Genomic DNA, 55,910 nt, shown 5'->3' on the forward strand with positions numbered 1-55,910 from the left:
GTCGCGCACGGCGACGGCGGTGGGCGCTTCGGCGACCTCGACGCACTCGCCGCCCTGGTCGCCGCTGTAGCTGGACTTACGCCAGATCATGCTCTCCATAGCGGTCCTCCATTACTCGCCGGATCAGCTCCGCCGAATCCTTGATGGAGAGTGCGGCGGCCCGGAGATGATCGTAACGGAGTGAGCAGTCCTTGACGGTGTCCGGGTTGGCGGTCGGATGGCCGCTGCCGTACCCCTCGGTGTAGACGATGGTCGGATCGCTGGCGAAGCGGAAGAGGGTGAACGACCCTTGGGTGCCCGCGTGCGCTCCCGTCGAGAACGGCAGGACCTGGATGTTGATCCGGGAATTGTGCTCGAAGGCCAACAGGCGAGCCAGTTGGGCACGCATGGTCTCGTGACCGCCGATCTCCTGATGTAGCGCGGCCTCGCTGAGGACGGTCCAGAAGACGGGCGGCTCCTGCTTCTCGAAGATGCGCTGCCGCGCCAGTCGTACGGCGGTCCGGTCGTCGAGGTTGTCCCGGTCCAGGGCGCCCAGCACGGCAGCCGCGTAGGCGTCGGTCTGAAGGAGGCCGTGGACCATCTGCGTCTGGAAGGCGCAGATCTCCGTCGCCCGCGCCTCCAGTTCGGCCACCTGCCTGAACCACGCCGGGAGTTGGCTTCGCAGGACCAGTTCCACCAGGCGGGTCAGCAACCCGTCCGAACCGAGCGCCGCGTCGGCCCGTTCGCTGGACTCGGGGGTCGGCACCTTGCGGGCGGTCTCGATCTGGCCGACGAGTGAGCCCGTGTAGTTGAGGACGTCGCCGAGTTGACGTTGTGTCAGGCCGGCGGCCTCGCGCAGTCGGCGCAGCTCGTAGCCGTAGTAGTCGAGCGGCGAGGCGCCGGGGTCGAGGACGTTGATGTTGGTCACGTACAGCCCCCTCTCGGACGCGCGGTCCCACGGTGGAACCCGTTGTGTCCGTCCGGTAGCCCAGAGTAGTCGCCCGAGGTCACGCTCGTCTCGTGAACGGATACCTTCCCCCCACCTACCGCATGCGCCTGACCGTCGGCGAGCACTCGGCGCGTCATATCCGCCGCATCGCCCGCTCGTTGCTCGAGGAATGGGAGCTGGCGGAGCTCACCGACGCCGTGGAACTGGCCGTGACCGAGCTGGTCGCGAACGTCGTACGCCATGTACCGGACCGCAGATGCGCGCTGCTGGTGCAGCGGCTGGCGGCGGGGGTGCGCGTGGAGGTGGCCGACGGGGCGCCCGAACTGCCGTGTGTGCCGGCCGTGTTGTCGGCGGAGGCGGAGGGCGGACGGGGACTGGTGCTGCTGGACGCGGTGGTGGACAAGTGGGGGGTGGAGCCGAGGGGGGCCGGGGGAAAGGCGGTGTGGTTCGAGTGCGGTCGGTCCTCTCCGCTGTGCTGAGGAGTCGTCTCCGCTAGGTTGGCGAACGGAATCGGGCTCGTTCGACGCGTTGGTGGCTGGGTGGCGCGTCTTCTCGACGTGCTCGATGGAGACCTTCCGTGTCGTACCGTTCGCTGCTGCGCGCCGCAGGCGCCGGCTTCTTCCCTCTGGGGTTCCTGGCCCGCCTGCCGTACGCGACCTCCGCGCTGGCCACGCTCATCCTCCTCCAGTCCGCCACCCACAGTTACGCGTTCGCCGGTCTCGCCGGTGCGGCCCAGAGTGTCGCCGTCGCGGCCGGCGGGCCGGTGGTCGGGGCGCTGGCGGACCGGTACGGGCACCGGCCCGTGCAAGTGGCCGCCGCGGTGGGCACCTTGGCGGCGTGGGGCGCGCTGCTGGCGGCGGCCGGGCAGGGCGGGGGACGCGGGGGCATGTTCGTCGCGGCCGGGCTGGTCGGGCTCACGCAGCCGCAGGTCGGGCCGCTGGTGCGGGTGCACTGGGCGCGGCTGACGCGGGCGCGGGGCGCGGAGCGGCTGCTGCCGACGGCCCTGTCCTACGAGGCGTCGGCGGACGAGCTGAGCTTCGTCGCGGGCCCGGCGCTCGTCGGGGCGGCCGCCTCGCTCGCGCCCTGGGCGCCCGCCGTACTGACCATGTCCCTGCTCGCGTCGAGCACCCTGCCCTTCGCCCTGCGCTACGCCGGCCGCGCCACCCGGCAGCGGCGGGCGACGGCGGCCGTACGACTTCCGCGTCTGCCCCTCGCCGTGATGTTCCTGGCGATGGCCGCGATGGGGACGGTCTTCGGGGCGGTCCAGACGGCCGTCACCGTGTACGCCGGCACGGTCGGCAGGCCCGCCGTCGCCGGGCTGGTGTACGCCGGGTTCGGCGTCGGCAGCGCGCTCGCGGGCGCGGCCTGCGCGTGGCTGCCCCGCCGCTTCTCGCTGCGCGCCCGGTACGTGGTGTTCGCGGCGACCCTGTGCGCCGGGATGCTGGTCCTCTTCGCCGGCGCCCGCCTGCTGTCGTTCCCCGTCGCCGTCGCCCTGGCGAGCTGCACGGTGGCGCCGTACATGATCACCCTGTACGCCCTCACGGAACGTCTGGCCCCCGCCGAACGCGCCACCCTCGCCATGACCGTCCTGTGCGCGGGCGGCCCCCTGGGCACGGCCACCGGCCAGGCGCTCTCCGGCACCCTCGCGACCGCCCACGGCACGCAGGGCGCGCTGGCGGTGGCGGCCGGAGGGTCGGTGGGGGCGGTGCTGCTGGCGGTGCTCGGGGGCGGTGGACGATTCGGGACGCCCGTACCGATGAGTTCCGGCGACCGGAGCCGTCAGCACCGGTATGGACGAGACGGCACGGCAGGGAGCACTGAAGCGGCTTGAGGTTCTGGTCGGGGAGTGGGTGGTCGAGGCGGACTTTCCGGGGGTCGAGGCGCCGCCGGGGCGCTGCGTGTTCGCGTGGACGCTGGACGGGCGGTTCCTCGTGCAGCGGACCGAGGCGCCCGATCCCGCGCCGGACAGCATGGCGGTCATCGCCGTGGACCCCGAGACGGGCGGGTACGCGCAGCACTACTACGACTCCCGGGGCGTCGTACGGCTGTACGCGATGACCTTCGCCGACGGAGAGTGGCGGCTCCTGCGCGAGGCCCCCGACTTCTCGCCGCTGGAGTTCCGGCAGCGGTTCGTCGGGCGCGTCGGCGAGGACGGCGACACCATCCGGGGCGCGTGGGAGTCGGCGCCGGCGGAGGGAGCGTCCGCGTGGGAGCCCGACTTCGGCCTCACGTACCGGCGGAGGCGCTGACATGAGCCCCGCGGAGACCGTGCGCGCGATCGTCGACGCGAACCCGTACCTGGTCCTCGCCACCGCGGACGCGGACGGGCGCCCGTGGAGTTCTCCGGTCTACTTCGCGCACGTGGACTACCGGGAGTTCGTGTGGGTCTCCTCGCCGCAGGCCCGGCACTCGCGCAACATCGCGGGCCGGCCCGAGGTCGGGATCGTGGTGTTCGACTCGTCCGTGCCGATCGGCACGGGGCAGGGCGCGTACGTGTCCGCCGTCGCCGGAGCGGTCGTCGGGGGAGCGGAGCGTGAGCGCCTGATCGACGTGTTCTCCCGGCGCTCGCTCCGGCACGGCGGCCGGGCCTGGACGGCCCGCGACGTGACGGGGGCGGCGGCGCTGCGGCTGTACCGGGCCGTGGCCGAGGAGCACTCGATCCTGGCCGAGGGGGGACCGGATCACCGGGTGCCGGTGGAACTGCGCTGAGGACGGCGTCCCGGGGCGGTCCCGTTCAGCGCGGGCCGGCGGTGACGCCCGCCTCAACCGGTTGTCCGGAGGCGGGCGAGCGCCGCTGCCGTCTCCTTGGCCGAGGTCAGGTCGCCGAGTGCGGTGAACAGGGTGTGGGCCCGGGAGTAGTGGGCGTGGGCCTGGGGGACGTCGCCGCAGTGCTCCAGGGCCGTGGCGAGGCCGGAGAGGGTGCGGGCCCGGAGGTGGTCGATGCCCTTGTGGGTGGCGGGGAGGGTGACGGCCCGGTAGGCCTCGGCCGCCTCGGGCCAGCGGTGCAGGGCGAGCAGGTCCTGGGCCGTCTCGTGCTGGAGGATGGCCCGCAGGTAGTCGTCGAGGCCGGGCACGTCACCGGTGCGGGCGCCGAGCAGGGCGCGGTGGACGGCCAGGGCCTCCTGCGGGCGGCCGGCCTCGCGCAGGGCGCTGCCGAGGGCGCGTTGGGCGACCGCTTTCCCGGTGGTGTCGCCGGTGGCCTCGAAGAGCCGTACGGCGTTCCCGGCCGCCTCGGCGGCCTCCGCGGGGCGTTTCAGGGACATGCGGGCGCCGGTGACGTACGCCCACGCCCATGCCTGCTGTGCGATGTCGTCGGCCTCCGTCGCCAACTCCAGTGCACGCTGGGCGAGTTGTTCGGCCTCCTCGTGCAGGTAGCTGTACGAGTGCGCCCAGGCGAGGGAGTTGAGCTGGTGGGCCTCGGCCGCCCGGTCGCCGAGGGCCGCCGCGCTGCGGGCGCCGCAGGAGAACAGGGTCCGCCACTCGGGCCACTTGTCCCAGCGGTCGGAGAACCAGTACAGGGTGCGCGAGGTGTGCAGGATCTCCCGGTGTCGGCCCGCCGCGGACATCAGCGGCAACGCGCCGGCCCAGTGCGCCCGTTCGGCGATCAGCCACTGCTCCGCCTCCTCGGCGGACGCGGGCGCGAAGGCGGGCACCTCGCCCGGCCACGGCTCCGGCGCGCCCGGCGCCTCGAACCAGCGGCCCGCCGCGGACGCCGAGCGCAGCAGCCAGTCGGCCACGCGCAGCGCCACCCCGTCGGCCTCGCCCGCCTCGTCCGCCGCCAACCGCTCGCGGGCGAACAGGCGCACCAGGTCGTGCAGGGCGTACCGGCCCGGCGCCGGCTCCTCCAGCAGGCCCCGGTCGACCAGGACGTCGAGGGAGTCCTCGGTCGTCCACGGGTCGTCGCCGGTCAGCACGGCGGCCAGTTCGGGCCCGGTGTCGGGGCCGGGCAGCAGCGCGAGGCGGCGCAGCAGCAGCCGGTGCCGGTCGGTGAGCTGGCCGTAGGAGAGCGCGAGGGCGCTGCGCACGGCGAGGTCGCCCGCGACCAGTCCGCTCAACCGGCGTTCCTCGTCGGCCAGTTGGTCCACCAGCCGGGCCGGGGTCCAACTCGGGCGGCTGGAGAGGCGGTTGCCCACGATCCGCAGGGCCAGCGGAAGGTGGCCGCACAGCTCGCCGAGCCGCGTGACGGCCTCGGACTGCCCGCTGGTGCGCGGTGCGCCGAGGATGCGCTCCAGCAGGGTCGCCGACTCCCGGCCGCTGAGCCCGCCGAGCCGGATCCGGCGTACGCCCTCCAGCCCGGCCAGCGGGCGCCGGCTGGTGACCAGCACGAAGCTGCCCTCGGCATCCGGCAGCAGCGGCCGGGTCTGCGGTTCGTCGGCGGCGTCGTCGAGGACGACCAGCGCGCGCCGGGCGCCGAGCGTGGCCCGGTAGACGGCCTCGCGGGCGGCCGGGTCGACGGGGATGCGGTCGGGCGCGTGCCCGAGCGCGGTCAGCAGCAGCACCAGCGCCTCGGCGGCCGGCACCGGCGTGTCGCTCATGCCGTGCAGCTGGACGCAGACGCAGCCGTCGGGGAAGCGCCCGGCGAGCCGCCGCACCGCCTCCGCCGCGAGCGTCGTCTTGCCCTGCCCGCCCGGCCCGAACAGCACCACTGCGCGCGTGCGCGCACCGGTGGCGAGCGCCTCCAGCTCCGCCAGTTCCTGCTGCCGGCCGGTGAAGTCCGGGACGGTGCGCAGGAGATACGGCGCCGCGGGCGCGCCGCCGCGCTCCCGGCCGGCGTCGGCCAGCCGCTGCAGCCGCTCGCGCTGCTCACCGTCCAGCGCCAGGGCGGCGGCGAGCGCGTCGACGGTACGGCGCTGCGGGCCGCGGCTGCGACCGCGCTCCATGTCGCCGAGGGCGCGGACGCTGACGCCGGAGGCCGCGGACAGCTCCTCCAGGGTCAGCCGGGCGGAGCGGCGCAGGGAGCGCAGCAGGACGCCGAACGGGGTGGCGCCTTGGGGGCCTTCGGGAACGCCGGGAGCATCACTGGTCATCACCGGTCATTAGAACAAACGGCCGTACGTACGGCGGAACGTCCTCCCGTACTTCCGCCTGTACTTCTGCCTGGAGCCGGCCCGTCCCGCCTGGTGAGCTGAGGGTCCCGAGCACAAGGAGGCACACGCATGCCGTACATCACCGTCGGTGAAGAGAACAGCGCGCCCATCGAGCTGTACTACGAGGACCACGGCACCGGACAGCCGGTCGTCCTCATCCACGGCTACCCGCTCGACGGGCACTCCTGGGAGAAGCAGCTGCCCGTGCTGCTGGAGGCGGGCTACCGGGTCGTCACCTACGACCGCCGCGGCTTCGGCCGCTCCTCGCAGCCGACCACCGGCTACGACTACGACACCTTCGCCGCCGACCTGGACAAGGTGCTCACGCAGCTCGACCTGACGGACGCCGTGCTCGTCGGCTTCTCGATGGGCACCGGCGAGGTCGGCCGCTACCTGGGCGCGTACGGTTCGCGGCGGGTCGCGAAGGCCGTCTTCCTGGCGTCGTTGGAGCCCTTCCTGCTCAAGACCGACGACAACCCGGCCGGCGTGGACCAGTCCGTCTTCGACGGCATCCTGGAGGCGGTCACCAAGGACCGGTACGCCTACTTCACCGCGTTCTACCAGGACTTCTACAACCTGGACGAGACGCTCGGCAGCCGCATCAGCGAGGAGGCCGTGCGCAACAGCTGGAACGTGGCCGCCGGTGCCTCGGCGCACGCCTCCGTCGCCTGCGTGCCGACCTGGATCACCGACTTCCGCGCGGACGTGGCCAAGGTCGACGTGCCGGCGCTGATCGTGCACGGCACGGGCGACCGCATCCTGCCGATCGACTCCACGGGCCGCCCCTTCCACGCCCTGCTGCCCTCCGCCGAGTACGTGGAGATCGAGGGCGCCCCGCACGGCCTGCTGTGGACGCACGCGGAGGAGGTCAACGCGGCGCTGCTGGCGTTCCTCAGCAAGTGACGTAGGCGGGCACCGGCGAAGGCGCCTCCCCTGCCGGTTCGCGGGGGAGGCGCCTTCTCGTGTCGCCGGGGGCCGTGGCTCAGTACCAGCCGTGCGTCTGCCAGAAGGACCAGGCGGCGGCGGGGCTGCCGTAGCGGGAGTTCATGTAGTTCAGGCCCCACTTGATCTGGGTGGCGGCGTTGGTCTTCCAGTCGGAGCCGGCGGAGGCCATCTTGGAGCCGGGCAGGGCCTGGACCAGGCCGTAGGCGCCGGAGGAGGCGTTGGTGGCGCTGACGTTCCAGCCGCTCTCGTGCGCGACGATGTTGCTGAAGGCGGCGTACTGGGCGGCGTTCGGGATCAGCTTGTGCGCGATCGCCTTGGCCTCGGTTGCCGAGTCGACGGTCGCGGCGTGGGCGGGGGCCGCGGTCAGCGCCATGCCGGCGGTGGCAGCGGCCACGGCGACGGCGGTGAGGGTCTTCTTCGGGGACGCGATGCGGCGGGCGATGCGGGAGACGATCACGAGGAACCTTTTCTTCGGGGACTGTGGTGTCGCCGACTGCCCGGGGGGCAATACGTCGGCGCCGCGGCCCTGAGGCTCGTCGGCGCCGTGCGACGTCGTCCAGAGAAACAGGCTCGGAAGGCGTCCGCAATGACCCCTTTTACTAGTTGTGGTCGCATCTGGGGGATGTGGGGCTTGTGTGATCTGGCTCTCAAAGGGCAGGTCAGAGGCCGTTTTGGCGTGGCCATGGCGTCCGTTATGCACTACTACGGCGGTTAGTGAGTGATGTGGGTCATGTGGGGCGGTTCACCGATCAACGACCCTCTGGGGCCCTCAGATGTGACCGCGCTCACGGGGCCGGAGGTGCATGCGGTACCGGCGCGACACAGGCCGCCTCGCGGAAGGCCACGCAGGCCGTACGGCGTCACGTTACGGCGTACAGGTCGCCGCCGATCGCGGAACCGGGGTCGCGCAGCGGTACGCGTGTACACGTGCGTGCCGGCGAGTTCTGGCGGGAGCGCAGGATCAGGCGCCGGGCGTTGCACGGCCAACCCCTCGCGTGGTCACGGAGCGTGCGCACGCCCTGCGGCAGCGACGGCTCGGTGCTGCCGGGGGAGCGGCGGAAGGCGTCTTCGCCGGGGGGGACGTGGTCACACGTTCTCGACGGCTCTGTACGTCACCGGATCATCGCCCGCCACCGCCTCCGCCCGCCCCAGCTTCACCAGCCGCCGCAGATGCGCTTCGGCTTCCGACACCGCGATGTTCCGCGACGCGTACGGGATCTGCTCCCAGGGGCGGTTCCACTCCATGCGCTCGGCGAGCTGCCAGGGGGTGAGCGGCGTGGCGAGCAGGGCGAGCAGGCCGGTGAGGCGTTCCTCGTGGTGGGCGAGCAGCTCCCGTACGCGGGACGGGCCGTCGGTGAAGGCGTGCTGGTGGGCCGGCAGGACCTCGGCGGGGGTGAGGCGGCCGACGCGTTCGAGGGAGTCGAGGTAGTCACCGAGGGGGTCGGGGACGGTGGCGTCCTCGGGGTCCTCGTACAGGCCGATGTGCGGGGTGATCTCGGGGAGCAGGTGGTCGCCGGAGAACAGGCGTCCGTGGCCCGGGAGTCGCGCGGGGTGCCGCTCCTCCAGGTGGAGGCAGACGTGGCCCGGGGTGTGGCCCGGCGTCCAGATCGCGCGCAGGCGGCGGCCGGGGAGGTCCAGCAGCTCGCCGGGGACGACCTCGCGGTCGGGGAGGGCGGGGGAAAGGCCGGGCAGGGTGCGGCGGTTGGCGGCGCGCAGGGGTGCGATGTGCTCCTCGGGGGCGCCGGCCGCCTCCAGCTTGGCGGCCATGTACGCGTACCAGCGCCCGGGTCGGGTGGAACGGGTGCGGCGGACGACCGCGATGTCCGCCTCGTGCATCGCGACCCACGCGCCCGAGACCTCGCGGACCCTGCCGGACAGGCCGTGGTGGTCGGGGTGGTGGTGGGTGACGACCACGCCGTACAGCTCGGCGACGGCCGTGCCGCAGGCCGTGAGGCCCTCGGTGAGAGTGTCCCAGGAGGCCGGGTCGTCCCAGCCGGTGTCGATCAGCACCGGGCCGCGGTCGGTGTCGACGACGTACACCAGCGTGTGGCCGAGGGGGTTGTCCGGAATGGGGACCTCGATGGACCGTACGCCGCCGCCGTGGTCCGTCACCTGTGCCATGGGCTCCCCTGTCGCCGCGTTCCCGCCACTATAACTAGAACTGGTTCCATTGGGAGCCCCGGTCACCCTTCACTCCGGCCGTGCGGCGGTGCGAGGTCTGTGGACTCCTCGGAGGGGAGCTGGTATCAGTTCCCGTATCTGATGCACCGTCAGAGCCGCTCCCGGGGAGGCAGTCGCCATGACCGAGCTCGTGGAACACGGACAGCTGTTCATCGGCGGGGAGTTGACCGACCCCCTGGGCGAGGACGTCATCGAGGTGATCTCGCCGCACACCGAAGAGGTCATCGGCCGTGTGCCGCACGCCTCGCGCGGGGACGTCGACCGGGCGGTGGAGGTGGCGCGCCGCGCCTTCGACGAGGGCCCCTGGCCCCGGATGTCGCTGCAGGAGCGGATCGAGGTCGTCACCCGCATCAAGGACGCGATCGCCGTACGGCACGAGGAGATCGCCCGCGTGATCTCGTCCGAGAACGGGTCGCCGTACTCCTGGAGCGTGCTCGCGCAGGCGCTCGGCGCGATGATGGTGTGGGACGCGGCGATCACGGTCGCGCGGGACTTCACCTACGAGGAGCGGCGCGACGGCGTGCTCGGCAAGATCCTCGTGCGGCGCGAGCCGGTCGGCGTGGTGGCGGCCGTGGTCCCCTGGAACGTCCCGCAGTTCGTGGCCGCGGCCAAGCTGGCGCCCGCGCTGCTCACCGGCTGCACGGTGATCCTCAAGCCGTCGCCGGAGTCGCCGCTGGACGCGTACATTCTCGCCGACATCACCCGCGAGGCCGGGCTGCCCGAGGGCGTGCTGTCGATCCTGCCGGCCGACCGGGAGGTCAGCGAGTACCTGGTCGGGCACCCCGGGATCGACAAGGTGTCCTTCACGGGCTCGGTGGCGGCGGGCAAGCGCGTGATGGAGGTCGCCGCGCGCAACCTCACCCGCGTGACACTGGAGTTGGGCGGCAAGTCGGCGGCGGTCGTGCTGCCGGACGCGGACGTGGAGGCCACCGTCGCGGGCGTGGTCCCGGCGGCCTGGATGAACAACGGGCAGGCGTGCGTGGCCCAGACCCGCATCCTGCTGCCCCGCTCGCGCTACGACGAGTTCGCGGAGGCCCTCGCGGCGGCGGCCGGCGCGCTGGTGGTGGGCGACCCGCTGGACCCGGCGACCCAGGTGGGGCCGCTGGTGGCGCGGCGCCAGCAGCGGCGCAACCTCGACTACATCCGCATCGGGCAGGAGGAGGGCGCGAAGATCCTCACCGGCGGCGGCCGTCCGCCGGGCCTGGACCACGGCTGGTACGTGGAGCCGACGCTCTTCGGCGACGTCGACAACTCCATGCGGATCGCCCGGGAGGAGATCTTCGGCCCGGTCATCTGCCTGCTCCCGTACGGCGACGAGTCCGAGGCCGTGAAGATCGCCAACGACTCGGACTACGGGCTCAGCGGCAGCGTGTGGACGGCCGACGTGGCGCACGGCATCGAGGTGGCGCGGCAGGTCCGCACGGGCACGTACTCGGTCAACACCTTCAGCCTGGACATGCTGGGCCCGTTCGGCGGCTACAAGAACTCCGGTCTGGGGCGGGAGTTCGGCCCCGAGGGCTACGGCGAGTACCTGGAACACAAGATGATCCACCTCCCGGCCGGCTGGGAGGGCTGAACCACCATGGGCGACCGCTGGCACGTCGAGGTGGACCGCTCCCTGTGCATCGGCTCCGCCCAGTGCGTCCACCGCGCGACAGGCGCCTTCCGCCTCGACTCCGCCATGCAGTCCCACCCGGTGGAGCCGGAGACGGACGCGAACGAGCGCGTGCTGGAGGCGGCGGAGAACTGCCCGGTGGAGGCCATCACGATCACCCTCCTCGGCTCCCGGGAGCCGGTCTTCCCGCCCGAGGAGTAGGACCTACGACCGCTCCTCCGGCGTCGTGAGGTCGATCAGGCGGCAGACCGTCTCGATGTCGATCTTGACCTGGGCGATGGAGGCGCGGCCCGAGAGCCAGGTGATCAGGGCCGAGTGCCAGGTGTGCTCGATGACGCGGACCGCCGAGAGCTGTTCGGGGGTGGGGTCGGGCCGGCCCATCGCGTCGAGGATGATCACCGTCGTCTGGCGGGAGACCTGGTCGACCTCGGGGCTGACGCTGCGGTCGGCGAAGGTCAGCGCGCGGACCATGGCGTCGGCCAGGTGCGGCTCGCGCTGCAGGGCGCGGAAGGCGCGCATCAGGGTCTCGGCGACCCGCTCGGCCGCCGTCTCGCCCTGCGGGGGCTTCTTGCGCAGGGTGCCGTGCATGTGCTCCAGCTGGTCCTGCATCGTGGCCACCAGCAGGTGCACCTTGGAGGGGAAGTAGCGGTAGAGCGTGCCCAGCGCCACCTGCGAGGACTCCGCGACCTCCCGCATCTGCACCGCGTCGAAACCGCCCCGGCTGGCCAGCTGCGCGCTCGCGTGCAGGATGCGTCGGCGGCGCGCCTCCTGCCGCTCCGTGAGGGGCGGGGAGGCGCTCCGCGCGGTGGCTTGGAGCTTGGCTTCCGCAGGCATGGGTCCCGTTCCGTGACAGTCGGTGAGGGCGGATGATCGGACAGAGCATGGCAGGGCCTTCGCCGTGGCGCGAATCACCTGATCCACTGCTCACAGCGCCCCTACCTGCCGGTAGATTCGGAGCCTCCTGGACGATCAAGTCTGAAACTTGTTCTAGATTAGCGTCCCGGCGTAATCTCGCGGGACAGTGCAGGCAGAAGGGGGCCCAGAGTGACCGCTGAGGCCAGTCAGGCGGGTCCCCGGGAGGACCCCGCCGCAGACGGCGAGCGACCGCTCCGTATCGCGCTCCTCACCTACAAAGGGAACCCGTTCTGTGGCGGCCAGGGCGTCTACGTACGGCACCTCTCGCGCGAACTGGCCCGCCTCGGCCACCGCGTCGAGGTCATCGGCTCCCAGCCCTACCCCGTCCTCGACGAGGGGTACGACGGCCTCGGCCTCACCGAGCTGCCGAGCCTCGACCTCTACCGGTCCCCGGACCCCTTTCGCACCCCCGGGCGGGAGGAGTACCGCGACTGGATCGACGCACTCGAAGTCGCGACGATGTGGACGGGCGGGTTTCCCGAACCGCTGACGTTCTCGCTGCGGGCCCGCCGCCATCTGCGCGCCCGGCGCGGCGAGTTCGACGTCGTGCACGACAACCAGACCCTCGGCTACGGCCTGTTGGGAGACGTGGGCGCGCCCCTCGTCACCACCATCCACCACCCCATCACCGTCGACCGGCAGTTGGAGCTGGACGCGGCCGAGGGATGGCAGCGGCGCTACTCGGTGCGGCGCTGGTACGCCTTCACCCGCATGCAGAAGCGGGTCGCCCGCCGGCTGCCGTCCGTGCTCACCGTCTCCGGCACCTCGCGGCAGGAGATCGTCGACCATCTCGGGGTGCGGGAGGACCGTATCCACGTCGTGCACATCGGCGCCGACACCGACCTGTTCTCGCCGGACCCGTCCGTGCCGGTCGTGCCGGGGCGGATCGTCACGACGTCCAGCGCGGACGTCCCGCTCAAGGGCCTGGTCTTCCTCGTCGAGGCGCTCGCCAAGGTGCGCACCGAGCACGCCGGCGCCCATCTCGTGGTCGTCGGCAAGCGGCCGACCGAGGGGCCCGTCGCGCAGGCGATCGAGCGCTACGGCCTCGAAGGCGCCGTCGAGTTCGTCAAGGGCATCTCGGACGCCGAACTGGTCGACCTGGTGCGGTCGGCCGAGGTCGCGTGCGTGCCGTCGCTGTACGAGGGCTTCTCGCTGCCGGCGGCGGAGGCCATGGCCACGGGGACGCCGCTGGTCGCGACGACCGGCGGGGCGATCCCGGAGGTCGCCGGCACCGACGGGGAGACGTGCCTGGCGGTCCCGCCGGGCGACTCCGGCGCACTGGCGGCCGCCCTGAGCCGGCTGCTGGCCGACCCGGACCTCAGAGCCCGGCTCGGCCGGGCGGGCCGTGCGCGGGTACTGGCGCGCTTCACCTGGGCCCGGGCCGCGCAGGGCACGGTGTCCCACTACCGCGAGGCCATGGCCCTCGCCCACGCTCGACGACGCTCGCGCGGGGGGACCCCCATCGCGGCCCCGGCTCCCGGCCGCTCCGCTGCCACCCCGACGACGTTCACGGGGCACAGCGCTCAGGCGACCACCGCCGCCGCACCCATCACCGACGCCGACTCCGACCTCGAAAGCAGGGCCACGTGCTGACCGTCGACTTCTCCCGGTTCCCGCTCGCCCCGGGCGACCGCGTCCTGGACCTCGGCTGCGGTGCCGGCCGGCACGCGTTCGAGTGCTACCGGCGCGGCGCCCGGGTCGTGGCGCTCGACCAGAACGGCGAGGAGATCCGCGAGGTCGCCAAGTGGTTCGCGGCGATGAAGGAGGCGGGCGAGGCCCCGGCCGGCGCCACCGCGACCGCCATGGAGGGCGACGCCCTCGCGCTGCCCTTCCCGGACGAGTCCTTCGACGTCGTCATCATCTCCGAGGTGATGGAGCACATCCCCGACGACAAGGGCGTACTGGCCGAGATGGTACGGGTGTTGAAGCCCGGCGGCCGGATCGCCATCACCGTCCCGCGCTACGGCCCCGAGAAGGTCTGCTGGACGCTGTCCGACGCCTACCACGAGGTCGAGGGCGGCCACATCCGCATCTACAGGGCCGACGAGCTGCTGGCGAAGATCAGGGAGGCCGGCCTGCGGCCCTACGGCACCCACCACGCCCACGCCCTGCACAGCCCCTACTGGTGGCTGAAGTGCGCGTTCGGCGTGGACAACGACAAGGCGCTGCCGGTGCGGGCGTACCACAAGCTGCTGGTCTGGGACATCATGAAGAAGCCGCTGGCCACCCGGGTCGCCGAGCAGGCGCTGAACCCGCTGATCGGCAAGAGCTTCGTGGCCTACGCGACCAAGCCCCACCTGCCGGCGGTGGACGCCCGGTGACCACTCCCCGGACAGAACACCTCGTCCTGCCCGGGGTCCTGACCGCCGAGCAGGCCGCCGCCACCGTCGCCGGGATTCTCGCGGTGCAGCGGGCGGACGGCGCCCTGCCGTGGTTCAGGGGGCACCACCTCGACCCGTGGGACCACACCGAGGCCGCCATGGCGCTGGACGCGGCGGGCGAGCACGAGGCGGCCGAGCGGGCCTACGAGTGGCTCGCCCGCCACCAGAACGAGGACGGCTCCTGGTACGCGGCCTACGCCGACGGCGACTTCGCCGACGTCACCGACCGCGGGCGCGAGACGAACTTCGTCGCCTACATAGCCGTGGGCGTGTGGCACCACTACCTCTCCACCGGCGACGACACGTTCCTGGACCGCATGTGGCCGGCCGTCCACGCGGCGATCGAGTACGTGCTGCGGCTCCAGCAGCCCGGCGGGCAGATCGGCTGGAAGCGCGAGGACGACGGGACGGCGACCGCAGACGCCCTGCTGACCGGCTGCTCCTCGATCCACCACGCCCTGCGCTGCGCGCTCGCCATCGCCGAGCAGCGTGAAGAGCCGCAGCCGGACTGGGAGTTGGCGGTGGGCGCGCTGCGGCACGCGATCCGCCGGCACCCGGAGCGGTTCCTCGACAAGGACCGCTACTCGATGGACTGGTACTACCCGGTGCTGGGCGGCGCGCTGACCGGCGCCGAGGCCAAGTCCCGTATCGAGGAGGGCTGGGAGCGTTTCGTCGTGCCCGGCCTCGGGGTGCGCTGCGTGGTGCCCAACCCGTGGGTGACGGGCGGCGAGTCGGCCGAACTCGCCCTGACGCTCTGGGCGATGGGCGAGTCCGACCGCGCGCTGGACGTGCTCCAGGCGATCCAGCATCTACGGGACGCGGAGAGCGGCCTGTACTGGACCGGCTACGTCTTCGAGGACGAGGCGATCTGGCCGCGCGAGCTGACCACCTGGACCGCCGGTTCGCTGCTGCTGGCCGTGGCCGCGCTGGGCGGTCACGAGGCCACCTGCACGGTGTTCGGCGGTGAACACCTGCCGAGGGGACTGGACCCCGACTGCTGCTGAGGCCCGGGCCTCAGTGGCGCTGCATCCGTCCGGCGATCGCGTGGCCGACGAACAGGTAGACGACCGCGGCCAGTCCGTAGCCCGCGACGACTCGCGCCCATGCCTTGTCGAAGGTGAACAGGTCACGCGACCAGCCCGCCAGCCAGTTGGCCGCGTCGTGGACGAACTGCACCAGGTCGTTGGCGCGGTTGGCGTCCAACAGGTACATCAGGATCCACAGGCCCAGGATGAGGGCCATGATGTCGGCGACGATCGCCACGACCGCGCCGGCCCGATTGCCGCTGCTATATCGAGACATGCTTTCCGGATTGCCGCCGGATCCCGGATGAAACCCCGGCCGCCCGGCGGTTCCTAGGAGTTGAGCTCCGCCAGTACACGCAGCGACTCCCGGTCCGGGGCCAGTGCCAGCAGGTCCGTCACCGGTCCCTTGCGCCACGCCTCCAGCCGCTCTGCGATGCGTTCGCGCGGACCGACCAGGGAGATCTCGTCGGCGAACGCGTCGGGCACGGCGAGCACCGCCTCCTCGCGCCGGCCCTCCAGGAAGAGCCGCTGGATCCGCCGGGCCTGCTCCTCGTACCCCATGCGGGCCATGAGGTCGGCGTGGAAGTTGCGCGTGGCGTGGCCCATGCCGCCGATGTAGAAGCCGAGCATGGTCTTCACCGGGAGCAGGCCCTCGGCGATGTCGTCGCAGACCTGCACGCGGGCCAGCGGGGCGACCAGGAAGCCCGGCGGGAGGTGCTCGACGGCCGCTCCGTAGGCGTCGGGGCGGGTCGGCGACCAGTACAGCGGCAGCCAGCCGTCGGCGATGCGGATCGTCTGCTCGACGTTCCTCGGTCCCTCGGCGCCGAGCAGCACGGGCAGGTCCGGCCGCAGCGGGTGGGTGATGGGCTTCAGCGCCTTGCCGAGTCCGGTGCCGTCCGCGCCCCGGTAGGGGTGCGCGTGGAAGCGGCCCTCCAGTGCGACGGGCGCCCGCCGCCGCAGCACCTGCCGTACGACGTCGACGTACTCGCGGGTCGCGGTCAGCGGCGACTTCGGGAACGGCCTGCCGTACCAGCCCTCCACCACCTGCGGCCCCGACAGGCCGAGGCCCAGCATCATCCGCCCGCCGGAGAGGTGGTCCAGGGTCAGGGCGTGCATGGCGGTGGTGGTGGGCGACCGGGCGGCCATCTGCGCGACGGCCGTGCCCAGCTTGATCCTTGAGGTGTGGGCGGCGATCCAGGTGAGCGGGGTGAAGACGTCCGAACCCCAGGACTCGGCCGTCCACACGGAGTCGTAGCCGAGCCGTTCGGCCTCCTGGGCCAGGGGCACGTGGTCGGGGGAGGGGCCGCGGCCCCAGTAGCCGAGAGCGAGTCCGAGCCGCACGACAGCACCTCCCGCAGCTTTCTGACGATACGTCAGCTATGCGTGCCGGCTGCGACTGTACGACAACGGCCCCCCGCCGGGAAGGGCGAGGGGCCGGTCGGGGAAGCCGGGGGCGCGTCAGCCGCGCTGGATGCCCGAGGTGTCCTGGAGCACGCCACGGCGGCCGTCCTGCGTCTGGGCGACGAGGCCGGGACCGCGCTGCTCCACCGCCAGGTACCAGGTGCCGGGGGCGAGTTCGGCGATCGGGGTGGGCGAGCCGTCCTCCGCGAACAGCGGCCGCGGTACGGGCACCGCGAACCAGAACGGCGAGAACTCCGCGGGCGGCTGCGCCTGCTGCTGCGGCTGCCCGGCACCGCCGAAGGGCTGGCCGGCCTGCGGCTGACCGCCGTACGGCTGCTGCTGGGCACCCGGGTAGCCGTAACCGCCGGACGGCTGACCGCCGTAGGGCTGCGGCGCCTGCGGCTTGGGCTCCGGGACGAGCCCGGCCTGCAGGGCGGGGACCAGCGGGGTGGCGATGGCGGCACCGGCCAGGACCAGGGCGGCGATGAAGCCGAGGATGAGACCGGCCGCGGCGCTGCCCCCGGTGGGCACGTCCACCAGCGTCCAGAACAGGGCCCAGGCGACGAGGACCGTGAACGCCGTGCCTACCGTCCCGAGGTCCAGGCCGGCGATCTTGCGCGGCTGGGGGAGGCAGCGGTTGACGACGATCAGGGCGGCACCGATGACTCCGCCCATGTAGAGACCCAGGCCGGTGCCGAGGTCGTCCCACGCGTTCGCGTCCAGGCTGTACCCGTCGACGGAGTAGAACTTGAGGAACGACGCGATGAACAGCAACACCGCTGCCCCGATTACCACGCCGTCGCCTCGGTTGAGGGAGCGGATGTTCACTTCAGGTCCTTCGTAGGTCGTCTCGTCGTCGGTAGACACTACCGTCCGCCCGAGCGGAGCGTCCCTCGGGATCGGCCCGACGATCACGAAGCGCGCAGGAAACTCACGATTCCCTCAGAGATCCCCTGCGCCGCCTTCTGCCGCCAGGCGCCGCTGGTGAGCAGTGCCGCGTCCTTGCTATCGCGCATGTTGCCGCACTCGATGAACACCTTGGGAACCGTTGACAGATTGAGACCGCCCAGGTCCTTCCGCGTGACGAGAGCGGTTCCACCGCCGATGTAGTTGGACGGCGGCTCGCCCGTCGCCCGCAGGAAGGCGCCCGCGACCTGCTCGCCCAGCGAGGCGGAGGGGGCGACGATCGCGCGGGTGTCGGCCGCACCGGCGTGCACCGCGCCGGGCAGGATGACGTGGAAGCCGCGGTTGCCGGCCGCCGAGCCGTCCGCGTGGATGGAGATCGCGGCGTCGGCGTGGGCGGCGTTGCCGATGCGGGCGCGCGCGTCGACGCACGGGCCCCAGGACGGGGAGCCGTTGTCGTGGGTCAGCTTCACCGTCGCGCCCTGCTTCTCCAGCAGCGCCTTCAGCCGGTGCGAGACGTCCAGCGTGAACCGGGCTTCCGTGTAACCGGCGTTGGTGGACGTGCCCGTGGTGTCGCACTCCTTGGAGTTCGTGCCGATGTTCACCTTGCGGTTGATCTCGGCCGGGTGCCGGAAGTTGCCGGGGTTGTGCCCCGGGTCGATGACGACGACCTTGCCCCTGAGTGAGCCGGAGGCGACGGGCGCGGAGGACGTCGGCGAGGCGAGGGTGGGCGCCGGGCTGCCGGCCTGCTTGTCGTCGTCGGTGGGGGAGACGGAGGCGGCGGAGGAGAACAGGCCGCCCGACGACGCGGAGGACGCCCCCGCCGGACGGTCCGGACCGCCGCCCGACCCGCCCACCACCTCGTACACCAGCCACCCCAGCAACGCCCCCGGCACCAGCGCGGCGAGCGCGACGGTCAGGGGGCCGCGACGGTGACGGCGGGTCTGCGGCGGATCGAATTCGGGGCCTACGTACGACACGTCTGCGACTCTAACCGGGCCGTCAGATCCCTGCTCCCGTTCGCCGCAGCACGCGCAGCGAGTCGGTCGCCGAGACCTCCGTGAAGGCGCCGGACGCCAGGGCCCGCAGGTAGACGCGGTACGGGGCCTGGCCGGTGAACTCGTCCTCGGGGTCGGGGAAGACGTCGTGGATGAGGAGCAGGCCGCCCTCGGCGACGTGCGGGGCCCAGCCCTCGTAGTCGGCGCCGGCGTGCTCGTCGGTGTGGCCGCCGTCGATGAAGACCAGGCCCAGCGGGGAGTTCCAGATCGAGGCGATCTGCGGGGAGCGGCCGACGAGGGCCACCACGTGCTCCTCCAGACCGGCCCGGTGCAGGGTGCGGCGGAAGGTGGGCAACGTGTCCATCAGGCCGATCTCCGGGTCGACCGTCTGCGGGTCGTGGTAGTCCCAGCCCGGCTGCTGCTCCTCGCTGCCGCGGTGGTGGTCGACCGTCAGGGCCGTCACACCGGCCTCGCGGGCCGCGTCGGCGAGCAGGATGGTGGAGCGGCCGCAGTACGTGCCGACCTCCAGCAGGGGCAGCCCGAGCACGCCCGCCTCGACGGCGGCCGCGTACAGCGCGAGCCCCTCATCGACGGGCATGAACCCCTTCGCGGCCTCGAACGCGGCCAGGATCTCCGGCTTGGGTGCCGCGGGCATGGGGGGCCTTTCGGTAGGGGGCGGGAGGCGGGTGCGGTGCGGGCTTCATGCTGCCGTATGGGGGAGGGACGAGCCACGCGGGGGGTCAGCCCTGGTGAGAGCGCCGGTACTCCATCGGTGACACGCCGTACGCCGTCCGGAAGGCGCGGGTGAAGTCCGAGGCCCGGGGCATGCCCCAGCGGGCGGCGACGGCGTGCACCGGCGTGGTCCGCTGCGCCGGGTCGGCCAGGTCGCGGCGGGCGCCTTCCAGGCGCTGGGCGCGGATCTGGGCGGCGACGGTCTCGCCGTCCGCCTGCTGCTGGAAGAGGCGGTGCAGATAGCTGACGGAGATGTAGTGCGCGGCGGCGATCGTGCGCGGGGTCAGGTCCGGGTCGTGGAGGTTGCGCCGGATGAACGCCTGGATCTGCTGGGCCGTGACCCGGCCGCGGGCCTCCGGCTCCAGCGCCGCCTCCGCCTCCAGGAGCTGGGCGAGCAGCGCCGTCAGCAGGTCGAGTACGACCGTCCCCAGGCGCGGCCCGTCCGCGGGCCGCAGGACGTCGGCCTGCCGGTCCAGCCCGGTGAGGAAGTCCGCCAGCAGCGCGCCCACGCCCTCCTGGCCGGGTAGGCGCCGGCCCAGCAACTCCCGCACCCGGTGCGCCGGCAGGGGCAGCAGGGCTTTGGGGAAGTCGACCGCCACGCCCTTCACGATCCCGCCGCCGGTCCGCGACCGCAGGTCGTAGGGCTGCGAACTGTCGGCCAGGTGCAGGTCGCGCGGGCCGAACAGGCTCCTGCGGTCCGCGTGGTCGAGCGCCAGGCCGCCGTCGAGCAGCAGCGTGAGGTGGTAGAGCTCGGGGTCGGACCGGCGCACCTGCTTCGGGCCGCGCCGGTAGCGCGTCGGCAGGAACGCCGTCGTGCCGACGGTGACCGGGCCCAGCTCCATGAGCCGGTGCTCGGCCCAGAAGTCGGCCGCGTGGTCGCTGCTGATGTCGCTGGGGGAGCGGGTACGGCTGAGCAGCTCACGCCACCGCTCGAACCGCTCCTCCACGGGCACGTCCGCACTCCGGAAAACGGTCCCGATCATCCTGCCTCCTCCCCGCGTCCGTCCGGGCGGCGACATTTTCGCATGTGGGGAGGGGGCGGGAGGTGGTGGGGATGCTGGTGGGGGCGGGTCGGGCCGGCTGGGTGCCGGGTGGGGCGGAGAGCTGATGCCGGACCGGAGAGCTGATGCCGGACCGGACAGGCGGGGCTCAGACCCGCCGGCCGCGGTCCTGGGGGCCGGAAAACCGAGAGGCCGGTCCGGGCCTGGCCACCAGGCGGGCACGCCGTCGGCTGGTGGGTGGGGCGGCTCCCACTTCCGTCGGGTGGCTGATGGGCGGCCTGGCTCGCGGTGGGGGGCCGGGTGGCTGGTCGGTCGTCCGGCTCACCGTAAGGGCGTCGGGCGGCCGGCCGGTGCATCGGCTGCTCGGCGCTGGCCGGCGCGTGATCGATTCGTGGCCCGGCCCCCGCCTGTGGCGCGCGGACGCACCGGGTCGGGGCGTCGGAACCGCCGGTCACGAGCCCGGGGGCCGTCATGGCGAACGGCTCCCTCCTGCCCTGGGCTGGGGCGGGAAGGAGCCGTTGTGCTCGGTGCGTCAGTGGGTCGTGACCGAGTCGCCCGGCAGGGAGAGGTCCAGGTCGACCGGGCGCTCCTCGCCGCCGTGCGTCGCCGCCGAGGCCAGCGGTGCGTGGCCGGTGGCGCGGGCGGCCAGGACGTACGCGCCCTCGGACGGCACGGCGAGCGCGTAGCTGCCGTCCTCCGCGGAGAGCGTCGCGCCCGCCTGGCGGCCCCGCCGGTCGATCAGCGTGACCTTGGCGCGGGCGACCGGGGCGCCGTCGGCGTCCAGGACCCGGCCCCTAAAGCCGCGCAGCGCCTCCTCGGCGCGCTCGATGTTGGCCTCCTCCTCGCTGCTCACCCGCAGCCGCGGCGCGCGGTCGGGCTTCGGCAGGAACAGCGCCATCAGCAGGCCGACGGCCACCGCGCCGGTCGCGATGAGGAAGGAGACCCGGAAGCCGTGCATGGTCGGGATCGCGACGCCGCCGACGTTGTTCGCGGTGTTCGCCAGCACCATCCCGACGACGGCGCTCGACACGGACGTACCGATGGACCGCATCAGCGTGTTGAGTCCGTTCGCCGCGCCCGTCTCCGAGGCCGGCACCGCGCCGACGATCAGCGCGGGCAGCGAGGAGTACGCGAGGCCGATGCCGGCGCCCAGGACGACGGCGATGACCAGGCTCTGCCAGGCCGCGCTCATCAGGCCGAGGCCCGCGCCGTAGCCGACGGCGATGATCAGCATGCCGAGGATCAGGGTGACCTTCGGGCCGTACTTGGCGGACAGGCGGGCGTAGACGGGGGCCGTGAACATCATCGTCAGGCCCAGCGGGGCCACCAGCAGGCCCGCCACGACCATCGACTGGCCGAGCCCGTAGCCGGTCGCCTTCGGCAGCTGTAGCAGCTGGGGAAGGACGAGCGAGACGACGTAGAAGGAGACACCGACCATGATCGAGGCCAGGTTGGTGAAGAGGACGGCCGGGCGGGCCGTGGTGCGCAGGTCGACCAGGGGGGCCTTGCCGCGCAGTTCGTACACGCCCCACAGGACCAGGATGACGGCGGAGGCGACGAACATGCCGAGGGTGCTGCCCGACGTCCAGCCCCAGTCGCTGCCCTTGGTGATCGGCAGCAGGAACAGGACCAGTCCGGCGGAGAGCCCGAGCGCGCCGAGCAGGTCGAAGGAGCCCTCGGCGCGCATCGGGGACTCCGGTACGACGAGGAGGGTGAGCAGGATCGACAGGGCGCCGAGTCCGGCGGCGCCGTAGAAGAGGGCGTGCCAGTCGGCGTGCTGGGCGACCAGTGCCGCGAGCGGCAGCGCGAGTCCGCCGCCGACGCCGATCGAGGAGCTCATCAGCGCCATCGCCGAGCCGAGCTTCTCGCGGGGCAGCATGTCGCGCATCAGGCCGATGCCGAGCGGGATGGCGCCCATCGCGAAGCCCTGGAGCGTACGGCCTACGATCATCGGCAGCAGCGTGCTGGTGAAGGCGCTGACCAGGGCGCCCACCACCATCAGCGCGATGCTGAGGACGAGCATGCGCCGCTTGCCGTACAGGTCGCCGAGGCGGCCCATGATCGGGGTGGCGACGGCGCCGGAGAGCAGGGTCGAGGTCAGGACCCAGGTGGCGTTGCTGGGGGCGGTGTCCAGCAGTTGCGGCAGGTCCTTGATGACCGGGACGAGCAGGGTCTGCATCACCGCGACAACGATGCCCGCGAAGGCGAGCACCGGGACAACGGCCCCGCTCGCTCTCCGGGCGGGCTGGTCGTTCGTCGTGTGGGTCATGAGGTGAGGCCTCCAGTGAGATAAGTGCTGGGTAAACCTCGTATGCATGGGCAACTATTCCGTTGCTTCGGGTCTCTAACGAATCCTTGACCGGCTCATGGGTTTCTGATCATCCGTCAGGGGCTGGTCTGTTGGTGGAACGTGTTCTAGTCTCGCGGCCCATGAGGGCATACGTGGCAGGCGTCGGCATGACCAGGTTCGAGAAGCCCGAATCCCGTGACCGGCAGTACTGGGACATGGTGCGGGAGGCGGGCGGTGCCGCTCTCGCGGACGCCGGGGTGGCCTACGGCGAGGTGGAACAGGTTACCGTCGGCTACTGCTTCCAGCCCTCCACCGCCGGCCAGCGCGCCGCGTACGAACTGGGCCTGACCGGCGTTCCCGTCTACAACGTCAACAACAACTGCGCGACCGGTTCGACGGCGCTGATGCTCGCCCGGCAGCTCGTCGAGGGCGGGTCGGCCGACTGCGTCCTGGCCCTGGGGTTCGAGAAGATGAAGAGGGGCTCGCTGGGCTCGGGCGCCGACGAAGGGGACTTCTCGGCCTCGCCGGTCGCCCGGCACTACAGGATCATGGCCGCCCGGCACGGCTTCGAGACGACCCCGCCCACCGCCCAGATCTTCGGCGACGCGGCCCGCGAGCACATGGAGCGGTACGGCACGACCGAGGCGCAGCTCGCCGCCGTCGCCGCCAAGAACCACCGGCACTCGGCGCACAACCCGTACGCGCAGTTCCGGGACGTGTACGAGGTCGCCGACATCCTCGCCTCCCCCGTCGTCCACCGGCCGCTGACCAGGCTCCAGTGCTCGCCGACCTCCGACGGGGCGGCCGCGGCCGTGGTGGTCTCGGAGCGGTTCGCGCGGGAACGGGGGCTGACCGGGCTCGTCGAGATCGTCGCGCAGGCCATGACCACCGACACCGAGGAGTCCTTCGCCTCCGGCTCCTGCGTCGACGTCGTCGGGCAGCCGATGTCCCGGGAGGCGGCCCGGCAGGTGTACGAGCGGGCCGGGCTCGGCATCGGGGACGTGGACGTCGTGGAGCTGCACGACTGCTTCTCCGTCAACGAGCTGCTGACCTACGAGGCGCTCGGCATGTGCGGGGAGGGGGAGTCCGGCAAGCTCGTGGAGTCGGGGGCGACCACGTACGGCGGGCGCTGGGTGGTGAACCCCTCCGGCGGGCTGATCTCCAAGGGGCATCCGCTGGGAGCCACCGGGATCGCCCAGGTCGCCGAGCTGGTGTGGCAGTTGCGGGGGACGGCGGGGGAGCGGCAGGTGGCCGGGGCACGGGTGGGACTCGCGCACAACATCGGGCTGGGCGGGGCGGCGGTGGTGACGATGCTGCGGACCGTGGGGTAGGAGGGTGACGCGGGCCGTGGCGTGAGGAGTCGTAGGTCCAAATTCCGATGCCAGGAGTGTCCCGCGGTTGAGAGCATGACAGGCATGCTGGAAGCCGCCGACGTCACCCGGGCCCCCGTCCGTACCGCGCCCCCCACCTGGCTGGTGGTCGCGCTCGCCTGCGCCGGGCAGTTCCTGGTCGTCCTGGACGTGTCCGTCGTCAACGTGGCGCTGCCGTCGATGCGGGCCGACCTGGGGCTGAGCGCGTCGGGCCTGCAATGGGTGGTGAACGCCTACGCGATCGCCTTCGCCGGGTTCATGCTGCTCGGCGGGCGGGCCGGGGACCTGTACGGCCGCAAGCGGATGTTCCTGGTGGGGCTCGCCCTGTTCACGCTGGCCTCGCTCGGCGGCGGGCTCGCCCAGGAGGGCGGCCAGCTCCTGGTCGCGCGGGCGGTGCAGGGGCTCGGCGCGGCGGTGCTCGCGCCCTCGACGCTCACCATCCTCACCGCCGCCGTGCCGGAGGGGCCGGCGCGGGCACGGGCGATCGCCACCTGGACCGCGGTCGGCGCGGGCGGCGGAGCCGCGGGCGGGCTCGTCGGCGGGGCGCTGGTGGACTGGCTGTCGTGGCGGTGGGTGCTGCTGATCAACGTGCCCGTCGGGGCGGTGGTGCTGGTGGGCGCGCTGCGCCGGCTGACGGAGAGCCGCACCGGCGGCGGGCGGCGGCTGGACCTGCCGGGCGCGGTGCTGGTGACGGCGGGGCTCGGGACGCTCGCCTACGGCATCTCGCAGACCGAGGCCGCCGGGTGGACGGCGCCGGACACGCTGGTGCCGCTGGGCGCCGGGCTGCTGCTCGTCGCCGGGTTCCTGATGGTCGAGGCGCGTACGGCGGCACCGCTGATGCCGCTGCGGCTGTTCCGGCTGCGGGCGGTGTCGTCGGCCAACGCGGCGATGTTCCTGAGCGGTTCGGCGATGTTCTGCATGTGGTTCTTCATGACGCTGTACGCCCAGAACGTGCTCGGCTACACCCCGCTGGAGGCCGGTCTCGCCTTGGTGCCGAGCTCCCTCGCGGTGCTCGTCGGCTCCAAGGCGGCGCCCCGCTTCATGCCGCTGATCGGCGCGCGCAACGTGGCCGCGCTCGGGGCACTGGTGGCGGCGGCGGGCTTCGGCTGGCAGTCGGCGATGACGCCGGCGGGCGACTACCTCACCGAGATCATGTTCCCGGGCATCCTGATGATGCTGGGCGCCGGTCTGGCGGCGACCCCGCTGGCCGCGCTCGCCACGTCGGGGGCGGCGCCGGGCGAGGCCGGTCTGGTGTCGGGGCTGGTCAACACCTCGCGGACGATGGGCGGTTCGCTCGGGCTCGCGGTCATGTCGACGATCGCCGCGACGCGCACGGGGGGCGGTGACACGCCCCGCGTGCTGACGGAGGGGTACGCGCTGGTGTTCCGCACGGGGGCGGGGGTGCTGCTCGTGGGGGCGGTGCTGACGGCGGTGTGGCTGCCCCGGCCGCGCCCGGCGAACTCCGGTCGCTGAGGCGGCCGTTCAGCCGGCCGGGGTTCACAGCCACCCCTGCTGCCGTGCCTCCCGGATCGCCTCCGTGCGGTTGCGGGTGCCCGTCTTGCCGATGGCCGACGAGAGGTAGTTGCGCACCGTCGACTCCGACAGGTGCAGCTTCGCGGCGACGTCGGCGACGGTCGCGCCGTCCGCGGAGGCCTTGAGGACGTCGCACTCGCGGGCGGTGAGCGGACTGGGCCCGGCGCTGAGCGCGGCGGCGGCGAGGGCCGGGTCGATCACCGTCTCGCCGGCCAGCACCCGGCGGATCGCCGCGGCCAGCTCCTCCACCGGGCCGTCCTTCACCAGGAAGCCGGCGGCTCCGGCCTCCATGGCCCGCCGCAGGTAGCCGGGGCGGCCGAAGGTGGTCAGGATCAGCACCCGGCAGTCGGGCACCTGCTCACGGAGTTCGGCGGCGGCCTCCAGGCCGCTCAGGCCCGGCAGTTCGATGTCGAGGAGGGCCACGTCGGGCCGGTGCGCCAGCGCCGCGTCCACGATCGCGTCACCGGCCCCCACCTGGGCGACGACCTCGATGTCCGCCTCCATGCCGAGCAGCAGGGCGAGGGCGCCGCGCATCATTCCCTGGTCCTCGGCGAGCAGGACCCGCACGCTCTTCGACGGCCGGTGATCCCGGGGCATCTCGTTCACGGTCCAAGACTAGCCAATTCAAAGAGTGGTTATTGGTCGACGCCGCGGGTCTTGACGCCCTGCCGGGGCGCGCAAACAATCGCCTCTGCAATTCCCGAATGCCCGGCATTTTCACCGTCGAATAGGTTCGGTATTTCGATCGAACAGTGTCCGGTATTTCGACCAAGCAAGACCAGGCACGGCAGGGCACAGCACGACACGGCACGACAACGCAAGGCGACCGGCTCTCACGGCACAAGCAGACCCCGCACTGCCCCACGACCGTCAAAGAGGTGCACCGTGTTCTCCAGACTCAGAACCGCGCTCCTGGCCGCGCTCTCCGCGCTGGTCACCGTCCTCGCGCTGGCCGTCGGCGTCCCCCAGGCCCAGGCCGCGAGCTCGCTGCCCTGTGACGTCTACGCCGCCGCCGGCACCCCCTGCGTCGCCGCGCACAGCCTCGTGCGGGCGCTGTACTCCTCCTACGGCGGCTCGCTCTACCAGGTGCAGCGCGCCTCCGACAGCGCCACCAAGGACATCGGGCTGCTGGCGACCGGCGGCTACGCCAACGCCGCCGCCCAGGACTCCTTCTGCTCCGGCACCACCTGCATCATCACCAAGATCTACGACCAGTCCTCGCGCCACAACGACCTGACCGTCGAGGGCGCGGGCGGGGCCGGCGCGGCCGACGTCGGCGCACCCGCCGACGCCCTGCCGGTGACCGTCGGCGGGCACCAGGTCTACGGCCTGGAGATCTCGGCCGGCATGGGCTACCGGGACAACTCCACCTCCGGCGTGGCCACCAACGGCGGCGCCGAGGGGATGTACATGGTCACCTCCGGCACCCACGTCAACGGCAGCTGCTGCTTCGACTACGGCAACGCCGAGACGAACAACATGGACACCGGCAACGGCCACATGGACGCGATCAACTTCGGCACCGAGTGCTGGTTCTCGCCCTGCTACGGCCAGGGGCCGTGGGTGCAGGCCGACCTGGAGAACGGGCTGTTCCAGTCCAACCTCGGCTACAGCACCAACTCCTCCAACACGGGCACGGGCGCGCTGCCGTTCGTGACGGCGCTATTGAAGAACAACGGCCAGGACCATTTCGCACTGAAATGGGGCAACGCCCAATCCGGCGGTCTGACCACGACCTATTCCGGCAGTGAGCCCACCAACGCCGCCGGTTACTCGCCCATGCACCAGGAGGGCGCGATCGTGCTGGGCACCGGCGGCGACAACAGCAACGGCTCCATCGGCTCCTTCTTCGAGGGCGTCATGACCTCCGGCATCCCCACGGACGCCGCCGACAACGCCGTGCAGGCCGACATCGTCTCCGTCGGCTACGGCGGCGCGACCGGCTCCACCGGTTCGCTCACCCCCGGCTCGGAGATCTCGCTGCAGGCGACGACCTCCTGCTGCACGACCGACTACATCCGCCACCAGAACAACAACGCCGTCATCTCACCGATCACGTCCAGCAGTTCGACGCTGGACAAGAACGACGCCACCTGGATCGTCCGCCGCGGTCTGGCCGACGGCTCCTGCGTCTCCTTCGAGTCGCGCAACTACCCCGGCGACTTCCTGCGCCACTACAACTACCAGCTCTACCGCCAGCCCATGGTCGGCACCACGCAGTTCAGACAGGACGCGACGTTCTGCCCGACGACCGGCAAGAGCGGCACGGGCACGTCGTTCGCCTCGTACAACTACCCGACCCGGTACCTGCGGCACTACAACCACACCGTCTACATAGCGAGCAACGGCGGCTCGAACACCTGGGACAGCGCCACGTCCTGGGCGAGCGACGTCAGCTGGGTGGTCACCTCGCCCTGGGCGCCGTAGCCAGGGCCGGGTCCCGGGGCGCGCCGCCGGGCTCCACGGGGAGCTCGGCGGTGACCGTGAAGCCGCCGCGCGGCGCGGGGGCCGCCCGCAGTGAGCCGCCCGCCGCCGCGAGGCGCTCGGTCAGCCCGATCAGCCCCGTGCCGCCCACGCCCGGCAGCTCCGGGCCGGCGCCCGTGCCGGTGCCGTTGTCGGCGACGGTGAGCCGGACCCGCTCGGGGCCGCCCTCCACGGCGATCTCGCAGCGGGTCGCGCCGCTGTGGCGTACGGCGTTGGTGACCGCCTCGCGCACCACCCAGCCCAGCAGCGCCTCGGTGCGCGGCGCCAGCGGAGGGCCCGAGCGGCGTACGGCGGGTTCGATGCCGGCGGCCGTCAACGCCGAGCGGGCGCGGTCCAGTTCGGTGCCGAGGCTGCCCTCGCGGTAGCCGGTGACCGCCTCGCGGATCTCGGTGAGCGCCTGCCGGCCCACCGACTCGATGTCGGTGATCTGGCCGAGCGCCGCGTCCGGGTCGCGCGGCGCGAGCCGGCGGGCCGCCTCCGACTTCACCACGATCACCGACAGGGTGTGGCCGAGCAGGTCGTGCAGGTCGCGGGAGAAGCGCAGGCGTTCCTGCTCCACCGCGCTGCGGGCCAACTCCTCGCGGGCGGCGCGCAGTTCCCGTACCGCCTCGGACAGGGACAGGATCGCCGCGGTGACGACGGTCGACAGGAACGTCCCGTAGGCGATGCCGATCGCGTCCCAGCCGGCCCGGGAGACCGCGACCGTCGTGGCCAGCGCGGTCACCGTGAGCCCGGCCGCCCGGAGCCGCGGCCCCCGCACCACCGCGCCGGTGGCGAGGCCGAGCAGCGGGAAGAAGTACAGCCAGCTCCCGCCGTAGCCGGCGCCCAGGCCGCAGGTCACCACCGCCATCAGGGCCAGCGCCAGCCAGGTCGCGCGGGCCTCGCGCTTGCGCCGGTCGAAGGCACGGAACACCACGTAGACGTAGAGGGAGTTGAAGACGAGCAGGCCCACGGCGCCGATCCACGGGTTGGGCGTCTTGCCCTGGAAGATGTTGGAGAAGGACCCCAGCCCCATCAGCAGCCAGGGCAGGAGGGAGAAACCGGTGGGCGGCGGACCGGGGTTCTCCAGCTCCTTGTCACGGTCGTCGCACCGGCCCCGCCGGTGGGTCCTGCTCCACAGCCTGGTCATCTCTCGATCCCCCCCATCCAGACGGTCCGCGCGGACCGCCGGTACGACAGCACAGCGTACGAAGCGAACGCCGGCAGTCAGAGCCCCAGCACGGCGATCGTGACGGGAGCCGGCGCCCGTCCCTCGGCGACCGAGCCACCGAGCCGCGCGAAACAGCAGGTCCGGGAACCGCAGGCCGCGCCGCGAGGGGCATCGGTGCCGGGTGGCGTCCGGCGACGAAGGCGGCCGGCTCGCGCACGGTGCCCCGGGCACGGCCGGCGCCTCCTGGAGCATCGGGCCCACCCGGCCGGCCGGTACCGCCGCCGACGGGGGCGCGCCGAACAGCTCCGCCGCCCCGGAGTCCGGTTCGTTCACGCCGAGCGGCAGCGAGATGGCCGTCGACTTGCCGGCGCCGATGCGTCCGAGGAGCGCGACCGTCTCACCGGGCGCGATCGTCACGTCGTCGCCGTCGACGGCCCGTGCGGTGCCGGAACTCTTGACCGCTCCCGTGCAGGAGACGGCTGGTGCGCTGTCCTGTGTCATGCCTACGACGCTACGAATCCGCGTCGCCGCCCGGCAGATGCGCATGTACGGACTCGGGCAGTACAAATGTCACGGCCGGGCAACCTGACACGGCGTCAGGAGCCTTCACAAGTGCGGTGCCCTGGGCTATACAAGGGGCGCCGGACTGGAACGCGTTCTAGATCGGCCCGCAGCGACCTCGGTGCGGCCGACGGTGCGGACGGCCGCACCGGGGTCTTCAGTCGCCACCTTCAGGAGCCCCATGCCCATCGACGCAGCCAAGGCCCTCGCCGCCGAGCCCCGGACCGGCGAGATCACCTGGACCGCCAAGGACGTCCAGCTCTACCACCTCGGCATCGGCGCCGGCCTGCCCGCCACCGACCCCGACGAGCTGCGCTACACCCTGGAGTCCCGGCTGCACGTGCTGCCGAGTTTCGCCACCGTCGCCGGCGCGGGCTCCCCGGGCGTGATCAGCGGGCTGTCCATGCCGGGCGTCGACGTCGACCTCGCGAAGGTCCTGCACGGCGGTCAGAGCCTGGAGGTCCACCGCCCGATCCCGGTCCGGGGCACCGCCACCGCCACCGCCCGGATCGCCGCCGTGTACGACAAGACCAAGGCTGCCCTCCTGGTCCTGCGCACCGAAGTCGCCGACGAGGACGGGCCGTTGTGGACCAGCGACGCGCAGATCTTCGTCCGGGGGGAGGGCGGCTGGGGCGGCGACCGCGGCCCCTCCACCCGCCCGGAACCCCCCGCCGGCGACCCCGACCGGACCGTCGAGCGCCCGATCCGCGAGGACCAGGCCCTGCTCTACCGCCTCTCCGGCGACCTCAACCCGCTGCACGCCGACCCCGAGTTCGCCAAGCTCGCCGGGTTCGACCGGCCCATCCTGCACGGGCTGTGCACCTACGGCATGACGCTGAAGGCGGTCGTGGACACGCTGCTGGACGGGGACGTCGGCCGGGTGCGCTCGTACGCGACCCGGTTCGCGGGCGTGGTCTATCCGGGGGAGACCCTGCGCATCCGGATGTGGCGCTCCACTGGCTCCGTCGGCTCCGTCGGCTCCGTGCGGGTGGCCGTCAGCGCCGCCGAGAGGGACGCGCCCGTCCTCGCCGACACGATCGTCGAACACTCTTGATCCAGCAGGCAGTTGAGGGGAGCCGCACCATGCGCGCAGCCGTACTGCACGAGATCGGCCAGGACAAGCTCGAAGTCCACGACGACATCGAGGCCGTGGGCCCCGGGCCCGGCAGGGTGAGGATCCGGGTGCGGGCCACGGGGCTGTGCCACTCGGACCTGTCCGCGATGAGCGGGGTACTGCCCCAGCCGGCGCCGTTCGTGCCCGGGCACGAGGGCGCGGGCGAGGTGCTGGAGGTCGGCGACGGCGTCACGCGGGTCAAGCCCGGCGACCGGGTCGTGGTCTGCTGGCTGCCGGCCTGCGGCACCTGCCCGGCGTGCCGGCGCGGCCAGACCGAGCTGTGCCTGGCCGGGTTCATGAACGCCGGCACCCCCAACTTCAAGCGCCCCGGCGGTGACGTCTTCGGCTTCGCGGGCACCGGCACCTTCGCCGAGGAGGTCGTCGTCGACGCCGGCAGCGCGGTGCCGATCCCGGACGACGTGCCCTTCGACATCGCCGCGCTGATCGGCTGCGGGGTCACCACCGGGCTCGGCGCGGCGCTCAACACCGCGGACGTGGAGGCCGGTTCGTCGGTCGCGGTGATCGGGTGCGGGGGCGTCGGGATCTCCGCGATCCAGGGGGCGCGGCTCAAGGGCGCCGCCGAGATCGTCGCCGTCGACCCCGTCGTCTCGCGCCGCGAGTCCGCGCTGCGGTTCGGCGCCACCAAGGCCGTCTCGCCGGACGAACTGCCCGAGGCCAAGCAGCAGGTCACCGGCGGTGAGGGCTTCGACTACGTCTTCGAGGTCGTCGGCAGGTCGACCACCGCCCGCACCGCGTACGAGAACACCCGGCGCGGCGGCACACTGGTCGTCGTCGGCGCGGGCGCCATGGACGACTTCCTCCAGCTCAACATGTTCGAGCTGTTCTTCGACGAGAAGCGGATCCTGCCCTCGATGTACGGCGGCGGCGACGTGCTGCGCTCCTACGAGCGCACCATCGCCCTGTGGCGGGCCGGCCGCATCGACCTGGCCGGCCTGATCACCCACCGGGTGCCGCTGGCCGACATCAACGAGGCCCTGGACCAGATGCGCACCGGCACCGCCCTGCGCACCTGCATCGAGATCTGACGGGGGTGTCCGTGTCGCAGCCACCGGACGTGTCACAGTCACCGGACGAGTCACAGTCACCGGACGCGTCACGGCCGTTGGAGGGGCTGTCCGCCGTCGTGACCGGCGCGGGGCGCGGTCTGGGCCGGGCCGAGGCGCTCGAACTGGCCCGGCTCGGCGCGGCCGTCGTCGTCAACGACTACGGGCAGCCCGGCCGGGACGGCTCCGGCGCGGCCTCCGCCGGGCCCGCCGAGGAGGTCGCCGCCGAGATCCGCAAGGCCGGCGGCCGGGCCGTCGCCCACACCGGGGACGTCGCCGACCACCAACAGGCCGGGGAACTGGTGGAGTTGGCGGTCGCCGAGTTCGGCAGGCTGGACATCCTGGTCAACAACGCGGGCATCCTGCGCGACCGCATGGTCTTCTCCATGACCGAGGACGAGTGGGACTCCGTCATCCGCGTCCACCTCAAGGGGCACTTCAACACGACCCGCTTCGCCGCCGCCCACTGGCGCGCGCGGTCCAAGGCGGCGGGCGCCCCGGTCCACGGGCGGATCGTGAACACCTCGTCGGAGGCGTTCCTCGCCGGGTCGGCGGGACAGCCCAACTACGCGGCGGCGAAAGGGGGGATCGTCGGCCTGACGACCTCCACGGCCCTCGCGCTGGCCAAGTACGGCGTGACGGCCAACGCCATCTGCCCGCGCGCCCGCACCCGCATGACCGAGGACGTCTTCGCCGGCCTCCAACACCCGGCCGACGGCCTCGACCCGCTCGCCCCCGAGCACGTCGCCCCCCTCGTCGGCTACTTGGCCTCCCCGGCCGCCGCCCGGATCAACGGCCAGCTGCTCGTCGTCCACGGCGGGATGGTGGCGATCGTCGAACGGCCGCGCGTACGGGCGAAGTTCGACAGCACACAGGACACCTTCACCTACGACGAGCTGGACGCCGTCCTCACCCCGCACTACGCCCACCACCCACCCGAGGAGACGTTCGCGGCGACGGAGGTGCTGGCCCTGAAACGGGGCTAGACACACCACGGCCCCGGACCCTCGCGGGGTTCCGGGGCCGTGTCGCGTCAGGCCGCGGTTTCGGCTTCCTCGGCCACCTTGCGGTGACGGCCGCGCGGGGCCGCCTCGCTGTCGTGGGCCGAGACCGGACCCCGGTGCCGGCCGTGGCCGGTGTCCTCGGTGTCGGTGCGCGGCGGCTGAGTGGTGCTGGCGTCGCTCATCGAAGAATTCACCCCGTCAACATGATCTTTCTTACAGCCCGGCGAGTGTACCCAGCACACCTCACCCGGAATCCAGGAGCCCATGCCAACCGGCACTAGTTCGTTACAACCCGTCCCAGCGGCGCCTCCCGCAACGGCACGGGACGGGGCGCGGCGGGTTTCGCGGCCTCCGCCTCCGGTGCCGGCGCGGGCTCCTCCGGCACCGTCTCCCGCGGCTCCCCCCACACCGCCTCCACCCGCGCCACCCCGCACGGCACCTCGTCCGTGGCGTAGGGCAACCGCAGCACCCCCTCCTCCGTCCACAGCCCCGCACCGGTCAACCACCCCGCGGGCGCCGGAACATGACGCACCCGCCGCCGGTCCGGCCGCCACACGCCGACCCAGCTGCCGACCGGCCCGTCCACCCGCAGCGCCACCCCGCAGCTCTCCGGCACCAGCACCTGCCCCGGCTGGATCGCGAACGGCGTCACCGTGCACTCCGGCAGCCGCAGGCACTCCGGGAAGCGCACCGGCAGGGTGCTGCCGAGCACCCCCCAGCCCAGCCGTTCCCGCCCGGGCGAGGGCGCGTCCGAGCCGATCAGCAGCAGCCCGCTGTCCGGATCGGCGAGCAGCAGCCGGTCGTCGCTGCCGTCGGCGATCTGCAGCAGCGGCGACACCTCGGCGTCCCGCCCCAGGTCCAGGACGACCGTCTTGGTCCGCCCGCCGACCTCCCGGTCCAGCGCCAGCATCCGCCCCGCCCGGTCCAGCCACACCCCGCCCGAGCAGCGCCCCGGGATCTCCGCCAGCCGCTCCGGCCCGAAGGCGCCGCCCACCACCAGCCACAGCGCGCTGGAGCGCCGGCCCACGGCGAGGGCGTACGCCGTCGCGCCGCCCGGCGCCGGCGGCAGCAGCCACAGCCGGTCGCCCTCGTCCGGGCACTCGATCGCGCCGATCAGCACCTCGCCCGTGCCCGGTCCGGTCGGGTACAGCAGCGAGAAGACGTGCCGCCCCTCCGCCACCCGCCGGATCAGCACCCGCCCGTCGCCCATCGGCTGCACCTCGGTGCCGGGCTCCTCCGGCTGGTTGCCCGGCAACGGCACGGCGTACGGCTCCGGTCCGTCCAGCGTCCAGCGCTCCGGGAACCAGCAGCCGCCGTCCAGGGCGAGCCGGGCGGCGTAGGCGCCGTCCGCGGTGATCACGCACTGCGCCCGCGGCGCACCGTCCTCGGGGGCAGCCTCGGGCTCGATCGCACAGGCCGTCATGGTCTGGTCACCTCCGGCCACGAAGCTAGTTTTCGCACGCACGGCCGGGGGACCATGGGGCGCACGCTTCACACATAAGGGTGGTACAGGAACGATTCGCCTGAGGGGGCCGGGGTGGATGTGCTGAGGGTGGCCGGGGACGTGCCCCGCCGGTCGGCACCGGTTCAGCCGTACAGATCAGCCAGGTAGCCTTTTCCCCGTGCCCCGTCTGTCTGAAGTCATCGCCGCGCTGGAGAACCTGTGGCCCGCCGAGCGGGCCGAGTCCTGGGACGCGGTCGGCACGGTCGTGGGCGACCCCGACCAGGAGGTCACCCGGGTCCTGTTCGCCGTCGACCCCGTGCGGGAGACCGTCGACGAGGCCGTGAAGCTCGGCGCCGACCTGCTGGTCACCCACCACCCGCTCTACCTGCGCGGTACGACGACGGTGGCGGCCTCGCACTTCAAGGGCCGGGTCGTGCACACCCTGATCAAGAACGACATCGCGCTGCACGTGGCGCACACCAACGCCGACACCGCCGACCCGGGCGTCAGCGACGCGCTGGCCGGCGCGCTGGACCTGCGCGTCGTACGACCCCTCGTACCGGACCCCACCGACCCCGAGGGCCGCCGGGGCCTGGGCCGGATCTGCGAACTGGACCACCCGCTGCCCCTGCGCGAGTTCGCCGCGCGGGCCGCCGCACGCCTGCCCGCCACCGCGCAGGGCGTCCGCGTGGCCGGCGACCCGGAGGCGACGATCCGCACGGTCGCCGTCAGCGGCGGCTCCGGCGACAGCCTCTTCGACCAGGTCCGCGCGGCCGGCGTCGACGCCTTCCTCACCGCGGACCTGCGCCACCACCCGGCGTCCGAAGCGGTCGCCCACAGCCCCCTCGCGCTGCTCGACGCGGCGCACTGGGCCACCGAGTGGCCCTGGTGCGAGCTGGCCGCCGCCCAGCTCGACGAGATCTCCGACCGCCACGGCTGGGACCTGCGCGTCCACGTCTCGAAGACGGTCACCGACCCCTGGACCAGTCACTCCCCTTCACCTGGAGCCCCCAACTGAACGCCGCGCCCGCCGACCAGATCCGACTCCTCGACGTCCAGGACCTCGACGTACGCCTGCAGCAGCTCGCGCACAAGCGTCGGTCCCTGCCCGAGCACGCCGAGATCGAGTCGCTGACCAAGGACCACACCCAGCTGCGCGACCTGCTCGTCGCCGCGCAGACCGAGGAGAGCGACACCGCCCGCGAGCAGACCAAGGCCGAGCAGGACGTGGACCAGGTGCGCCAGCGCGCCGCCCGCGACCAGCAGCGCCTGGACTCCGGCGCGATCACCTCGCCCAAGGACCTGGAGAACCTCCAGCGCGAGATCGCCTCCCTCGCCAAGCGGCAGGGCGACCTGGAGGACGTCGTCCTGGAGGTGATGGAGCGCCGGGAGTCCGCGCAGGAGCGGGTCGCCGAGCTCACCGAGCGGGTCTCCTCCGTACAGGCGAAGATCGACGACGCGACCGCCCGCCGGGACGCCGCGTTCGAGGCGCTCGACGCCGAGGTGGCGACGGTGACCAAGGAGCGCGAGGTCATCGCGGCGGCCGTCCCGGCCGACCTGCTCAAGCTCTACGACAAGCTGCGCGAGCAGCAGGGCGGCATCGGCGCGGCCAAGCTGTACCAGCGCACCTGCCAGGGCTGCCGCCAGGAGCTGTCCATCACCGACATCAACGAGATCCGCGCGGCGGCCCCCGACACGGTGGTGCGCTGCGAGAACTGCCGCCGCATCCTGGTGCGCACGGCCGAGTCGGGCCTGTAGAGGGCGGCGCCGTGCGGGAGTTCATCGTCGAGGCGGACGGCGGCTCGCGGGGCAACCCCGGGCCGGCCGGGTACGGGGCGGTGGTGCGGGACGCGGCGACGGGGGAGGTGCTGGCGGAGGCGGCCGAGTACCTGGGCGTCGTCACGAACAACGTCGCCGAGTACCGGGGCCTGCTGGCCGGCCTGCGCACCGCCCACGCCCTCGACCCGTCCGCGGCGGTCCACGTGCGCATGGACTCCAAGCTGGTCGTGGAACAGATGTCGGGCCGCTGGAAGATCAAGCATCCCGACATGAAGCCCCTGGCCCTGGAGGCGGGACGCGTCTTCCCGGCCGACCGGGTGACGTACGAGTGGATCCCGCGCGAGCAGAACAGGCACGCGGACCGCCTGGCCAACGAGGCGATGGACGCGGGAGCCCGGGGCGAGCAGTGGACACCCCTCGATCCCACACCCGCCACACCCACCGCCCCTGCCCGCAGCGCGTCTTCGTCCGCTGCGACGGTTGCCGGCGGCGGGTCTTCGCCTGCGGTTGCTGCGCGTGGCGGGTCTTCGTCGGCTGCGGTGGTTGTCGGCGGTGGGTCTTCGCCTGTCATTCCTGCCGGCGGCGCGTCTTCGCCTGCGGTTGCTGCGCGTGGCGCGTCTTCGTCCGCTGCGGTGGTTGTCGGCGGCGGGTCCTCGCCTGTCATTCCTGCCGGCGGCGCGTCTTCGCCTGCGGTTCCTGCGCGTGGCGCGTCTTCGTCCGCCGCGGTGGCTGTTGGCGGCGTTTCCTCTTCCGGCGTGTCTTCGTCTGCGCCGCCTGCTTCCGGCGCTGCCCCTTCGTCAGGCTCCGGCTCTTCCCGTCGCGGGGCTGCGGAGGGGCTGGGTGGCACTGCCGCAAAGGCCGACGCCGACCGGCGGGCCGCTCGTGCCGTCGCGTCGCCCGGGTGGGCGCCCGCCGACATGGGAGCGCCGGCGACCTTCGTGCTGTTGCGGCACGGGGAGACGCCGCTGACGCCGCAGAAGCGGTTCTCCGGCAGCGGCGGTACCGACCCCTCCCTGTCCGACGTGGGGCGGGAGCAGGCCGAGCGGGTGGGCGCCGCGCTGGCCCGGCGCGGGACCATCGAGGCGATCGTCGCGTCCCCGCTCACCCGCACCCGGGAGACCGCCGCCATCGTCGCCCGCCACCTCGGCCTCGACGTGAGCATCGACGACGGCCTGCGTGAGACCGACTTCGGCGCCTGGGAGGGCCTCACCTTCGCCGAGGTCCGCGAGCGCCACCCCGGCGACCTGAACGCCTGGCTCGCCGACCCGCACGCCGAACCCACCGGCGGCGGCGAGAGCTTCGCGGCGACGGCGACCCGGATCGCCGCGGCCCGGGACAAGCTGGTCGCGGCCTACGCGGGCCGCACGGTCCTGCTGGTCTCCCACGTCACGCCGATCAAGACGTTCGTCCGCCTCGCGCTGGGCGCCCCGCCGGAGTCCCTGTTCCGCATGGAACTCTCGGCCGCCTCCCTGTCGGCGGTGGCGTACTACGCCGACGGCAACGCGAGCGTCCGTCTGTTCAACGACACCTCTCACCTGCGCTGACGCAGCCCGGCCGCCTCGCGGGCCAGGGCCTCCACCCGCGCCCAGTCCCGCGCGGCCACGGCGTCCGCCGGAAGCATCCAGGTGCCGCCCACACAGCCGACGTTGGGCAGCGCCAGATACTCGGCCGCGTTCGCCGCCCCGATCCCGCCCGTCGGACAGAACCGCGCCTGCGGCAACGGCCCGGCCAGGGACCGCAGATACGCCGTACCGCCCGCCGCCTGCGCCGGGAAGAACTTCATCTCCCGCACCCCGCGCTCCAGCAGCGCCACCACCTCCGACGTGGTCGACACCCCCGGCAGGAACGGCACCCCCGACTCCCGCATCGCCTCCAGCAGTACGTCCGTCCACCCCGGGCTGACCAGGAACCGCGCCCCGGCGTCCACCGACGCCCGCACCTGCTCCGGCGTGATCACCGTCCCGGCCCCCACCACCGCCTCCGGCACGTCCCCGGCGATCGCGCGGATCGCCTCCAGCGCCGCCGGCGTCCGCAACGTCACCTCGATCGCCGGCAGCCCTCCGCCGACCAGCGCCCGGGCGAGCGGCACCGCGTCCGCGGCGTCCTCCAGGACGACGACGGGCACGACGGGCGCGAGGTCCAGCAGCGAAGGCGCGGGCGAGGGCGAAGGAGGGGGCGGGGGCGGGGAGGCAGGCATGGCGTCATCCTGCCCAAGGGGTGCAGCATGCGCAAAGGACGTTGCGGAGAATGCAACGCAGGGTCAGTGGACCTCGTCCACCAGCACGTCCAGCGCCCACGCCTGCCCCGCCTTCGCGGGCGCCTGCGCCTCCACCACGTAGCCGAGGTCGCGCAGCACCTCCACCAGCTCCGCCGGACCCGCGGGACGCGCCCCCGCCGTCAGCAGACTGCGCACGATCCGCCCCTTGGTCGCCTTGTTGAAGTGGCTGACCACCTTCCGCGTCGGCGCGTGCAGCACCCGTACCGTCGCCGTGCGCCCCGCGACCTCGCCCTTCGGCTTCCAGGCGGCCGCGTACGCCGAGGACCGCAGGTCCAGGACCAGCCCGTCGCCGGCGGCCTCGGGCAGCGCCGCCGCCATCGGCGCCCGCCAGTGCGCGCCCAGCGCGCCGAGCCCCGGCAGGCGCACACCCATCGAGCAGCGGTACGAGGGGATCCGGTCCGTCACCCGCACCGCGCCCCACAGCCCGGAGAAGACCAGCAGCGAGCGCGCGGCCCGCTTCTTCGCGGCGGTGTCCAAGGACGCCAGGTCGAGAGCGTCGTACAGCACGCCCGTGTAGATCTCCCCGGCGGGCCGCGCCCCGGCCGTGCGCAGCCCGGCGTTCTTGGCCACCTCGCCGCGCAGCCCCTCGGTCAGTCCGAGCACCTCGCGCGCCTTCTCCTCGTCCGCCGCGCACAGCTCGACCAGCTCGTCCAGCACGGCCAGACGCGCGGCCGTCAGCCCCGGCAGGGACAGCGACTCCGGCTTCAACGGGGCGCCACGGCCGGAGGAGGCCTTGCCTTCGGAGGGAGGCAGCAGGACCAGCACGGAGGATCTCCTAACTCTTGAGCTCCCGGACAGCGTACGGTCCCCGCTCCTGCTGATCTCCCGCGCGGCGTACGGTTTCCGGCCGTCCCGGGTTCCGGCACGCGCACGGCTCTGTTACTCGCGAGTTCCGGCCCGGCGCACAGCCCTCGGCTCTCCCGGGTTCCGGGCCGGCGTACGGACCCCGGTCCTCCCGAGTTCTCGGCCAGCGCACCGACCCCGATCGGCTTACCCTCGCGGTATGCCCCGCCGCCACATCCGGGTGACCGGCGCCCCCGAGGCCCCCCTCCGGGCCGCGCTCGCCGCCCTGCGCACCGAGCTGGGCCTGCCCGGCGGCTTCCCGCCGGACGTCCTCGCCGAGGCCGAGCGGGCCGCGAAGACCGCCGTACCGCCTTCGTACGACGCCACCGGCGTCCCCCTGTTCACCATCGACCCGCCCGCCTCCATGGACCTCGACCAGGCGATGCACCTGGCCCGGCACGGCACCGGCTACCGCGTCCGGTACGCCATCGCCGACGTCGCCGCCTTCGTCGTACCTGGATCGGCCCTGGACGCGGAGACCCACCGCCGGGTGACGACCCTGTACCTCCCGGACGGCAGGATCCCGCTGCACCCGCCGCTGCTCGGCGAGGGCGCCGCGAGCCTGCTGCCGGGCCGGGTCCGCCCCGCCGCCCTGTGGACCATCGACCTGGACGCCGACGGCCGCACCCGCGCCGCCGACGTCCGCCGCGCCCTCGTCCGCAGCCGGGCCCGGCTCGACTACGCCGGCGTGCAGCGGCGGATCGACGACGGCACGGCCGAGGAGCCGCTGGCCCTGCTCAAGGAGGTCGGCGAGGCGCGGGAGCGGCTGGAGGCGGAGCGGGGCGGGATCTCGCTCAACGTGCCCGAGCAGGAGATCGTCGAGGAGGACCACACCTACCGGCCGGCCTACCGCGCCCCGCTCCCCGCCGACGCCTGGAACTCCCAGATCTCCCTGCTCACCGGCATGGCGGCCGCCGACCTCATGCTGGCCGGCGGCACGGGCGTGCTGCGCACCCTGCCCGCCGCCCCCGACGGCGCGGTGGGCCGTCTGCGCCGGACCGCGCACGCGCTGCACGTCGACTGGCCCCACCACGTCTCGTACGCGCGGCTCATCCGGTCCCTGGACCCGCACGACCCCCGCCACGCGGCCTTCCTCCAGGAGTGCACGACGCTGCTGCGCGGCGCCGGCTACACCGTGTTCCGGGACGGCGACCTCCCGGCCCTCACCACCCACGCCGCCGTGGCCGCCCCCTACGCCCACTGCACCGCGCCGCTGCGGCGGCTGGCCGACCGGTACGCGTCCGAGATCTGTCTCGCGACGGTCGCCGGACAGCCGCCGCCCGACTGGGTGCTCGCCGCGCTGGACGCCCTGCCGCACGAGATGTCCGAGGGCACCCGGCGCGCCGGGACGGCCGAGCGGGAGTGCGTCGACATCGTGGAGGCGGCCCTGCTCAAGGACCGGGTGGGGGAGGTGTTCGACGGCTGCGTGGTGGACGTGGAGGAACGCCGACCAGCCGTCGGGACGGTGCAGTTGGAGTCGCCCGCGGTCATCGGCCGGATCGAGGGCGAGGGCCCGCTGCCGCTGGGGGAGCGGCTGCGGGTGCGGCTCACGCAGGCCGATCCGGGAGCGGCGAAGGTACGGTTCGCACCCGCGTGAGCGATGACGGCGGCCCGTCCTCAGACGAGGGTCTGCGCCGCCCCGAACCACAACTCCAGTGCCTCAAGCGGACCTTGAGCCTGCCCCTGTCCCTGTCCCTGCCCGTCTACGTCGGCGGCCCACGCCACGTACCCGTCCGGGCGCAGCAGCAGCGCCGCGAGGTCCGGCCGGTCCGGGCACGTGGTGGTGACGACGTCCACGCGGCCGTCGTAACCCTCCGCGTGGGCACGGAGTTCGGGGTCGTCGGCGAGGTCCAGCAGGACGCCGTGCCCGGAGTGCAGCAGGTCGGCGAGGCGCCGGCCGTCGGCGAGTTCGAGGTCGGGGGCGCTGCGGCCGACCAGGGGGTGGTCGCCGGGCAGGTCGTAGTGCTGCCAGACGCCGGAGATCTTCTTCACGAAGTACGTCGTCCCGGCGACCGTCTCGGTGAGTTCGGTGACGACCTTGCGCAGGACGCGCGCCTTGCGCTCGGGCCGCATCAGCGCGATCTGCGCCCGCGTCCACTCCAGCACCCACGCGCCGATCGGGTGCCGTTCGGCCGTGTAGGAGTCGAGCAGCCCCTCGGGCGCCGTGCCCCTCACCACCGCGGCCAGCTTCCAGCCGAGGTTCATCGCGTCCCCGATGCCGAGGTTCAGGCCCTGCCCGCCGAACGGCGAGTGCACGTGCGCCGCGTCCCCCGCGAGCAGCACGCGGCCGGCGCGGTAGCTGTCGACCTGACGGCAGTTGTCGGTGAACCGGGTCGCCGAGAGCACCTTCGTCACCCTGACGTCCGCTCCCGTCACCCGGCGCAGGCTGCCCTCCAGGTCGGCTGCGGTGATGGGGGACACGCGGTCGGCGGGCGGTCCGTCGAACTCGACGGTGAGGATACGGCCGGGCAGCGGGCCGTAGACGTACGTACCGACGTCGGTGGTGTTCCAGCCGCGTTCGAGCCCCTCGGCGCCGGTCATCTCGACGATGGCCTGGTAGCCGGTGATCTCCGGGTCGGTGCCGGGGAAGTCGAACCCGGCGAGCTTGCGGACGGTGCTGCGCCCGCCGTCACAGCCGACGAGCCAGCCGGCGCGGATCTCCTCGGCGCGCGAGCCGTCCGTGTGCGTGACGCGTACGGTCACCCCGTCGTCGTCCGCGTCGAACCCCGTCAGCTCGGTCCGGCGCCGCACCTCGACGCCCAACTCCCGTGCTCGCTCGGCGAGTAGCCGCTCCAGCAGGGCCTGCGGCACGAAGCCGACACCGTCGACCGGGCCGAGGTCGGAGAAGTCCGGGTCCGACTCGTCCAGGCGCTCGCCGTGCAGCCAGATCCCGGCGAAGTGCCCGGCGAACCGGGGCGGCGGCGCCGGTGCCGCCTCGCCCTGCGCCGTCTGGAACCCCCGTATCTTCGCCAGCATCTCCGCCTGCGCCTCGGCCAGCCCGGGCAGCATGCCGCGCCGGTACAGGGCGACCGTGCTCGGCGTGTTGATGGAGCCCGCCTTCAGCGTCTCGTCCACCTCGGCCAACCGCTCCACCACCAGCACGCGGGCCCCGCCGAGCGTCAGCTCACAGCCCAGCAGCAGCCCTACGGGCCCGGCGCCGGCCACCACCACGTCGTACTCGGCCCGGGTCTGCGTCTCCGTATCCGTCTTCATGGCACTGATTGTAGTCACTAAAAATTTTTAGCCGCTATAGTTTTCCGCATGGTGCAGGAAAACGGGCGCGGCGGGGGGCGGGAGCTGCCGCTGCGGGAGCGCAAGAAGCGGGAGACGCGGCAGCGGATCTCGGACGTGGCGACGGGCCTGTTCAAGGAGCGCGGCTTCGAGAAGGTCACCGTCGCGGAGATCGCGCGCGGGGCCGGCGTCTCGGCGATGACGGTCTTCAACTACTTCCCGCGCAAGGAGGACCTGTTCCTCGACCGCATTCCCGAGGCGGTCGAGACGTTCGCCGGGGCGGTACGGCACCGGGGCCCCGACGAGACCCCGCTCGCCGCCCTCCGCCGCGTCACGCTCGACCTGGTCGACCGGGAGCACCCGTTCTCGGGCGTACGGTCCGACTTCGCCGCCTTCTTCCAGGTCGTCCTGGACTCGCCCGCACTGCGCGCCCGCGCCCGCGAGGGCGTCGAGGAGATCGAGGAGGCGCTGGTGCGGGCCCTGGAGGAGACGGCCCCGGAGGTCGAGGACCCGCGCCTGCTGGCGACGCTGACCGTGGCGGCGTACCGCGCGGTGTTCGTCGGCTCGGCCCGGCGGCTGCTGGCGGGCGAGGAGGCGGAGGCGGTGGCGGAGGACCACCGGGGGAGGGTGGCGGCGGCGTTCGGGATGCTGGAGAGGGTGTTCGGCTGAGGCATGAACAAGGGCCTCGCGGTGTTACCCCCCAGGGGGACCGGCGGGGTGTTACCCCTCCAGAGGGACCGGCAGGGGGCGAACGGGATGGGCGAACAGGCACTGTGGACGCGGGCCCGCCTGGGCCGCGACGGCCCCCACCTCGACCTCCTCACCGCCCGCTTCGACAAGCACGTCTACGCCCCGCACGCCCACGACGAGTTCACCGTCGGCGTCTGCGTCGCCGGCTCGGAGGTCATCGACTACCGCGGCGGCCGCATCCGCCCGGGCCCGGGCTCCATCGTCGTACTGGCACCGGGCGAGGTGCACACGGGAGGCCCCGGCAACGCGACCGACGGCTACGCCTACCGGGCCCTGTACGCGGACACGGCCCTGCTGACCGACGGCACGCTGGGCGACCGCCTCCCGCACTTCCGCGAGCCGCTGATCGACGACCCGGAACTGGCCGCGGCGATCCTCCTCACGCACCAGGAACTGGGCGCCCGCCCCGACCCCCTGGAGGCGGAGTCCCGCCTGCCCTGGCTGCTGACGGCCCTGGCCCGCCGCCACTCCACGGCACGCTCCGCCGCCGACCCGGTCCCCGGAGCCCACCACATCACCACGTTCGTACGGGACCGTCTGGCCGACGAACTCCTCGACCCTCCCTCCCTGGCCGACCTGGCACGCGACCTGGGCCTGTCCCGCTACCAGCTCCTGCGCGCCTTCCGTACGACGATGGGCCTGCCGCCGTACGCCTGGCTGGCCCAGTACCGCGTGACCCGCGCCCGCCGCCTCCTGGACACGGGCCTGCGCCCGGCGGAGGTGGCGTCCCTGGTGGGCTTCGCCGACCAGGCGCATCTGACCCGCTGGTTCCGCCGCGTCCTGGGGGTGACCCCGGCGGCGTACCGCAACAGCGTTCAAGACGTCAGGCCCTGATCCGGCCGAAGGTGGGCGCATGACTGCACGCGGCTGGTTCCTGTTCTCCCTGATGGGAGTGGTCTGGGGCATCCCCTATCTGATGATCAAGGTGGCGGTGGACGCCCCGCTGTCCCCGTCGGTGGTGGTGTTCACGCGCTGTCTGCTCGGCGCGGCGCTGCTGCTGCCCTTCGCGCTGCGCGGCGGCGGCCTGTGGCGGACGATCCGCTCCCACTGGCTGCCGATGCTGGCCTTCGCGTGCATAGAGATCATCGGCCCGTGGTTCACGCTGACGGACGCCGAACGCCACCTGTCGAGCTCGACGGCGGGCCTGCTGATCGCGGGCGTGCCGATCGTCGGGGTGGTCCTGGCCCGCTTCTTCGGTGGCACGTCCGGCGACACGCTCGGCGACACGTTCGGCGACACGGAGAGCCTGGGGGCACGGCGGGCGACGGGCCTGGCGCTGGGCCTGGTGGGGGTCGGAGTCCTCACGGTCCCCCACCTCACCGGCGGCGACGCCCGCTCCCTCGGCGAGGTCATGCTGACGGTGCTGGGCTACGCGACGGCCCCGCTGATCGCGGCACGCTGGCTGAGGGACGTGTCGACGCTGCAACTGACGGCACCCTGCCTGGCGCTGGCGGCGCTGGTGTACGCGCCGGCGGCGGCGATGTCGTGGCCGTCCACGGTCCCGTCGGCCTCCGTGCTGGCGGCCCTGGCGGGCCTGGGCGTGATCTGCACGGCGCTGGCGTTCGTGGCGTTCCTGGAACTGATCAAGGAGGCGGGCCCGACCAGGGCGACGGTCTTCACGTACGTCAACCCGGCGGTGGCGGTGGCGGCCGGGGCACTGTTCCTGGACGAACCCTTCACCCTCGGCATAGGGGTGGCCTTCGCCCTCATCCTGGCGGGGTCGGTACTGGCGACGGCGGGACCGGCACGTAGGGGCTCCGCCCGCCCGGTAACATGGTCGACACGGCAGACGAGCCGGGCGGACGGCCGCGTGGAGTCCCCTTGACGGGGGGCTTCCCGAGGAACGTCCGGGCTCCACAGGGCAGGGTGGTGGCTAACGGCCACCCGGGGTGACCCGCGGGACAGTGCCACAGAAAGCAAACCGCCGGGGACCTCGGTCCTCGGTAAGGGTGAAACGGTGGTGTAAGAGACCACCAGTGCCCAGGGTGACCTGGGCAGCTAGGTAAACCCCACCCGGAGCAAGGTCAAGAGGGGCGCGGTCACACGCGCCCTGCGGGGACGCCCGAGGGCTGCCCGCCCGAGTCCCCGGGTAGACCGCACGAGGCCGACGGCAACGTCGACCCTAGATGGATGGCCGTCACCCCGACTCCCGCGAGGGACCGGGGCACAGAACCCGGCGTACAGCCCGACTCGTCTGCCGCTTCGCATTTCTGCAGGCCAGAGGCCATGCCTATTGACCGAACAAACCATCTGGGTCGAATCCGGGGCGAATCTGAGGTGTAGGCATCGGCGCTTCCGCCCCCGCCCGTGCGGCATATCCGGACATTTTGGTCGTGGAATATGATCCAGTGTCGCTAAGGATTTCGCGACGGGCGCGGCGGCGGCCTGGTCAGCCCTCTGCCGCCGCGCGCAGTGCCGCTTTTCAGCGGAAGGCGTCAGCGTTGCGTTCGCACCAGGCGCGGAAGGTTCCAGCTGCCACTCCGGTGACGTTCTCGACGTCATCTCTGACGGGTCCTGCGTAGCCGCCTCGGGGCGGCGCGCGGCCTCTGTGTAGGCCGCTACTCATATGGGAGGCAGCCCGACATCCCCCTCTGCACACCCCTGCGCTCGCCCCGGAAAAAGAAAAAGAGGTGAGGGGGACTGCGGGCGAACGGGCGGGCGCGTGCCGCCGGGGGATCGGGGCCGCGTTGCTCATGTTGCGCGTCGGCGGGCGCCTCCGCGCTCGGCGTCGAGATCGTCGACTCCGGCCAGGTGAAAGAGACCACGATCGCCGGGCGGGCCGGGCAGGGGTACGACGATGACTCTGGAGCCCGTCGCCCCCCTGGTCGGATGGTCAGGTGCCGGACGGTCTCGCCGTCACCGCCGCACGCTGGGCCTACCTCTTTGCGCCCGACGCCGTCCGCGTAGGTCTCCCCAAAGCCCAGAACAGCACCCCCAGCACGACGAACCCGGCCAAGGGGACCGCCTCCGTCAGGAGGTAGGTCCAGCGTTCGGCGTAACTCCAGCCGTCCGGGCGGAAGTCGGCGCCGAACCAGTGGTCGCCGAGGCCGGGGGCGACCAGTTGGACGCTGGCGAAGAGGATCAGGACGGTCAGGACCGCGCTGATGGTGCGGGGGAACGGGGCCCGGTACGGGCGCTCGGCCTCCGGGGCCTTGCGGCGCAGTACCGCCAGGGCCGGGAAGATGCCCAGGTAGCTGACGAGGGTGGTGGAGACCGCCAGGCCCAGCACGGCGCCGAAGAGCTTCGCCGCGCTGCCGTCGGTCAGTTCGTGGGCCAGGACCAGGACGAGCGTGGAGACCAGGCCGCTGAGGATGTTGACCCGCACCGGGGTGCCGAAGCGGCTGGAGATGACGCCGAGGAAGCGGGGAGCGGCGCCGTCGTAGCCGGAGACGGCCAGGGCGCGGTCGGACCCCATGACCCAGGTGACGCCCGAGGACAGCACCGTCAGGATGAACAGGATCGCGGCCAGGCCCCCGAGCAGGCTGCCGGCGCCGCTGAGCGTGACCGTGCCGTCGGCGCCGACGTGGCCGCCGTACACCGTGAAGACCTGGCGGATCGCGTCGATGAAACCGCCGAGGCCGGAGATCGCCTTGACCGGCAGGACCAGGAGGATGCCGAGGATGGGGAGCGCGTAGAGCAGGACCGCCAGGAGTGCGCTGCGGAAGATGGCGAAGGGGACGTCCTTCTGGGCGTCCGTCATCTCGTCGCCCGCCGTGTTGGGGAGTTCGAAGCCCACGTAGTTGAACATCAGGACCGGCACCAGGCCGACGAATCCCGCGTACGTCGGCGAGAAGTCGCCGGCGCCGAACCCGTGCAGGCCGTGCCGGACGCCGTACACCACGACCGTCAGCGTGAACAGGCCGAGCAGGACGAAACGGCTCCACGCGCCGATCGTCGGGATCCACTTGCCGATGTCGAAGGAGAGGATCGCGGCCAGGACGCCGACCCAGACGAAGAGCAGGGTGAAGACGTAGAAGGCGGGGGTGGACAGGTCCTTGCCGTCGTTGAAGAACGTCGTGTACGCCGTGACGGCCGAGACGGAGAGGGTGCCGCCGAGCCAGACCGGGTTGGTGATCCAGTACAGGAAGTTGTTGACGGCGCCGGCCAGGCGGCCGAAGGCGCGGCTGGTCCAGATGTACGGGCCGCCCTCGTCGGGGAAGGCGGCCCCGAGCTCCGCGGTGAGCAGCGCGGACGGCACGAAGAACACGACGGCCAGCACGAGGAGCCAGGTGAACGCCTCGGCGCCGGATGAGGCCACCGTGCCGATGGTGTCCACGCCGACGATCGTGCACAGCAGGAAGAACAGGATGTCGAAGCGGCCGAAGTGCTTGCGCAGTTTCTGCCGCTCGGTCTGGGCCGCGGCCGGCGCGTCGGCCGGCTCGTGGGTCATCTGGCCAGCGGTCACCGGGGGCTCCTGGAGGTTCGGGTCAGGATGCGATTCAGGGGCGGGATTCGGCCAATGATCGGACCGCGCGACAAAAACACACAAGTGGTCGAGTGCAAGTCTTGACCTTTGCCTTCAGCCGCCAACGTGCCCGAAACGGCGCCGAAACATCCGGCCCGTCCCAGCCGGTGTGCGGTCCCGTGCACACCTATGAAAAGTTCATGTTCGAGTGGTGAAGACGGCACTGTCCGTGACCACCGGCCTCTTCGCAGGATTCTCTCCAGCGGCGGACGACAAACGCCCGTCGCGACGACACGACGGAGAGAAGGGAACGCCATGACCGAGAACGTCACCACCGCAGCGAACATCTTCGAGGTCGACCCGTACGGCGAGCTCGTCCGGCTCGGCCTGCTGCCCGGCACCGTCGCCCCGCGGCCGACCGTCCCGGGCGCCGGGTCCCGTGCGCGGCTGGACATCGAGGAGCTCGACGTGTTCGACGGCACGCGCCCGATGACCGCCGGGCTGTGCCTGCGCAGCGTGCCGGGCGGTTCGGCCGGCCTGTGCGTGCGCAGCGTTCCCGCCGAGCGCGCCGCTGCGTGACCGCCATGGGGGGACGGGAGCCGCGGGCGGCCGGGGAGCCGCGGGTGGGGTTCAAGAAACATCTGAGGGTCGAGGTGGTCCCGGGCGAGGCCGCCTACCTCGTGTCGGCGCGGGGGGTCACCGTGCTGCGGGGCGCGGACGCCGAGGCGCTGGCGCCCCTGCTGGACGGGACCCGGACCCTGTCCGGAGTCCTGACGGAGGCGTCCCACGCGGTGCCGCAACCGCAGGCGGAGGACGCCATCCGCCGCCTGGTGGAGGCGGGCCTCGTCCGCACCCATGGCGCGGGGGAGGCCGTCCGCTCGTCCGGTGCCGGTGACGGCCTCCAGCCGTCCGGCGTTCCCGATTCCGGCGAGGCCTACTGGGACCTCGCCGGCCTCGACGGGGCGCGCGCCGCCGCCCTCGTGGCCGGTACGCCCGTGCGGGTGCGCTGTCTGGACGGTGTCGACCCGGGTGAGGTCGCCGAGGTCTGCGTCGGGGCCGGACTCCGGGTGACCGACGGGCCCGCCGCGCTCACCCTCGTCGTCTGCGCCGACTACCTGGACCCGGCCCTCCGCGCCGTGGACGCCGCCCAACGGGCCGACGGACAACCCTGGTTGCTGGCCAAACCCGGCGGCTTCGAACCCTGGACGGGCCCCGTCTTCCGCCCGGGCGACGGACCCTGCTGGACCTGCCTGGCGCACCGCCTGCGCGGCCACCGCCGCTCCGAACGCCCCGTGCAGCGGGCGCTGGGCCTGGCCGGCCCGGTGCCCCGGCCCATGGCCTCGCCGTCGGCCGGACGCGCTCTCGGCCTGCACCTGGCCGTCCTGGAAGCCGCCAAGTGGCTGGCCGGCCTGCGCTACGACCGCCAGGACGCCGTCTTCACCTACAACACTCTCACCCTGCGCGGCACCGGCCACGAGGTGCGCCGCAGGCCCCAGTGCCCCGAGTGCGGCGACCCGGGCATGGTCGCCGAGCGGGTCGGCCGACCCGTGATCCCCGTCTCCCGGCCCAAGGGGCACGACACGGGCAACGCGCACCGGGCCCTGACACCCAGTCAGTTCCTTGAGGCGCACGGCCACTTGGTGGGGCCCGTCACCGGGGTCGTGCGGGAGATACGGCGGGACCCGGCCGGCATCGGCTTCGTCGACACCTGCCTGTCCGGGCAGAACCTCGCCGTCGACGCCCGCACCCTCGCCGGGCTGCGGGCCGGGCTGCGCGATCTCAGCGGCGGCAAGGGGCTCACCCCCCTCGAAGCGCGGGCGAGCGCGCTCGGCGAGGCCGTCGAGCGGTACTGCGGATCACGGCACGGCGACGAGCCCGTCGTCCACGACACGTACCGCGCCCTGGGCGACGCGGCCCTGCACCCCAACGCCTGTCAGCTCTACGACGTACGCCAGTACCGCGACCGCGAGGAGTGGAACCGGACGCGGTCGCACTTCCAGTACGTGCCGCGGCCCTTCGACGTCGGCCGGCCGACGGACTGGACCCCCGTCTGGTCGCTCACCGAGGGCACCCACCGGCTGCTGCCGACCTCGTTCCTCTACTTCGACGCGGAGGCCGGCCCCGACTCCGTCTGCGCCGACTCCAACGGCAACGCCGCCGGCTCCACCCTCGAAGACGCCCTGGTCCAGGGCTTCCTGGAGCTCGTGGAGCGGGACGCGGTCGCCCTGTGGTGGTACAACCGCACCCGCCACGCCGCTCTCGACCTGGACGCCTTCGACGCCCCCTGGGTGGAGCGGATCGAGGACGGCTGCCGGCGCCTGAACCGCGAGGTCTGGGCCCTGGACCTCACCTCCGACCTGGGCATCCCGGTGGTGGCCGCGCTCTCCCGGCGCACCGACAAGCCCGCCGAGGACATCGTCTTCGGCTTCGGCGCCCACTTCGACCCCGCGATCGCCCTGCGCCGCGCCCTGACCGAGATGGCCCAGCTGCTGCCGGCCGCCGCCTCGGCCCGCCCCGACGGCACCGGCTACACCCTCACCGACGCCGAGCCGCTCGCCTGGTGGCGGCACGCCACCCTCGCCAACCAGCCCTATCTGCGCACCGATCCGCACCTAAGCCCGCGCACCCCGGCCCACTGGTCCTACGCCCCGCGCGCCGACCTCGCCGACGACGTCGCCGACATCCTGGCCCTGACCCGGCGCCACGGCCTGGAGGTGCTGGTGCTCGACCAGACCCGCCCCGACATCGGGCTTCCCGTGGTCAAGGTGATCGTCCCGGGCCTGAGGCACTTCTGGGCGCGCTTCGCCCCCGGGCGGCTCTACGACGTGCCGGTCAGGACAGGGCGGCTGGCCGCGCCGACGCCGTACGAGCAGCTCAACCCCATCCCCTTGTTCGTATGACCGAACACTTCCGGCCCGGCGGGGGGATGGACAGGTTTTTGCCATGCGTTGACGCGACCTCCGTATGATGCTGCGCGGTCGTAGCCGTACTTGGGGGGTACCTACGTGTCACGCGGGGAAGCGCGCCGGAGCGTGCCAGGCGAAACGTCACAGCACGAACCGCGGGAGGCGGCCGGCGACCCGGCCGCCGACCCACCCGGCCGCGGACCGGGAACCGCGGGGGAGATACCCGCCCCCAGGCTCGCCCGCGCGATGCTGATCGCGGTACTGCTCAGCTTTCTGCTGATCACCGTCCTGAACATCACGCGCCAGCACATGCGGCCGTACATGCTCGTCATCGGCCTGGTGAGCCTCGGGCTGATCTTCGTTCTGCAACTGCGGCACTCGGCGGCCGGCGCCGCCCGCGCGCCGGGCCGCCGCAAGCTGCTCACCCTCGGCCTGCAGGCCGCCCTCACCTATCTGCCGCTGTTCTTCTTCCGCTCCGAATGGGGCGCGATGGCGGGCTTCCTGGCCGGTTCCGTACTGCTGGTGCTGCCGGCCCGGGTGGGCTGGACCCTGTACGGAACCATCGGGCTCACCATGCTGTGCCTGCCGATCGAGGACGGCAAACCCCTGTCGGAGAGCGCCTATTACGCGGAGTCGACGCTGCTGTGCGGACTCGTCGTCTACGGCTTCACCTGGCTCACCGACCTCGTGGTGCGGGTCCAGGCCACCCGGGGTGAACTCGCCCGCACCGCCGTCGCCAACGAACGCCTGCGCTTCGCCCGCGACCTGCACGACCTGCTCGGCTACAGCCTCTCCGCCATCACGCTCAAGTGCGAGCTGGTCCACCGCATCGCCCTCAGCCATCCCGAACGGGCCCGCGAGGAGATCGAGTCGGTGCTCGACATCTCCCGCCAGTCGCTCGCGGACGTGCGGATGGTGGCCAGCGGGTACCGCAAGATGTCCCTCTCCCAGGAGGCCACCTCGGCCGGTTCGGTGCTCGGCGCCGCGGGGGTCGACGTCGAGGTCGACGTCCGGCTGGGGCCGCTCGCCCCGCAGGTGGACACCGTGCTCGCGACGGTGCTGCGCGAGGGCATCACCAACGTGCTGCGCCACAGCGAGGTGCGGTGCTGCACGATAAGGGCCTGGGAGCAGCGCGGGCAGGCGATGCTGTCCGTCGTCAACGACGGGGTCGACCCCGCCCGCCGCGACCCCTCCCCGCACCGGGGCAGCGGCCTGGGCAACCTCGCCGTGCGCCTCAGCGACGTCGGCGGCTCGCTGATCGCGTCCGTGCGGGAGGACGGCCGTTTCGAGGTGCTCGCCAAGGCTCCGCTGGGGCCGGCCGGGCAGCCGGAGGTACGGCGGCCCGCCCCGGAGTCGGTGGCCTGAATCGCCTTCTGCCGACCTCCAGTTGGCATCCAGCCGCCCTCCACCCGGCTCGCCGATGCTCGGTGCCAGGCGCGGCGCCGTGCCGTGCGAGCCGGATGGAGAAAGCGACGGTGAGGCTCAAATGGCCGTGGACGCAGGACGGTTCCGGGAGCTCTTCGGCTCCTTCCCGACGTCGGTCTCGATCGTCACGACGCTGGACCGGACGGGCGAGCCCCGCGGGTTCACGTGCAACGCGGTGTCCGCGGTGTCGGTGAACCCGCCGCTGCTGCTCGTCTGCGTCGACAAGGGGTCGCGCAGCCTGCCGGCCCTGCAGCACTCCGGTGCCTTCGTCGTGCATGTCCTGGCCGACGGCGGCCAGGACGCCTCGGAGCGGTTCGCGGGCAAGTCGGCCGACAAGTTCGCCGGCCACGCCTGGCGCCCCTCCGCGGTGGCGGGCGGCGCGCCCGTGCTCAGTGACATCGCCCTCGGGCACGCCGAGTGCACGGTCGTGCAGCGGGTGGAGGCGGGCGACCACTGGATCCTCATCGGCCGGGTGGAGGCCGCGGAGGTGTTCTCCCGGCGGCCCCTGCTCTACCACCGGCGCGCCTACAGCGTCTGGGACCCGGCCGCCGAACTGGCGGGCACGCGCGGCTGACACCGACGCGGACGGGCCCGGCCGGCTTCCCGGTCGGGCCCGCTTCAGTCCTCGCCGGCGCTCACGCGTGGCAGGCCGGCAGTCCCCCGTGGAACTCCACCATCTCCCCGAACAGCGCCCCGATGTCCATCCGTTCGCCCGGCACCCCGCCCAGCACCTCCGCGTACGCCCGGTGCAGGTTCGGCACCAGCCGCTCGGAGTCGAGGAGTTCGGCCCACTCGCCGAGGTCCGTCTCCCGCGCCAGCTGCAACGGGCCGATCCCGGCCGCCAGACCCTGCCGGGCCAGCTCCTGCACCCAGCGCAGATATCCCTCGGCCCGGTCGAGGGCCTCGGGTCCGGCCACCGGCCCGTGCCCGGTCACCACCGTGCGCGCGTTCAGCCTCCGGAGTTCGGCGATCGCGTCGAGGGAACCGGATACGGAACCCATCGGGCAGAACGGGGTGACGCCCGACATCACCAAGTCGCCGGTGAACAGCACCCGTTGCTCCGGCAGCCACACCACGGTGTCGTCGGTGGTGTGCGCGGGGCCGAGGTGCAGCAGCTCCGCGCTCACCTCGCCGACGTGCAGCGTCAGCCGGTCCCGGTACGTCAACGAGGGCAGCGCCAGCCGGAGTTCGCCCCACTTCACGTCCGGCCACAGGGTCGTCAGGTGCAGCCCCGCCCCGGCCATCTCGGTCCGCGTGCGCTCGTGCGCCACCACCACCGCCTCCGGCGCGAAGACGAAGTTGCCGAAGGTGTGGTCGCCGTGGAAGTGCGTGTTGACCACCGTCCGCGGCGAGTTGGCCGACACGCCGCGCACCGCGTCCCGCAGGGCCAGCGCGCGGGAGGCGGTGGCCGCCGTGTCCACCACGGCGCACTCCCCGCCGGACACGATCACACCGGCGTTGTTCAGACACCAGCCGCCGTCCGGCTGGACGTAGGCGAAGACGCCCTCGGCGACCTCCTCCAGCTTCGGTTCCGACTCCGTACGCAGCACTGTCACAGCCCTCTCCTGATCTGCTCGTGGCCAGGACGACCACGGTGACCGCCGCGTATCGAGTGCCGGTCGAACCCGGACGGACAGCGATCGGTTGGTTACGATCGTCGGAGTACGAGCAGTGTGAGTGGCCCAAGCCCTCAACGGGGAGACACGCTTTGATACGCATCCTGCTGGCCGAGGACATGCACATGGTCCGAGGCGCTCTGGTTGCCCTGCTGCAACTGGAGAACGACTTCGAGGTCGTCGCCGAGGTGGAGCGCGGTGACCGGATCGTGCCGGCCGCCCTCGACGAGCGGCCGGACGTCGCCATCATCGACATCGACCTGCCCGGCGTGGACGGACTGACCGCCGCGGCGCAGCTGCACGACCGGCTCCCGGAGTGCCGGTGCCTGATCCTGACCAGCCTCGGCCGGCCCGGCACACTGCGGCGGGCGCTGGCGTCCAAGGTCTCCGGGTTCCTGCTCAAGGACGCCCGGCCGAAGGAGCTCGCCGAGGCGGTGCGCAGGGTGCACGCCGGGCACCGGGTGATCGACCCGCAGCTGGCGATGGACGCCTGGGGCGGCGCCGAAAGCCCGCTGACCGACCGGGAGTTGGAGGTGCTGAAGCTGACGGCGGACGGGGCGGAGGCCTCCGAGATCGCCGAGCAGCTGCATCTGTCGGTGGGGACGGTGCGCAACTACCTGACGAGCGTGGTGTCCAAGGTGAACGGACGCAACCGGCTGGACGCGGTGCGCATCGCCCGCGAGTCCGGGTGGCTGATCTAGGCCCTGTCTTCCGGATCAGCCCGGCGTCGCGGGGTCTGGCACGCACTTCCCCACGCTCGGCTTCGCTCGCGCGGGAGGGGTCCCTGTCGCTCCGCGTCGGCTCCCTCCTCCGCCTTGCATCTGCACGCCCCCTCCGCTCGAACGGCCTCGCGCGCAGGCACCCCCATCGCCCCGCTCGGGTCGGCCACGATGCGCCGTACCCTGCAGCCGGTCCGATCCGAAGGACAGGCCCCCGGGGAGGGCGTCGCGGCTCAGCCCTCGGCGGTCATGCCCGCCGCCGCCAGATACGCCAGGATGTCCGCCGCCGTGGCCGGAGCCGGCGGGAGCGCCAGGACCGTCGCCGGGCTCATCGGGCGGGCCAGCACCCGCGCCGACCAGGCCGCCTCCGGGCGGTGCAGCACCACGCGGAACGGCGTGAGGACCGACTCGACCACCAGCGCGCCCGCCACCGTGCGCAGGGTCGCGAACGGCGACAGGCGCAGCGGGGCCGCCGCGGGCAGCCGTACCGGATCGAAGGCCGTGTCACGGGTCAGCGTGAACACGGACAGCAGCGGGCCCTTCTCGTCGTCCGTGCCCAGGCTGCGCACCACCAGGTGGGACAGGCTGCGCAGGACCGGCCACACCGGGGAGGTCTCGGGCAGGCGGGCGCCGGGGGCGCGGGTGGCCGGGTGGGCCAGCGACGTGTGCACGTTGGACAGCAGCACGGGCCCCAGCGTCATCCGGCGCAGCACCTCGCGCAGCACCGGGTCCGCACACCGTACGGCCTCGGCGGCGGCGCCGCAGCGCAGCACCAACTCCCCGCCCGCGTACGCCTCCACGGTCACCTCTTCGCGCAGCGACCACAGAGGCATCGTACAAGGGCCGGTCCGCGGAACCTCACCATCGAAGGACACGCACAACCTCCCGTAACCGCTGTGAGTATCGGGCCGCCGCGTGAACCGGGGGCAGTGAACGGCTCACGCGGGAGGGGTGAGATGTTCACGCCCCGGAAGGTGACGAGGACACTGGGAAGGGGCGGTGGCCGAGTGTGACGATCCATGGCAAGGACCTAGGAGGTACCGCTGTGGAGATCAAGGTGCTCGGACCACTGATGGTCCGGGAACGGGGCATGTCGATCGTGCCCAGCGCAGGAAAACCACGACAGATCCTCGCCGTGCTCGCCCTGCGGGCCGGCCGGGTCGTGCCCGCCGCCACGCTCATGGAGGAGATCTGGGGCCAGGACATCCCGCGCAGTGCGGCCACCACGCTGCAGACGTACATCCTGCAACTGCGCAGGAAGATCGCGACCGCGCTCGGCGACGCGGAGGGTGTGACGCCGAAGGACGTGCTCGTCACCAACTACGGCGGCTACCTGCTGAAGGCGGCGGCGCAGGACAGCGACCTGCGGGAGTTCGAGCGGCTGTCGGCCGCCGGCGGCGCCGCCCTGGAGCGCGGCGAGGCCCGTGCCGCCGCCGACCTGCTGGCCCGCGCGCTCGGGCTGTGGAGGGGGGCGGCCCTCGCGGACGTGCCCGTGGGGCCGGTGCTGGGGCTGGACCTGGTGGGGATGGAGGAGGCCCGGATGCGGGCCCTGGAACAGCGCATCGAGGCCGACCTGGCCGTGGGCCGGCATGCCACGCTGCTGGCCGAACTGCGCATGCTGGTCGAGCGGTTCCCGATGCAGGAGAGCCTGGTGGCCCACCTGATGCTCGCGCTGCACCGCTCCGGCAGCACCTGGCGGGCCCTGGAGGCCTTCCAGCGGCTGCGCGGCACGCTCGTGGAGGAGCTCGGCATCGAGCCCTCGGCCCGGCTGCAGGACCTGCACGGCAGGATGCTGGCGGGCTGCCCGTCCCTGGACCTGCCCGAGGACGCGG

At 72.9% G+C, this 55,910-nt stretch carries 51 protein-coding genes, 1 other RNA gene and 2 pseudogenes (1 of these 54 running past the window's edge); 30 read left to right on the forward strand and 24 right to left on the reverse strand.

Annotated elements, in window-relative coordinates:
• A partial coding sequence (locus tag ACYF6T_RS35780) for a DUF397 domain-containing protein (protein ID WP_461701853.1) occupies window positions 1–99 on the reverse strand: 99 nt, incomplete at its 3' end.
• Window positions 77–907 carry a helix-turn-helix domain-containing protein gene (locus ACYF6T_RS35785; RefSeq protein ID WP_461701788.1) on the reverse strand — a complete coding sequence of 277 codons (831 nt, stop codon included), beginning with the start codon at window positions 905–907 and terminating at the stop codon, window positions 77–79. The genes ACYF6T_RS35780 and ACYF6T_RS35785, both read right to left, overlap by 23 nt.
• A gap of 122 nt (window positions 908–1,029) precedes the next feature.
• Here ACYF6T_RS35785 and ACYF6T_RS35790 point away from each other — a divergent pair, with 122 nt between their 5' ends.
• From ACYF6T_RS35790 to ACYF6T_RS35805, 4 genes are all read left to right on the forward strand, one after another.
• A complete protein-coding gene (locus ACYF6T_RS35790; RefSeq protein WP_461701854.1) occupies window positions 1,030–1,407 on the forward strand; it encodes an ATP-binding protein in 378 nt (125 codons plus the stop codon).
• A 98-nt stretch (window positions 1,408–1,505) separates the two neighbouring features.
• Window positions 1,506–2,759, forward strand: coding sequence for an MFS transporter (locus tag ACYF6T_RS35795; RefSeq protein ID WP_461701789.1), 1,254 nt, complete (start codon window positions 1,506–1,508; stop codon window positions 2,757–2,759).
• A complete protein-coding gene (locus ACYF6T_RS35800) occupies window positions 2,719–3,177 on the forward strand; it encodes a hypothetical protein (RefSeq protein WP_461701790.1) in 459 nt (152 codons plus the stop codon). The genes ACYF6T_RS35795 and ACYF6T_RS35800 overlap by 41 nt, the downstream gene beginning before the upstream one ends.
• Before the next feature lies 1 nt (window position 3,178).
• Window positions 3,179–3,637, forward strand: coding sequence for a pyridoxamine 5'-phosphate oxidase family protein (locus ACYF6T_RS35805; protein ID WP_461701791.1), 459 nt, complete (start codon window positions 3,179–3,181; stop codon window positions 3,635–3,637).
• Window positions 3,638–3,690: 53 nt separating this feature from the next.
• On the opposite strand, the gene ACYF6T_RS35810 is transcribed toward ACYF6T_RS35805, so the two are convergent.
• Window positions 3,691–5,955: an ATP-binding protein gene (locus ACYF6T_RS35810; RefSeq protein WP_461701792.1), complete on the reverse strand. Its 2,265-nt coding sequence runs from the start codon at window positions 5,953–5,955 to the stop codon at window positions 3,691–3,693.
• Between the two features lie 129 nt (window positions 5,956–6,084).
• Here ACYF6T_RS35810 and ACYF6T_RS35815 point away from each other — a divergent pair, with 129 nt between their 5' ends.
• Window positions 6,085–6,918 carry an alpha/beta fold hydrolase gene (locus ACYF6T_RS35815; protein WP_461701793.1) on the forward strand — a complete coding sequence of 278 codons (834 nt, stop codon included), beginning with the start codon at window positions 6,085–6,087 and terminating at the stop codon, window positions 6,916–6,918.
• 79 nt (window positions 6,919–6,997) lie between these two features.
• On the opposite strand, the gene ACYF6T_RS35820 is transcribed toward ACYF6T_RS35815, so the two are convergent.
• Both ACYF6T_RS35820 and ACYF6T_RS35825 read right to left on the reverse strand, forming a co-directional pair.
• On the reverse strand, window positions 6,998–7,417 hold the full coding sequence (locus tag ACYF6T_RS35820) for an aggregation-promoting factor C-terminal-like domain-containing protein (RefSeq protein ID WP_461701794.1): 420 nt from the start codon (window positions 7,415–7,417) through the stop codon (window positions 6,998–7,000).
• Window positions 7,418–8,046: 629 nt separating this feature from the next.
• Window positions 8,047–9,081, reverse strand: coding sequence for an MBL fold metallo-hydrolase (locus ACYF6T_RS35825; protein WP_461701795.1), 1,035 nt, complete (start codon window positions 9,079–9,081; stop codon window positions 8,047–8,049).
• Between the two features lie 178 nt (window positions 9,082–9,259).
• On the opposite strand from ACYF6T_RS35825, the gene ACYF6T_RS35830 reads away from it, so the two are divergent.
• Entirely contained in the window at window positions 9,260–10,717 is a 1,458-nt protein-coding gene (locus tag ACYF6T_RS35830; protein WP_461701796.1) for an aldehyde dehydrogenase, read from the forward strand.
• A gap of 6 nt (window positions 10,718–10,723) precedes the next feature.
• Entirely contained in the window at window positions 10,724–10,957 is a 234-nt protein-coding gene (locus ACYF6T_RS35835; RefSeq protein WP_461701797.1) for a ferredoxin, read from the forward strand.
• Window positions 10,958–10,960: 3 nt separating this feature from the next.
• Here the strand turns inward: ACYF6T_RS35835 and ACYF6T_RS35840 are convergent, their stop codons facing one another.
• Window positions 10,961–11,590, reverse strand: a complete 630-nt coding sequence (locus ACYF6T_RS35840) for a TetR family transcriptional regulator (protein WP_461701798.1) — start codon at window positions 11,588–11,590, stop codon at window positions 10,961–10,963.
• 210 nt (window positions 11,591–11,800) lie between these two features.
• On the opposite strand from ACYF6T_RS35840, the gene ACYF6T_RS35845 reads away from it, so the two are divergent.
• From ACYF6T_RS35845 to ACYF6T_RS35855, 3 genes are read left to right on the forward strand one after another with little or no spacing between them, the layout of a single operon-like run.
• The gene (locus ACYF6T_RS35845) at window positions 11,801–13,264 is read left to right on the forward strand and encodes a glycosyltransferase family 4 protein (protein WP_461701799.1); all 1,464 of its coding nucleotides are present in this window, start codon (window positions 11,801–11,803) and stop codon (window positions 13,262–13,264) included.
• The gene (locus ACYF6T_RS35850; protein ID WP_461701800.1) at window positions 13,258–13,992 is read left to right on the forward strand and encodes a class I SAM-dependent methyltransferase; all 735 of its coding nucleotides are present in this window, start codon (window positions 13,258–13,260) and stop codon (window positions 13,990–13,992) included. Before ACYF6T_RS35845 ends, ACYF6T_RS35850 begins: the two co-directional genes overlap by 7 nt.
• On the forward strand, window positions 13,989–15,056 hold the full coding sequence (locus ACYF6T_RS35855; RefSeq protein ID WP_461701801.1) for a prenyltransferase/squalene oxidase repeat-containing protein: 1,068 nt from the start codon (window positions 13,989–13,991) through the stop codon (window positions 15,054–15,056). The genes ACYF6T_RS35850 and ACYF6T_RS35855 overlap by 4 nt, the downstream gene beginning before the upstream one ends.
• Window positions 15,057–15,066: 10 nt before the next feature.
• On the opposite strand, the gene ACYF6T_RS35860 is transcribed toward ACYF6T_RS35855, so the two are convergent.
• The 7 genes from ACYF6T_RS35860 to ACYF6T_RS35890 form a co-directional block, all read right to left on the reverse strand.
• Window positions 15,067–15,354 carry a hypothetical protein gene (locus ACYF6T_RS35860; protein ID WP_461701802.1) on the reverse strand — a complete coding sequence of 96 codons (288 nt, stop codon included), beginning with the start codon at window positions 15,352–15,354 and terminating at the stop codon, window positions 15,067–15,069.
• A gap of 53 nt (window positions 15,355–15,407) precedes the next feature.
• Window positions 15,408–16,418, reverse strand: coding sequence for an LLM class F420-dependent oxidoreductase (locus tag ACYF6T_RS35865; RefSeq protein ID WP_461701803.1), 1,011 nt, complete (start codon window positions 16,416–16,418; stop codon window positions 15,408–15,410).
• A gap of 117 nt (window positions 16,419–16,535) precedes the next feature.
• Window positions 16,536–17,306 carry a DUF5336 domain-containing protein gene (locus ACYF6T_RS35870; protein ID WP_461701804.1) on the reverse strand — a complete coding sequence of 257 codons (771 nt, stop codon included), beginning with the start codon at window positions 17,304–17,306 and terminating at the stop codon, window positions 16,536–16,538.
• Between the two features lie 83 nt (window positions 17,307–17,389).
• Complete coding sequence (locus ACYF6T_RS35875) at window positions 17,390–18,361, reverse strand: N-acetylmuramoyl-L-alanine amidase (RefSeq protein WP_461701805.1); 972 nt, start codon at window positions 18,359–18,361, stop codon at window positions 17,390–17,392.
• 22 nt (window positions 18,362–18,383) lie between these two features.
• Window positions 18,384–19,034 (reverse strand): class I SAM-dependent methyltransferase, encoded by a 651-nt coding sequence (locus ACYF6T_RS35880; RefSeq protein WP_461701806.1) that lies wholly within the window; start codon window positions 19,032–19,034, stop codon window positions 18,384–18,386.
• Window positions 19,035–19,119: 85 nt separating this feature from the next.
• Complete coding sequence (locus ACYF6T_RS35885; RefSeq protein WP_461701807.1) at window positions 19,120–20,094, reverse strand: AraC family transcriptional regulator; 975 nt, start codon at window positions 20,092–20,094, stop codon at window positions 19,120–19,122.
• 550 nt (window positions 20,095–20,644) lie between these two features.
• Window positions 20,645–22,381 carry an MFS transporter gene (locus ACYF6T_RS35890; protein WP_461701809.1) on the reverse strand — a complete coding sequence of 579 codons (1,737 nt, stop codon included), beginning with the start codon at window positions 22,379–22,381 and terminating at the stop codon, window positions 20,645–20,647.
• 161 nt (window positions 22,382–22,542) lie between these two features.
• Here ACYF6T_RS35890 and ACYF6T_RS35895 point away from each other — a divergent pair, with 161 nt between their 5' ends.
• Together ACYF6T_RS35895 and ACYF6T_RS35900 are read left to right on the forward strand one after the other, a co-directional pair.
• Complete coding sequence (locus ACYF6T_RS35895) at window positions 22,543–23,733, forward strand: lipid-transfer protein (RefSeq protein ID WP_461701810.1); 1,191 nt, start codon at window positions 22,543–22,545, stop codon at window positions 23,731–23,733.
• 75 nt (window positions 23,734–23,808) lie between these two features.
• The gene (locus tag ACYF6T_RS35900; protein WP_461701811.1) at window positions 23,809–25,245 is read left to right on the forward strand and encodes an MFS transporter; all 1,437 of its coding nucleotides are present in this window, start codon (window positions 23,809–23,811) and stop codon (window positions 25,243–25,245) included.
• A gap of 24 nt (window positions 25,246–25,269) precedes the next feature.
• Here ACYF6T_RS35900 and ACYF6T_RS35905 read toward each other — a convergent pair whose 3' ends face one another.
• On the reverse strand, window positions 25,270–25,902 hold the full coding sequence (locus tag ACYF6T_RS35905; RefSeq protein WP_461701855.1) for a response regulator: 633 nt from the start codon (window positions 25,900–25,902) through the stop codon (window positions 25,270–25,272).
• 288 nt (window positions 25,903–26,190) lie between these two features.
• Here ACYF6T_RS35905 and ACYF6T_RS35910 point away from each other — a divergent pair, with 288 nt between their 5' ends.
• Window positions 26,191–27,732 (forward strand): alpha-L-arabinofuranosidase B, encoded by a 1,542-nt coding sequence (locus tag ACYF6T_RS35910; RefSeq protein WP_461701812.1) that lies wholly within the window; start codon window positions 26,191–26,193, stop codon window positions 27,730–27,732.
• Here ACYF6T_RS35910 and ACYF6T_RS35915 read toward each other — a convergent pair.
• Window positions 27,710–28,918 carry a sensor histidine kinase gene (locus ACYF6T_RS35915; RefSeq protein ID WP_461701856.1) on the reverse strand — a complete coding sequence of 403 codons (1,209 nt, stop codon included), beginning with the start codon at window positions 28,916–28,918 and terminating at the stop codon, window positions 27,710–27,712. The two genes, ACYF6T_RS35910 and ACYF6T_RS35915, sit on opposite strands and share 23 nt — an antisense overlap.
• A gap of 360 nt (window positions 28,919–29,278) precedes the next feature.
• A pseudogene (locus tag ACYF6T_RS35920) lies at window positions 29,279–29,485 on the reverse strand (ABC transporter ATP-binding protein); the annotation flags it as partial.
• 196 nt (window positions 29,486–29,681) lie between these two features.
• On the opposite strand from ACYF6T_RS35920, the gene ACYF6T_RS35925 reads away from it, so the two are divergent.
• The 3 genes from ACYF6T_RS35925 to ACYF6T_RS35935 are packed head-to-tail and all read left to right on the forward strand — an operon-like array spanning window position 29,682 to window position 32,664.
• Window positions 29,682–30,554, forward strand: coding sequence for a MaoC/PaaZ C-terminal domain-containing protein (locus ACYF6T_RS35925; protein WP_461701813.1), 873 nt, complete (start codon window positions 29,682–29,684; stop codon window positions 30,552–30,554).
• 29 nt (window positions 30,555–30,583) lie between these two features.
• Window positions 30,584–31,660: a Zn-dependent alcohol dehydrogenase gene (locus ACYF6T_RS35930; protein WP_461701814.1), complete on the forward strand. Its 1,077-nt coding sequence runs from the start codon at window positions 30,584–30,586 to the stop codon at window positions 31,658–31,660.
• Between the two features lie 29 nt (window positions 31,661–31,689).
• Window positions 31,690–32,664 carry a 3-oxoacyl-ACP reductase gene (locus tag ACYF6T_RS35935; RefSeq protein ID WP_461701815.1) on the forward strand — a complete coding sequence of 325 codons (975 nt, stop codon included), beginning with the start codon at window positions 31,690–31,692 and terminating at the stop codon, window positions 32,662–32,664.
• Window positions 32,665–32,711: 47 nt separating this feature from the next.
• Here the strand turns inward: ACYF6T_RS35935 and ACYF6T_RS35940 are convergent, their stop codons facing one another.
• Window positions 32,712–32,864: a hypothetical protein gene (locus tag ACYF6T_RS35940; RefSeq protein WP_461701816.1), complete on the reverse strand. Its 153-nt coding sequence runs from the start codon at window positions 32,862–32,864 to the stop codon at window positions 32,712–32,714.
• A gap of 95 nt (window positions 32,865–32,959) precedes the next feature.
• Entirely contained in the window at window positions 32,960–34,105 is a 1,146-nt protein-coding gene (locus ACYF6T_RS35945; RefSeq protein WP_461701817.1) for a hypothetical protein, read from the reverse strand.
• 199 nt (window positions 34,106–34,304) lie between these two features.
• Here ACYF6T_RS35945 and ACYF6T_RS35950 point away from each other — a divergent pair, with 199 nt between their 5' ends.
• The 3 genes from ACYF6T_RS35950 to ACYF6T_RS35960 are packed head-to-tail and all read left to right on the forward strand — an operon-like array spanning window position 34,305 to window position 37,449.
• On the forward strand, window positions 34,305–35,144 hold the full coding sequence (locus tag ACYF6T_RS35950) for a Nif3-like dinuclear metal center hexameric protein (RefSeq protein WP_461701818.1): 840 nt from the start codon (window positions 34,305–34,307) through the stop codon (window positions 35,142–35,144).
• Window positions 35,141–35,884 carry a zinc ribbon domain-containing protein gene (locus tag ACYF6T_RS35955; protein ID WP_461701857.1) on the forward strand — a complete coding sequence of 248 codons (744 nt, stop codon included), beginning with the start codon at window positions 35,141–35,143 and terminating at the stop codon, window positions 35,882–35,884. Before ACYF6T_RS35950 ends, ACYF6T_RS35955 begins: the two co-directional genes overlap by 4 nt.
• A gap of 11 nt (window positions 35,885–35,895) precedes the next feature.
• Window positions 35,896–37,449 carry a bifunctional RNase H/acid phosphatase gene (locus ACYF6T_RS35960; protein WP_461701819.1) on the forward strand — a complete coding sequence of 518 codons (1,554 nt, stop codon included), beginning with the start codon at window positions 35,896–35,898 and terminating at the stop codon, window positions 37,447–37,449.
• Here the strand turns inward: ACYF6T_RS35960 and eda are convergent.
• Window positions 37,437–38,102: a bifunctional 4-hydroxy-2-oxoglutarate aldolase/2-dehydro-3-deoxy-phosphogluconate aldolase gene (eda, locus tag ACYF6T_RS35965; RefSeq protein WP_461701820.1), complete on the reverse strand. Its 666-nt coding sequence runs from the start codon at window positions 38,100–38,102 to the stop codon at window positions 37,437–37,439. The two genes, ACYF6T_RS35960 and eda, sit on opposite strands and share 13 nt — an antisense overlap.
• 63 nt (window positions 38,103–38,165) lie before the next feature.
• Window positions 38,166–38,948 (reverse strand): peroxide stress protein YaaA, encoded by a 783-nt coding sequence (gene yaaA / locus ACYF6T_RS35970; protein ID WP_461701822.1) that lies wholly within the window; start codon window positions 38,946–38,948, stop codon window positions 38,166–38,168.
• 238 nt (window positions 38,949–39,186) lie between these two features.
• Between yaaA and ACYF6T_RS35975 the strand changes: the two genes are divergently transcribed.
• Window positions 39,187–40,623 carry an RNB domain-containing ribonuclease gene (locus ACYF6T_RS35975; RefSeq protein WP_461701823.1) on the forward strand — a complete coding sequence of 479 codons (1,437 nt, stop codon included), beginning with the start codon at window positions 39,187–39,189 and terminating at the stop codon, window positions 40,621–40,623.
• A 20-nt stretch (window positions 40,624–40,643) separates the two neighbouring features.
• Here the strand turns inward: ACYF6T_RS35975 and ACYF6T_RS35980 are convergent, their stop codons facing one another.
• Window positions 40,644–42,239 carry an FAD-dependent oxidoreductase gene (locus ACYF6T_RS35980; protein WP_461701824.1) on the reverse strand — a complete coding sequence of 532 codons (1,596 nt, stop codon included), beginning with the start codon at window positions 42,237–42,239 and terminating at the stop codon, window positions 40,644–40,646.
• Window positions 42,240–42,287: 48 nt separating this feature from the next.
• Here ACYF6T_RS35980 and ACYF6T_RS35985 point away from each other — a divergent pair, with 48 nt between their 5' ends.
• The 4 genes and pseudogenes from ACYF6T_RS35985 to rnpB all read left to right on the forward strand — a co-directional run bounded on the left by ACYF6T_RS35985 (window position 42,288) and on the right by rnpB (window position 45,204).
• Complete coding sequence (locus ACYF6T_RS35985) at window positions 42,288–42,926, forward strand: TetR/AcrR family transcriptional regulator (protein WP_461701825.1); 639 nt, start codon at window positions 42,288–42,290, stop codon at window positions 42,924–42,926.
• Window positions 42,927–43,013: 87 nt separating this feature from the next.
• A complete protein-coding gene (locus ACYF6T_RS35990) occupies window positions 43,014–43,841 on the forward strand; it encodes a helix-turn-helix transcriptional regulator (protein ID WP_461701826.1) in 828 nt (275 codons plus the stop codon).
• An 82-nt stretch (window positions 43,842–43,923) separates the two neighbouring features.
• A pseudogene (locus ACYF6T_RS35995) lies at window positions 43,924–44,679 on the forward strand (DMT family transporter); the annotation flags it as partial.
• 118 nt (window positions 44,680–44,797) lie between these two features.
• An RNA gene (rnpB, locus tag ACYF6T_RS36000) (RNase P RNA component class A) lies at window positions 44,798–45,204 on the forward strand.
• Between the two features lie 678 nt (window positions 45,205–45,882).
• On the opposite strand, the gene ACYF6T_RS36005 is transcribed toward rnpB, so the two are convergent.
• Window positions 45,883–47,412: an APC family permease gene (locus ACYF6T_RS36005; protein ID WP_461701828.1), complete on the reverse strand. Its 1,530-nt coding sequence runs from the start codon at window positions 47,410–47,412 to the stop codon at window positions 45,883–45,885.
• 315 nt (window positions 47,413–47,727) lie between these two features.
• Between ACYF6T_RS36005 and ACYF6T_RS36010 the strand changes: the two genes are divergently transcribed.
• The 4 genes from ACYF6T_RS36010 (at window position 47,728) to ACYF6T_RS36025 (ending at window position 52,317) form a co-directional block, all read left to right on the forward strand.
• The gene (locus ACYF6T_RS36010; RefSeq protein ID WP_461701830.1) at window positions 47,728–47,991 is read left to right on the forward strand and encodes a hypothetical protein; all 264 of its coding nucleotides are present in this window, start codon (window positions 47,728–47,730) and stop codon (window positions 47,989–47,991) included.
• Window positions 47,992–47,996: 5 nt separating this feature from the next.
• Complete coding sequence (locus ACYF6T_RS36015) at window positions 47,997–50,312, forward strand: TOMM precursor leader peptide-binding protein (protein WP_461701831.1); 2,316 nt, start codon at window positions 47,997–47,999, stop codon at window positions 50,310–50,312.
• Between the two features lie 132 nt (window positions 50,313–50,444).
• Window positions 50,445–51,683 (forward strand): sensor histidine kinase, encoded by a 1,239-nt coding sequence (locus ACYF6T_RS36020; RefSeq protein ID WP_461701833.1) that lies wholly within the window; start codon window positions 50,445–50,447, stop codon window positions 51,681–51,683.
• Window positions 51,684–51,804: 121 nt separating this feature from the next.
• Window positions 51,805–52,317, forward strand: coding sequence for a flavin reductase family protein (locus tag ACYF6T_RS36025; RefSeq protein ID WP_461701835.1), 513 nt, complete (start codon window positions 51,805–51,807; stop codon window positions 52,315–52,317).
• A gap of 61 nt (window positions 52,318–52,378) precedes the next feature.
• Here ACYF6T_RS36025 and ACYF6T_RS36030 read toward each other — a convergent pair whose 3' ends face one another.
• A complete protein-coding gene (locus ACYF6T_RS36030; RefSeq protein ID WP_461701837.1) occupies window positions 52,379–53,299 on the reverse strand; it encodes an MBL fold metallo-hydrolase in 921 nt (306 codons plus the stop codon).
• 152 nt (window positions 53,300–53,451) lie between these two features.
• Between ACYF6T_RS36030 and ACYF6T_RS36035 the strand changes: the two genes are divergently transcribed.
• A complete protein-coding gene (locus ACYF6T_RS36035) occupies window positions 53,452–54,060 on the forward strand; it encodes a response regulator transcription factor (protein ID WP_461701839.1) in 609 nt (202 codons plus the stop codon).
• A 251-nt stretch (window positions 54,061–54,311) separates the two neighbouring features.
• Here ACYF6T_RS36035 and ACYF6T_RS36040 read toward each other — a convergent pair whose 3' ends face one another.
• A complete protein-coding gene (locus ACYF6T_RS36040) occupies window positions 54,312–54,911 on the reverse strand; it encodes an NADH oxidase (protein WP_461701841.1) in 600 nt (199 codons plus the stop codon).
• A gap of 212 nt (window positions 54,912–55,123) precedes the next feature.
• Between ACYF6T_RS36040 and ACYF6T_RS36045 the strand changes: the two genes are divergently transcribed.
• Window positions 55,124–55,910, forward strand: the 5' portion of a protein-coding gene (locus ACYF6T_RS36045) for an AfsR/SARP family transcriptional regulator (protein ID WP_461701842.1). The gene runs 32 nt beyond the window's last position; 787 of the gene's 819 nt are visible here — the first part of the coding sequence; the start codon lies at window positions 55,124–55,126; the stop codon falls past the right edge of the window.

This window comes from Streptomyces sp. 7R007 (assembly GCF_054850255.1).

Excerpts from the sequence above, each read along its gene's own strand:
- ACYF6T_RS35790 (WP_461701854.1), top strand. The coding sequence starts at position 1,030 with ATGCGCCTGACCGTCGGCGAGCACTCGGCGCGTCATATCCGCCGCATC.
- ACYF6T_RS35800 (WP_461701790.1), top strand. The coding sequence starts at position 2,719 with ATGGACGAGACGGCACGGCAGGGAGCACTGAAGCGGCTTGAGGTTCTG.
- ACYF6T_RS35805 (WP_461701791.1), top strand. The coding sequence starts at position 3,179 with ATGAGCCCCGCGGAGACCGTGCGCGCGATCGTCGACGCGAACCCGTAC.
- ACYF6T_RS35810 (WP_461701792.1), bottom strand. The coding sequence starts at position 5,955 with ATGACCAGTGATGCTCCCGGCGTTCCCGAAGGCCCCCAAGGCGCCACC.
- ACYF6T_RS35815 (WP_461701793.1), top strand. The coding sequence starts at position 6,085 with ATGCCGTACATCACCGTCGGTGAAGAGAACAGCGCGCCCATCGAGCTG.
- ACYF6T_RS35825 (WP_461701795.1), bottom strand. The coding sequence starts at position 9,081 with ATGGCACAGGTGACGGACCACGGCGGCGGCGTACGGTCCATCGAGGTC.
- ACYF6T_RS35830 (WP_461701796.1), top strand. The coding sequence starts at position 9,260 with ATGACCGAGCTCGTGGAACACGGACAGCTGTTCATCGGCGGGGAGTTG.
- ACYF6T_RS35835 (WP_461701797.1), top strand. The coding sequence starts at position 10,724 with ATGGGCGACCGCTGGCACGTCGAGGTGGACCGCTCCCTGTGCATCGGC.
- ACYF6T_RS35840 (WP_461701798.1), bottom strand. The coding sequence starts at position 11,590 with ATGCCTGCGGAAGCCAAGCTCCAAGCCACCGCGCGGAGCGCCTCCCCG.
- ACYF6T_RS35860 (WP_461701802.1), bottom strand. The coding sequence starts at position 15,354 with ATGTCTCGATATAGCAGCGGCAATCGGGCCGGCGCGGTCGTGGCGATC.
- ACYF6T_RS35880 (WP_461701806.1), bottom strand. The coding sequence starts at position 19,034 with ATGCCCGCGGCACCCAAGCCGGAGATCCTGGCCGCGTTCGAGGCCGCG.
- ACYF6T_RS35885 (WP_461701807.1), bottom strand. The coding sequence starts at position 20,094 with ATGATCGGGACCGTTTTCCGGAGTGCGGACGTGCCCGTGGAGGAGCGG.
- ACYF6T_RS35890 (WP_461701809.1), bottom strand. The coding sequence starts at position 22,381 with ATGACCCACACGACGAACGACCAGCCCGCCCGGAGAGCGAGCGGGGCC.
- ACYF6T_RS35895 (WP_461701810.1), top strand. The coding sequence starts at position 22,543 with ATGAGGGCATACGTGGCAGGCGTCGGCATGACCAGGTTCGAGAAGCCC.
- ACYF6T_RS35900 (WP_461701811.1), top strand. The coding sequence starts at position 23,809 with ATGACAGGCATGCTGGAAGCCGCCGACGTCACCCGGGCCCCCGTCCGT.
- ACYF6T_RS35905 (WP_461701855.1), bottom strand. The coding sequence starts at position 25,902 with ATGCCCCGGGATCACCGGCCGTCGAAGAGCGTGCGGGTCCTGCTCGCC.
- ACYF6T_RS35915 (WP_461701856.1), bottom strand. The coding sequence starts at position 28,918 with ATGACCAGGCTGTGGAGCAGGACCCACCGGCGGGGCCGGTGCGACGAC.
- ACYF6T_RS35925 (WP_461701813.1), top strand. The coding sequence starts at position 29,682 with ATGCCCATCGACGCAGCCAAGGCCCTCGCCGCCGAGCCCCGGACCGGC.
- ACYF6T_RS35930 (WP_461701814.1), top strand. The coding sequence starts at position 30,584 with ATGCGCGCAGCCGTACTGCACGAGATCGGCCAGGACAAGCTCGAAGTC.
- ACYF6T_RS35940 (WP_461701816.1), bottom strand. The coding sequence starts at position 32,864 with ATGAGCGACGCCAGCACCACTCAGCCGCCGCGCACCGACACCGAGGAC.
- ACYF6T_RS35945 (WP_461701817.1), bottom strand. The coding sequence starts at position 34,105 with ATGACGGCCTGTGCGATCGAGCCCGAGGCTGCCCCCGAGGACGGTGCG.
- eda (WP_461701820.1), bottom strand. The coding sequence starts at position 38,102 with ATGCCTGCCTCCCCGCCCCCGCCCCCTCCTTCGCCCTCGCCCGCGCCT.
- ACYF6T_RS35975 (WP_461701823.1), top strand. The coding sequence starts at position 39,187 with ATGCCCCGCCGCCACATCCGGGTGACCGGCGCCCCCGAGGCCCCCCTC.
- ACYF6T_RS35980 (WP_461701824.1), bottom strand. The coding sequence starts at position 42,239 with ATGAAGACGGATACGGAGACGCAGACCCGGGCCGAGTACGACGTGGTG.
- ACYF6T_RS35985 (WP_461701825.1), top strand. The coding sequence starts at position 42,288 with ATGGTGCAGGAAAACGGGCGCGGCGGGGGGCGGGAGCTGCCGCTGCGG.
- ACYF6T_RS35990 (WP_461701826.1), top strand. The coding sequence starts at position 43,014 with ATGGGCGAACAGGCACTGTGGACGCGGGCCCGCCTGGGCCGCGACGGC.
- ACYF6T_RS36010 (WP_461701830.1), top strand. The coding sequence starts at position 47,728 with ATGACCGAGAACGTCACCACCGCAGCGAACATCTTCGAGGTCGACCCG.
- ACYF6T_RS36015 (WP_461701831.1), top strand. The coding sequence starts at position 47,997 with ATGGGGGGACGGGAGCCGCGGGCGGCCGGGGAGCCGCGGGTGGGGTTC.
- ACYF6T_RS36025 (WP_461701835.1), top strand. The coding sequence starts at position 51,805 with ATGGCCGTGGACGCAGGACGGTTCCGGGAGCTCTTCGGCTCCTTCCCG.
- ACYF6T_RS36040 (WP_461701841.1), bottom strand. The coding sequence starts at position 54,911 with ATGCCTCTGTGGTCGCTGCGCGAAGAGGTGACCGTGGAGGCGTACGCG.